Here is a 56250-nt window from a genome sequence, read left to right on the forward strand (position 1 = left end):
TCTTTTACCACTTTTTCAACATTTAACGTAGAGACGTTGAAATTCATGCAGCATGAAGCGTTTCTTATGGCATTTTATTATGTGAGTACAAGTGTAGTTGGAGGATTGCTCTTTTCTTTATTTGGGTTTTATCTTGGAAATGCATTATATGAAAAAAGCATGAAGAAAGAAGCATGAAGAAAGAAGGAGCACTATGAATATTTTGCTTGTAGGAATCGGTGGTTTTTTCGGAGCAATTGCTAGATTTTCTATTAGTAATGCAATGAAAGAAAAGTACGGAAGCTTGTTTCCATATGGAACACTATTTGTAAATATATTAGGCTCATTTTTACTAGGTTTATTGTATGGAGCCGAGGTGAGTAGTACATGGCTATTATTATGCGGAACAGGATTTATGGGAGCATTTACTACTTTTTCAACATTTAAGCTTGAAATTGTTCAATTGATACATAAGCGAGAAGGACAAAAGGCTGTATTGTATTTAATAATGAGTTATATGCTAGGCATTTTTTGGGCATTTTTAGGTTTTTATATAGGGCATATATAAGAAGCGCGCGCAAGTCATTGCGCGTGCTTCTTATATCATTATTCTCCCTTTGGTGCTCGAACAACAGATTCAAATTTTCCTTTATGCGAAGCGTCGCAATAAGGCATATTTTTTGATAAGCCACAGCGACATAAAGAAAATGCAGGTTTTGCCGGGAAAGCATTCCCTTGTGAGTCGATTAATTCCACATCCCCTGTAATGCGAAATGAACCATTATCATTTACTTTAATTTGAACTTTTACCAACGTTATTCCCCTCCTCTCAAACGCTTATGTTCATCATATAATTGTAGGAAGCACTTGACAATAAGAAAACAGTTCTTTGTGTGTAGGGGCAGAGAATGTTATAATAACGTTTATAACTGAAATACAGTAAGGTGACGAAACATGAATAAACAATTACGTACATTACAAAATATTGCAAATGAGCGCACTTGGGCATCATTTTTAAATGATAATCATCCATATAGCTTACTTCATTGGTCGATTGCAGGTGTGGGACAAGAAGCAAAAGATGTGTGGCTTTTGCAAGATGAGGTAACATTTCAAACGACAGAATTTCAAACGCTTGATGAAGCGGTAAAATGGATTTCTGAAAATATGGAACAAGTTACAGATGTTTTAGCGCAGTAACATGAAAAAACAGGCTTATGCAAGCCTGTTTTTTGTTTCTTTTACATATGTTTCTAAGAATTGATCAACGGCATCCTCATACTCTTGTTTATTTTCGTTATAAGAGCAAGCGTGTGCACCGTGTTCTGCAATAAAGAGCTGTTTATTATTTTCTTTTGCTTCATAAAGGGCTTTTGTCATATCACATAAAATATAGTCATCGTCTTTACTATGAATAAAAAGGACTGGATTATTTATGTTTTTCACACAATCGATAGGAGAAACTTCACGTATTGTATAACCGTCTCGTACTTTTAAAACGGCATTTGCCAATGGTAGTAGTGGCCATTTTGGTAAATGAAACTCGACTTTTAAGCGATGGTGTAATTGTTCGTAGAAGTCAGAAAATGGACAATCTGCAATGTAAAAATCAGCACCGTCTTCCACCATACCTGCGTATTGTAGCAATGTCGCTGCTCCCATTGATTCTCCATGAACACCAAGTATAATATTTGTACCAAAACGGTCTTTGAGCCAGTCAACTACCGTCTTTAAATCATATTTTTCGTAATAGCCATAACTTGTCGTTTTACCACCTGTTTTACCATGGCGACGATGATCATAAATAAATACATTGTAGCCTCTGTTTAAAAATAAATTTGCATATTTGACAGAGTTTATTTTATTTACGGTTACACCGTGGCAAAAAATCATAAATTTATTAGAATTGCCTGCAGAAATGTAGTAGCCGTGAAGATCGTATTTAAATTGAGACGGGATACGAACCTCTTCTTTTGGAATGGCGTTAAAATCCTCTAAGCGAAAGTGTTTTTTTGTTTCACGTTCTAAAATTTCTTCCTCTGTTTTTTTCTTTAAATACATTACTTTATTGGTAAAGAAAATACCGATACCAATTAATGCTCCTATTATGGTTAGCAATGCTGTGAAAAAACGTTTCATATCTTACCTCATCCTCCAAATATCTCTGCATATGATACACTTATATTGTATCATAATGATGTAAAAAGGGGAGAGAGTGGGACATGATTCGAATACAAAAAATCACAGTGGAAATGAGAGAAACAATTGCACTTTTTATGCATGAAAATTGGGGAAGCACGTTGATGGTTTCACGTGAAAGAGCACATCAGTTAGATCAATTGCCTGGTTTTATTGCAATTGAGGATAACAGAATAATAGGAATTATTACATATGAAATAAAAGAAAATGATTGTGAGATTGTTTCTTTAGATAGCTTTAAGAAGAACAAGGGAATTGGAACTAAGCTTGTAGAGTACGTAATTGATATTGCAAAAAAACAATGTTGTAAAAAGGTGTGGCTTATTACAACAAACGATAATACAAACGCACTTCGTTTTTATCAGAAACGTGGTTTTGTGATGACGAATTTATATATTGATGCGGTCAAGGAAGCGAGGAAGATAAAGCGAGAAATTCCGCTTATTGGCTATGATAACATCGCGATTTTACATGAAATTCAACTAGAAAAAATGAATTTATAAAATCCATCTTTATATATGTTGAAGATGGAAAATGTAAGAAGTATTTTGTGTAACAATTTTCAGAAATATAAAATAATACTCTTGACGAATGCCCTACTTTGTTTTAGGTTTAAATTGTAAGCTATTACCATATTAAGGGGTGACGATGTGGCAACCATACGTGATGTTGCAAAATTGGCCGGTGTTTCAGTCGCAACCGTTTCACGAGTCATTAATGAAAAAGGGTATGTTCATGAGGATACAGTAAAACAAGTAAAACAAGCAATTGAAGAACTACAGTATAAACCAAATGCTGTAGCGAAGGCATTATTTAAAAAATCTTCGACAATGATTGCTATATTAGTATCAAATTTAGAAGATCCATCCTATATAACATTACTTCGTTCAGTAGAAGAGGCTGCATATAAAGAAGGATATCAAATTGTTATTTGTAATGCAGAAAATAAAATAGGATATATAGATATATTAATGCAAAATAATATTGCTGGCGTTATTATGACGAAAGATGTATTTGAGCATATGAAGCAACTTTCCCTTCCATTTGTTGTACTTGAGGGCGGAACAGAGGCAGCATCTATTTCTACATATTATGAAAGTGGTAGAAAGGCCGTTACTGTATTGAAAGAAAAAGGTTGTCATTTTCTTGCTTATATTGGGGACAAGATAGAAGACGAAGCAATGGAAGGGCACACTGCTGGTTTTTTAGATGCTGTTTGGGATGAAGGAATTGCTTATCGAGAAGAAAAAATAAAGGGACAAGATGAGGAAAGTCAAATTGCTGAATTATTACGGAAGCATCCTTATATAGATGGTATAGTAGCTGCTAGCGATGCGATTGCAATTGCTACAATTCGCGCGGCGAATGCTCTTGATCTCCATATACCGAATCATTTACAAGTCATTGGTTTTAAGGGAAGTTTACAAGGTGAATGGGTTACACCATCTTTGACAACAATTGGAAGTTCTTTTGAAAAGCAAGGAGTATTAGCTGTACAAAGATTGGTAGGAAAAATGAAAAAGGAACAAGTAAAACTTGAGGAAGTGAAGCAAGAGTTTATATTAATCGAACGAGAATCTACAAAGTAAAAGGTGCGTCTAGTAAACGCACCTTTTTTATAATGTTATAGCAGCAATAAAGCCGAATATAAGTAACGGAATATTGTAGTGAAGAAAAGTTGGGACACACGTATCCCATATATGATGATGCCTGCCATCAGCATTTAAACCTGAGGTAGGTCCTAGTGTACTATCAGATGCTGGAGAACCAGCATCACCTAATGCACCAGCTGTACCGATAATAGCGATGGTTGCCATCGGGCTAAACCCAAGTTGGATACATAGCGGGACGAAGATGGTTGTTAAAATCGGAATGGTAGAAAAGGAAGAACCGATTCCCATCGTAACGAGCAGACCGATAACAAGCATAAGAAAGGCAGCGAGCGGTTTGTTGTTTCCAATTAAATTGACGCTTGTCTGAACAAGTGATTCAACATGCCCTGTTTTCCGAAGAACTGCTCCGAATCCAGCGGCAGAAATCATGACGAAACCGATAAATGACATCATTCGCATACCACTTGTTAAAATAGCATCAGCTTCTTTTAAAGGAAGGCTACCACTAACGGATAATACAATGATTCCAGCTAGTGCGCCAAAAATCATGGATTCTGTTGCTAGCTGCACACTTAGTGTTGCGATAATAGACAATAACCCAAAGGAAATGCTTCTTTTTGTATAAGGAGCGGCTTCATCAGATGCGGCATGAATAGGTTCGGTGTGATAAGTACGCGGTTTACGATATGTAATGAAAACAGCGATACATAGGCCGATAATCATTCCTATTGCTGGAATTGTCATTGCTTTTGGGATGAGCGCTACATCAAATGTAAGTCCGCTTTGCTGTGCATTTGTTTGTAGTACATCGTGATAAATTTTTCCAAATCCAGCTGGAACCCACATGTAAGGAGTGATTAATCCGAATGTAATAATACATGTAACAAGCCGGCGGTCCACTTTCAGTTCATTTAGTACTTTTAAAAGCGCTGGAATTAGAATAGGGATAAAAGCAATATGAACCGGAATAACATTTTGTGAAAAACAAGCCATTGCCAAAATAATAAACAAAATGAGTATTTTTGAATATGTTTGCTTTTGTGTGTCTTTTTCGTTACCAACTAAGTTCAGTGCAGTATGAATCATAGCGTCGGGCAGACCTGTTTTGGAAAGAGAAATAGCAAAACCTCCGAGCATGGCGTAACTTAAAGCGATTGGAGCACTGTTTCCAAGACCCGTAGTAAAAGTATGAATTGTTTCTGAAATTCCAAGTCCACCAATTAGTCCACCTGTTAAGGCACCGATGATAATAGCGACAATGACTTGGACACGTAATAAACTAAGCAGTAGCATCACTGCTACTGCGATGAGTACAGCGTTCATAATAAATGTAATCTCCCTGATCTTTTTCTGTTTGTGCAGCTTATTCTGGATAGAAATGCTTACTAACTTGAGTAAAGTTGCGACATGTAATTATAAAATGTTTTCTGTGAAATGTAAAAGGTATAACGATTACTAGTGTGGAAAAGATAGCTCTTGTTTAATAGAGCATAAAGACTTTGCAAACAGTTTAGGTTCTTCTAAATTTGGTGAATGAGCAGAGTTTGGGAACCAAATCATTTTTTTGATGGGTGCTTGAATTGTATCGCAATATTGTTGAACGAGTGCATAAGGTGTTTGATAGTCGAAACGACCAGAACAAAAATAAACAGGTACGGAAAGTTTTGAGATTGAAGAAAAGAAATCTACTGTCAGCATTTCTTCCCATAATGCCCCAGATTTCATATTTCCTGCGAGAAATCTCACCCAATCTAGCGATGTATATTCTGAAGAAAATATCCCTTTACGAATGAAAGAAAACGAAGTCCCGTTTTGAACTGCTCCTCCAAATGTACCGAGCCACTTCCTTTGAATGATAAGACGCCGCATATCTAGAAAAGGAGGTTTTCCTAGTTTTGTTAGAGAGGTCAATGCCCGCTCGTGTCCATGTTTTTTTGCAGAATGAATTAAATGCTGATAGAGCAATTCTTCGTTTTGCTTCATATGCACAATCTGACCGATGCCAATGTAGGCTTCGATGTATTCTGGATATTGATTTGCGATTTGTAGACCGATAATACTTCCCCAAGAATGTCCAGCGAGAAATAGTTTTTGTTTTTTGAAGCGAGAAAGAAGATATTTTATTACTTCAAGTGCATCTAAAACAAATTGTTCAATTGTGAAAGGTGCTTTTATATCCCGCCAAGAAAAGGATTTTCCAGCTCCGCGTTGATCCCAATTGACAACAATAAAGTGCTTTTCTAAGTCTTCTTGAAAATGGCGAATGAACCCAATTTGCGCCATACCAGGACCGCCATGACAGCATAATAAAATAGGCTGATTTACGTCTTGACCACGAATGAGTAGAGATTGCTGATGATTGTTAATCGTCACGCTTTCTATCGTAGCGACGCTATTTGGAGTTGGATTCTTAAATTCGTTGTAAAACTGTGGAGTGTGGCTACGAAACAGCATATAAAAAACCTCCTTTTCTCTAATGGTATGTATCGCAAGGGTGTACGATTTTGCATATACTATTAAGAAATTATTGTATCATAACATGCCGACTGTATTTCAACTATGAGAGCTCAGGGAGAGGGGGAAGGAAGTGACGGTTGGAGAAATTATAGATTGCTTAAACAAACGTGAACCACTTGCTATTATTGCGAAACGCCTCGACATGAGCCCATATGCATTGTCGAAAAAGTTAAGAGTGCTTGGATATGAATATGATGGTGAACAGCAGAAACGAATATTCATTGGAGAGGGAGAAGAGCCCCGCCATTTATATCTTCAAGAAGCTACTGCGCTTCAATATGTAAAAACAGATTATCAGGTTTTGATTTATGAACAATTGCAAAAAATTTATGAATTACTGCGAAAACGAGAGGAACTTATTATCCCCAAAATAGTCAAAAGTAATGAGAAGAAAAAACGTACTTTTTCTATATGTACGGAAATTTTAGAGAAACTAGACGTTGTATCGGATGCAACAGGTATTCATAAATCTAGAATTGTAGAAGAAGCGTTGATAGAATTTTTGCGGAAATATGAAGAAGCTGATGAAATGTATCAGGATAAATGAAAGAAAGGATACTATGTTCAATGTAAGAGCATGTATCCTCTGTATTTTTATCTAGCTATTTGTGGATAGTTAGAGTTTTTAGTGAAAGTAAAGGAGTTAGGTGGGGATGAGAAAATCTTCATGGATTAGGCATTTGCTTTGTATAAAACAATTATTATTTTTTAGCTTTTAAAAAATAATATAGGAACCAAACGGCGTGATTTTGTTCATCTGCTGCTGTTCTACGAAATGTCTCTTTAATATATTGATCTGTAGTATCATCTGCAATTTTTAAGTAAAAATCGACTGTTCGTTGCTCATCTTGTAGCGCGTATTCTAATCCATTCACATAAGAATCTGGACATTGTTCAATAATTTTTGGCTGAGGTTGTTTACCGGTTAAATGAATATAAATTTGTACAAATTGCTGGAAATGTTTTATTTCGTCTTGTCGGATTTCGAGTATTTGATTGCGTTCATTATCTTGTGGAGCTAAATTAGCTAATTTAGCATAGCAATTTATTGCACTATACTCTCCGTTAATTGCATTTTCAATGTCATGAATTAGCTTGTCGTTTTGTCTGTATATCAAATTGTAATCATTTGAATAAGAATACATACGTTCGCCTCCCAGTTTCTGCTCATATATCCTACGAGAAATCAATATACTGAGTGCATATCCTTTAAAAGGTTATTTAGGGGAAAGTGAATTTTTATTGCATGTCCTTTCTCCATAGAGATCAATAAAAAGCCCTGTATTCTAATGGAATACAGGGTTCTTATCATAAAGATTAATTTTTGGAAAATCATAATTTAATAATATAGTTTCTCTCTTTTTTATAAATTTATTTAAAAGAAAAGTTAATTAACTTTTTGAATTCTCCCATCAATAATAGGTTGAATCGGTTCTTTTACTTGTTTTACATAATCCACTAACGCTTCGAAATCAGTTGGTCCTGTTTCGGCATCTTTTCCATTTTTAAAGGATACAAATCCATCACCGCCTGAAGCTAGAAAGGCATTTGCAACGACGCTGTAAGTTTTAGAGGCAACTAACTCTTCTCCGTTTGTTAAGTGGATATTTGTAACTTTTTCACCATTTGGTTTATTCGCATCCCAAGTGTACTGAATACCTGAAATTTGAAGCATTCTTGTTATGTCTTTTTGCCATTGTTGATTTAAAATATCTCGAATGTCTTGACCAGTTAAATTAACTTTTATCAATTGATTCCCAAATGGTTGAATGCCATATAATTCTCCCCATGTAATATCGCCAGCATCTAGATCATTGCGAATACCACCAGGATTCATGAGGGCAATTTGAGTATTCATGGTCGAGCGCTGAACATCAGCAATTAAATTTCCAAGAGTGGATTCACCCGCGGCATTTTGTTTACGATCCATTGGAGCGGTAGATTTTCCAACAACCTGATTTACAAGAGGAGCAATTTTTTCTTGATACTGATCCATTTTCTTTTTCACTTGTTGGTCAGGTTTTATTCCTTCATGGTAGGTTGTAACAACTTCTGCTTTTTTCTCAATAATATCTTTTGTTTTACGATCAATTTTTACATCGACATCAGCGAAAGCCATTCCATAAGAATTTGCTTGTACGACAAGTTTGTTATTAACGGTTCCATTTACATAAGTGTGACTATGACCGCCGAAAATGACATCGACTTCTGGAGCAGTCTCATTTGCTAAGCGAACGATATCGCCATTTGTTACGCCGTTATCATCCGTTGTACCTCCATTATGTGCAAGAACAACGATCGATTTAACACCTAGTTTTTTCAGTTGTTTTACGGATGTGTTAATTGCTTCAACTTCATCTGTAATTTGTACATTTTTTAGCATAGTAGGCATAACAACGTTAGGAACATCAGTTGTTACAACCCCGATAAAGCCGACAGGAACTCCTTGTACCATTTTTACAGTAAATGGTGGTAGAAATAAGCGTCCAGTTGATTTATTGTAGAAATTTGCAGCAACATAAGGGAAGTTTGCTCCTTTAAAATTCCCTGTTTTTTCGTGATACCCACCGTAAATAAGGCGATTCATTTCGTTAATACCTTCGTCAAATTCATGATTTCCAATAGTTCCAACATCAAAACCTAGATCATTTAAAAATTCAATTGTAGGTTCATCTTGCAATAATGCAGAAACTGGAGGACTTGCTCCGACAATATCGCCAGCATGAACCATAAGTGTATTTGGGTTTTGTTTTTCACGATCACGTAAATAAGCAGCTAAGTATTCAGCTCCCCCTGCTTCTTTGTTGTTAATTTTCTTTACAGTGTCTAGTTGACCGTGAAGGTCGTTAATACCAAGCATTTGTACGTCTATGTAGCGATTTTGTTCTGCTGGTACTTGAGATGGAGGTGCAGCAAATACACTTGAAAAAGTAATTGTACTTAATACTAAAGCTGCAGGAATGACTTTTTTCCACATGAGTTTTCTCTCCCTTTTTTATAATCTGACATCATACGACATAATTTTAATAGATTAAGAGAGTTATTGCTATAAAAATTCTTTTTATTATAAAAATTAATAAATTTTTATTTTGCTCTTTACATCTTTACAAAATAAAAATAATAGGGAAATCGAAAGTGAATGGTCTTTTTTATTGTCGAGAGTAAGGTATTTCCCCTATAATGGAGAAAAAAGTAAAAGGTGAGCAGTATGAAGAAAAAGAAACAGAGACAAATGCAAAGACAAACGCAAATGAATCAGCCAGAGAAGAAGGATTCCATTACACTTGGTGATCAATTGAATGAATCGTTAATGAATCAATTGAAAAGTAAGAAGAAAGAATTACAAGTAAGAGCGGAGCAAAAAGAACTAGAAGAACAAGAAAGAAAGCGTAAAGAGAAAAAGGAACGTGAAAAGAATAAATCGTTTGAAGAACTGTTAAGTGAAAGTAATCTCACTTGGAAAGACTTTAAATAATATAAAAAATCATCAGTGCAATTGTCCTGATGATTTTTTAACGATTTGATAAGAAAAGGAGAATTGGGATGAGAAAGATTGTAGTCGTTCCTTATGAAAACCATTGGGGTGAGAAATTTCAAATAGAATCACAGAGGTTAAAAGCAGCGATGCCAGAACATGTGAAATTACATCACATTGGTAGCACATCAGTACCGGGACTCGCAGCAAAGCCAATTGTTGATATGATTATGGAAGTAGAGAACATTGAGAGCGTAGATCATTGGAATGAATGTTTTCAACAACTTGGCTACATTGTAAAAGGTGAGAATGGTATCCCGGGTCGTCGCTTTTTTATTCATGGAACAGAAGGAAAACGATCGTATCATTTACATGTTTTCGAAACAGGAAATCCGGAAATTACACGTCATTTAGCATTTCGCGATTATATGATGGCACACTGTGAAGAGGCAGAGGTATATGCGGCATTGAAAAAAGATTTAGCAGAAAAGTTTACATATGATGGAGATCAATATACAGAAGGAAAGAATGACTTCGTGCATAATATTGATGAGAAAGCACTTGAGTGGAGAAAAAATAACGGAAGCGAGTAAGCTTGCGTTATTTTTTGTAAGGGGAGAGAAGAGATGAGAAAGATTATGATTATTGGTTCTGGGGGAGCTGGAAAATCAACTTTTGCACGGCGATTAGGGGAGATACTACAACTTCCAGTATCTCATCTTGATGCACTCTATTGGAAAAAAGATTGGGTGCTAGCAAGTCGCGAAGAACAAATACAGGTACAAAAAGAATTAGTAACGCAGGAAGCTTGGATTATCGATGGAAACTATGGATTTACAATGGATATACGATTAGAGGCAGCTGATACCATTATCTTTATTGATTTACCAAGAATACAATGTTTATATCGCGTAATAAAAAGAAGGATACAATATCATAATAAAACGCGCCCTGATATGGGAGAAGGGTGTGAAGAACAATTAGATTTTGAGTTCTTGAAGTGGGTATGGACGTATCCAAAAGTGAAACGACCTGCTATTTTGGGGAAAATACAAGCTGTATCTGCTGAGAAAAATATTGTTATTTTCAAATCTTCAGCTGAAATAGAGGAGTTTTTACAAAAGCTATAAGATAACAGTCTTATTTAATAAAATTATTATGTTAACTGTATATATTTTTTGACTTTTTTCAAGAATCTTGTTCAAATAAAGTGACGGTTATAAAATTTAGCGGCACCCTGTCTATAGAATTCGCAGGAGAGAAGAAGGAGGAACAGCCTATCATGTATATTCCAACAACTACACTTCATAATGGCGTGAAAATGCCGATGCTTGGTTTAGGTGTATATAAAGCAAAAGAGGGAGAAGAGGTAAAGCAAGCGGTAAAAACAGCTTTAGAAGTTGGATATCGCTCTATTGATACAGCGACTGTATATGAAAATGAAAGCGGTGTCGGAGAAGCGGTTCGTGAATCAGGGATCGCACGTGAAGAATTGTTTATTACGACAAAAGTATGGAATGACGATCAAGGCTATGAAGCAACACTTCAAGCATTTGACAAAAGTTTGAAGGAATTACAAATGGATTATGTGGATTTATATTTGATTCACTGGCCAATAAGAGGGAAATACATAGATACATATCGTGCTCTTGAGAAATTATATGAAGAAGGAAAAGCACGTGCAATTGGTGTTTCAAATTTTCATCAGCACCATTTAGAACAGTTGTTGCCAAATTGTAATGTGAAGCCGATGGTGAACCAAGTAGAGCTCCATCCGATGCTTGCACAGTTTGAATTACGGGATTTTTGTCAAAATGAACAAATTCAAATGGAAGCATGGAGCCCGTTAATGAGAGGCGGCGAAGTATTTCAGCATCCGATTATTCAAGAAATTGCTAAAAAGTATGAAAAAACGCCTGCTCAAATTATTTTACGCTGGGATATTCAAAGTGGCATTGTAACAATCCCTAAATCTGTTACACCATCGCGTATTCAAGAGAACTTTACTATTTTTGATTTTTCATTAACAGAAGAAGAAATCAAACAAATTGATACGCTTGATCGCAATTTACATGTTGGAACAAATCCTGATAAATACGATACGATGTAAAAAAATGCTACCGATTACGGTAGCATTTTTTATCGGTGTAATGTGTATGTATCGCATTTAACAGCTGCTTGAATTTGTTTATATTCTTCAGTTGTTAATGGAGATTGATTGTTAGCTTGTACATTTTCTTGTAGTTGCTGGATGGAGCTAGCGCCAGGAATAACAGCTGCCACAATCGGGTCATGTAAACAATATTGAAGAGCTGTTTCAGTTAACGAACGTTCCTTTGTAATTTCTTTTACAGTAGTTAATGTTTTTATTAACTCATCATAAGAATAAGAAAGATAATCTTTTTCTTTTACTTTTTCTATCTTTCTTTCATTGTTATCAGTTAACAATCCTTTCGCAAGTGGTCCTCGTGCAATGATGCTAATTTGATGTTCCTGAAGTAGTGGAAACCATTCTTCAGGCTGGCGATTTAAAAGACTATATTCCATCAATACACTAACGATATTAGAACGTTTTGCATATTCACGAATGACATTTGGACGGATAGAAGAAATTCCGTAATGACGAATCACACCTTCTTGTTTTAATTCTTCAAATGCTTCGATTGTTTCATCGATAGGATCTTCGATTGTCCCGCCGTGAAGTTGATATAAATCAATATAATCCGTTCGCAGGCGGCGTAAACTTTCTTTTACCTCTGCTTTTATATAAGCTTTAGAAGGGTCCCAAGACCAGCCGTTTTTCTCCTCGACCCAGCGGTTTCCTACTTTCGTTGTAAGAACAATTTGATCGCGTTTTCCCTTAAGAGCTTTTCCAACAAATTCTTCATTTAATCCATAATTGTATAAGTCTGCTGTATCAAAAAAATTAATTCCTAAATCCATTGCTTCATGGATGATGTGGATCGCTTCATGTTCGTTGGTGCCAAGGGACATACAACCGAGTCCCATTTCAGTAACATATAAATCTGAGTTTCCTAATTGACGTTTTTTCATAGGCCAACCTCCTTACTTGTATTGTACGAGAGCAGAAGAAGGTTGACAAATGTTTACTTTTTGTTTGCGGTAATCCATTCTTTTACAGTTTTATATTCTTTTCCGTACTGCTTTAGCTGATGCCGAATTTGCCAAGCCTTTCCGACCAACGTGATACGATTTGGTAAAATATATACTTTCATTTTTATCACGCTCCTTTCAGTGTGGTAAAATGTATGAAGAACAATTAGGAAATAGAATAGGGAGATGAAATATTGTGAGTAATCTTGCAGAGAGAACGATTGCAACCGAACCGATTTTTGATGGGAAAGTTATTAAAGTTCGTGTTGATGATGTAGTATTGCCAAATGGAGAAGTGAGTAAACGTGAGATTGTCAATCATCCTGGTGCGGTTGCTATAATTGCTGTGACAGATGAAAAGAAAATCGTGCTTGTTGAGCAGTACCGTAAAGCATTAGAAAAAGAGATTGTAGAAATTCCTGCTGGAAAATTAGAGCCTGGAGAAAAGCCAGAGGTAACAGCGGTTCGTGAATTAGAAGAAGAGACAGGGTATGTATGTGACAAAATGGAATTTGTTACATCTTTCTATACATCACCTGGTTTTGCGGATGAAATTCTATATGTATACAAAGCAATTGGATTGAAGAAAAAGGAAAATAAAGCAGCTTTAGATGAAGATGAGTTTGTGGAATTAATGGAAGTTTCATTAGAAGAAGCAGTTGAACTTATGAAAAATCAACGTATCCATGATGCAAAGACTATGTTCGCTGTGCAATACTTGCAATTACAAAAATAAACACTCGCCCAAGGCGAGTGTTTTAATTAATTTTGGCGTATACGCGTGTGTCACGTAAGCTACCGTCTGGAGCAAGAAAGTCGTTTTCTAGTGTACCTTCTAAAATAAATTCAAGACGTTCTGCTAAGGTACATGCATTTACATTTGTAGCATCACAGCGAATTTCAAGTCGTCTCGCACCAAGTTTATCAAAAGCAAACTGGACAGCGCCTTTTACTGCTTCTGTCATATAACCTTGTTTTGTATAAGTGCTATGTAACCAGAAACGAAGTGAAAATTTCGGAATATCCCAGTTTTCTGGATGAAGGGTAAGAGCTCCAATAAACGTACCAGATACTTTATCATATAAGTGAAAAGCTAATGTTTCACGAAGTAAAAATTGTCCGTGAGCTTCTCGAACTATTTCCTCAGCACTTTCTTCTGTTTCAGATGTAATGGACATCCAAGGTTGTAAGTCTTCTACAGAAGTTTGAATTGCTTCATACACCTCTGTTCCATCACCTGGAAATGGTTTGCGTACTTGCAGGCGCTCAGTTTGAAATAATGTTGGAAAATCTAATAATAATGGTTTCAAGCAAAATCCCTCCTATTCTCTACTTTTAAGTTTAGCAAAGTAGAGCGGAATTTCAATGTTAATTCGTCATACTTTTTTCTTTCTTTCATACATTTTAGTAAGAGTGTGAACGGAGGGAAGAAAAATGTTACGAAAAACTTGGCAAAATCGTGTAATTTCTCATATCCAAGAGAATTCTTCGTTTTACATATTTGTTTCCGTTTTATTATTGATGGGAGTAGTATTTGGGGCAATTCTTGTAAATAGTTTGCAGGTGAATCAAAAGCAAGATTTATCTTTTTATTTGAACCGATTTTTTGGACAAGTTTCCAAAGGGGAATTTGCAATTGCGAGTGAAATGTTTCGAGAAAGTTACTTTTCACAATTAAAATATATTGGATTTATTTGGTTGTTAGGTATTTCAATTATTGGATTACCACTAATCTTTATTTTATTATTTTTAAAAGGGGTAGTTGTTGGGTTTACAGTAGGTTTTTTAGTGAGTCAGCACGGTTGGGATGGATTGTTATTAGCATTTGTATCCGTGTTGCCACAAAATTTAATTATCATTCCAGCGTTTCTTGTAATGACGACAGTTGCTGCAAGTTTTTCTTTACGTATGATTAGGCATCAATTTATTCGGAAAATCAGCGAGCCGCTATTGCCGATGTTAATACGTTACACTTGCTTTTTTCTAATCATTGGAGTGGTATTAGCAATTGCCTCTAGTATTGAAGCATATGCTTCACCAGTTTTAATGAAAGAAGTCGTGGAGTCTATTAATAAAAAATAAATACTACTTGAGAATAATTATCAAGTTATTTTGATTGTTTTTTCTTTTGACAGAAGCCCTTCTTCTGATATAATGGTGTAAGAGTGGCGAGGAGGGAGTAGTACCGAATGGAAGAGAGAATTGAACGAATTAAGAAGCAATTGCATGCAGCGAGCTATAAGTTAACACCACAACGTGAAGCAACGGTTCGTGTGCTGCTAGAAAATGAAGAAGATCATTTAAGCGCAGAAGATGTTTACCTCCTTGTAAAAGAAAAGTCGCCAGAGATCGGACTAGCAACCGTCTATCGAACTTTAGAGTTATTATCTGAGTTAAAAGTTGTTGATAAAATTAACTTCGGAGACGGTGTTTCACGCTATGACTTACGTCAAGAAGGTGCACAGCGTTTCCATCATCATTTAATTTGTACACAATGCGGTGCTGTACAAGAAATTCAAGAGGATTTACTTGGTGAAGTGGAGAAAAAAGTAGAACGAGACTGGAGCTTTAAGGTAAAAGACCATCGTTTAACTTTCCATGGGATTTGTAAAAATTGTCAAGAAAATGAAACGGATGAAAAATAACCTTTTCCTATCTAGCTAGGAAGAGGTTTTTTTATTTGAATTTAGGTATAAATCGCAGAAAGCTTGGCATATGTTGTAATAACATATATTTTGGAGGAGTTTACAATGCGCCGAGCTTTAAAATTAACTTTTGATGGGATGAAAGTATTTTTATTATTTACAGGTTGTACGATTTTGTTTTATTTCGCTATACTATGGATAAATGAAGAATATGAAAGTTATCATCGTTATGAAAAACCAAAAGAAGAGACAGTAGAAAAAGTATCAGGGAATGAGGAACCAGCAAAAGATGCTTTCGTAAATAGAATGATTTTTTTCTATGAAAATGGGGAGTAGTGTAGATTGGAAGATCAATTAAAAGATTTTATTCATTATATGATTGTTGAAAAAGGGTTAGCTAAAAATACAGTTGTATCCTATGAGCGTGATTTGAAAAGTTATGTGAAGTATTTACAACATGTCGAGCAAATCAAAACATTTCACGAAGTGACAAGGATACACATTGTGAATTTTTTGCAGTATTTAAAAGAGAACGGAAAATCATCAAAAACGTTGGCACGCCACATTGCCTCTATTCGTTCGTTTCATCAGTTTTTACTTCGTGAACGAGTGGTAGAACATGATCCATCTGTACATATTGAAACACCTCAAGGTGAGCGGAAATTACCGAAAGTATTGTCAGTGAGTGAAGTAGAGGCATTGCTTCAAACGCCAAAAGAGACAAGTGCATTCGGTATTCGCGATAAGGCTATGTTAGAGTTATTGTATGCAACAGGACTACGTGTTTCCGAATTGATTGCACTAAATTTAGAGGATGTTCATTTGACAATGGGATTTGTTCGCTGCGTCGGAAAAGGGAATAAAGAAAGAATCATTCCGCTTGGAAGCTTAGCAACGGAAGCAATTCAGCGCTATATTGAAAAGGGAAGAAAAGAATTGATGGGCAAAAAAACAGTAGATGCACTCTTTTTGAACCATCATGGCAACCGCTTATCACGCCAAGGTTTTTGGAAAATTTTAAAACGACTAGCAAAAGAAGCGAATATAGAAAAAGAGCTTACGCCGCATACTTTGCGTCATTCGTTTGCGACACACTTATTGGAAAATGGAGCGGATTTGCGTGCTGTACAAGAAATGCTGGGACATGCAGATATTTCAACAACACAAATTTATACGCATGTTTCAAAAGCTAGATTAAAAGATGTATATAAACAGTTTCACCCGAGAGCATAATGATTATGCTCTTTTTTTATTGTAATATAGGGCGGGAGTGTAAGAGGGAGGTAGTTTTGACGATTCGTATTCTAGTAATTATAGAATGCATTTTGAAAATGGAAAATAAGTAGAAAAAAGAACTTCACAAAAACTTCACAAACATTTCTTATATTGTTTTCAGCAGGAGGCTAGAATACGACTAGTCTTTTCCTCTATACTATGTAGAGTATGAAGGAGGAAATGATAATGAAAAAACTGATAATTACGTTGTTTATTGCGATGCTAGCATTAGCTGGTTGTAATACAAAGAAAGAAGAAGCGCCGAAAAAAGAGAAACTTGAAGAAGTTAAAGTAGCAGTTCAAACAAACCCGAAAGAAATTAAGCCAAATGAAAAAACAGAAGTACAGGCACTTGTTACACAAGGAAAAGAAAAAGTAACGGATGCTGACGATGTGAAGTTTGAAATTTGGAAAGATGGCGAAGAAAAACATGAAATGTTAAACGGTAAGCATAAAGGGAAAGGTGTTTATGCAGTAGAGAAAACATTCCCATCTGACGGTGTGTATCATGTTATTGCACATACAAATGCACGTGAAATGCATGTTATGCCAGAAGTGAAAATTGCTGTAGGAAATGCAAAAGTTGAGGATACGAAGAAAGAAAATGGTGGTCATGAAGCAGGTCATGGCGATCATAAGAGTGATACGATGATTCACCTTATGGCTGGCGATGTAAAAGCAAATGCTGAATCAACAATGAAAGTTCATTTGAAACAAAAAGAAGAAGCATTAACTGGAGCAGAAGTACAGCTTGAGATTTGGAAAGATGGCGTTGAAAAGCATGAGTTTATTCCCGCAAAAGAAGGGAATAAAGGAGAGTATGTAAGCAAACATACGTTTAAAGAAAATGGTGCTTATAAAGTAAAAGTTCATGTGAGAAAAGGTGAACTTCACGAACATAAGGAAGAAACAGTAGAAGTAAAATAAGAAGCTGCTCTTTAGAGCTGCTTTTTTATTTTGAGATTACGAAATAAGTCATAATTTCATTAGCACTTATTTGCAGAATGGATTACAATAGAAAGTGTGAAGAAAATAAGAACTTCTACGAAAATGTATTAAAAAGAAAGCGTAAACATGTTATGATATCAATATCAGATGTCTGACATCTGACTTAGAAAAAACAGGAAGCTTGTTACTTCATGTGAAAGTGCCGCGAAGTAGGTTGGAGAATGACCAATAAGAAGTGCTTTTTGTTAGTGTGATACAGAGAATTCTCACTGATAGCAGTTTCACTTTACAACGTTTTGAACATACTACAAGAAGTAGAACTCAACATATAGGAGGTTGCAGTTATGAATAAATATAAACGTATTTTCCTAGTCGTAATGGACTCAGTAGGAATCGGGGAAGCACCGGATGCTGAAAAATTTGGTGATGTAGGTTCTGATACAATCGGTCATATTGCTGAACATATGAATGGACTACAAATGCCAAATATGGTGAAATTAGGTCTTGGCAATATCCGTGAAATGAAAGGGATTTCAAAAGTAGAGAAACCACTTGGTTACTATACAAAAATGCAAGAGAAATCTACTGGTAAAGATACAATGACAGGTCACTGGGAAATTATGGGTCTGTATATTGATACGCCATTCCAAGTCTTCCCAGAAGGATTTCCAAAAGAATTACTTGATGAGTTAGAAGAAAAAACAGGACGCAAAATTATCGGTAATAAACCTGCTTCTGGAACTGCGATTCTTGATGAACTTGGTCAAGAGCAAATGGAAACGGGCTCTTTAATTGTGTACACTTCTGCTGATAGTGTATTACAAATCGCAGCTCATGAAGAAGTTGTACCACTTGAGGAACTATACAGCATTTGTAAAATTGCACGTGAGTTAACATTGGATGAAAAGTATATGGTGGGTCGCGTTATTGCTCGTCCATTCGTTGGAGAACCAGGAAACTTCACACGTACACCAAACCGTCATGACTATGCATTAAAACCATTTGGCCGCACAGTCATGAACGAATTAAAAGATAGCAATTATGACGTAATTGCCATTGGTAAAATTTCTGATATTTACGATGGAGAAGGCGTAACTGAATCTCTTCGTACAAAATCTAATATGGATGGAATGGATAAGCTTGTAGATACATTGAATATGGACTTTACAGGTCTTAGCTTCCTGAATTTAGTTGATTTTGATGCGATGTTCGGTCATCGTCGTGATCCTCAAGGATACGGAGAAGCATTGCAAGAATATGATGCACGTCTTCCAGAAGTATTTGAAAAACTAAAAGAAGATGATTTATTAATCATTACAGCAGATCATGGTAATGACCCAATTCACCATGGTACTGACCATACACGTGAATATGTACCATTGTTAGTATATAGCCCAAGCATGAAAGAAGGCGGAAAAGAATTAGTACTTCGCCAAACATTTGCTGATATTGGTGCAACTGTAGCAGAAAACTTCGGCGTAGAAATGCCAGAATACGGAACAAGTTTCTTAAACGACTTAAAAAAATAAGGGGGACAATATAATGAATCGTGAACTTATTACAAAATCAGCTTCATACTTAAAAGAGAAATTCCAAGAAACACCACAGGTAGGGCTTATCCTTGGTTCTGGACTAGGTGTATTAGCAGATGAAATCGAAAACGCAGTAACAGTACCATACAGCGAAATTCCTGAATTTCCAGTATCAACTGTAGAAGGTCATGCAGGTCAGCTTGTATTTGGTACACTTCAAGGTGTTACTGTAGTTGCGATGCAAGGGCGTTTCCATTTCTACGAAGGATATGACATGCAAAAAGTAACATTCCCAGTTCGTGTTATGAAGGAACTAGGTGTAGAAACAGTTGTTGTAACAAACGCAGCCGGTGGTGTAAATACATCATTTGAACCAGGCGATCTTATGTTAATTTCAGACCATATTAACTTCATGGGTACGAACCCATTAATCGGACCAAATGATGCTGAAATGGGCGTACGTTTCCCTGATATGTCTACATCGTATACGGAAGAGCTTCGCGAAATGGCGAAACAAGTTGCAGCAGACTTAAATATTAAAGTGCAAGAAGGTGTATACGTTGGAATGACAGGTCCTGTATACGAAACACCTGCTGAGATTCGTATGCTTCGTACACTTGGCGGAGATGCAGTTGGAATGTCAACTGTACCAGAAGTTATCGTTGCACGTCATGCTGGTATGAAGGTACTTGGTATTTCTTGTATTTCAAATATGGCAGCTGGTATTTTAGATCAACCGCTTCATCATGATGAGGTAATTGAAACGACAGAACGTGTGAAATCTAATTTCTTAGCATTAGTAAAAGCAATTGTAAAACAAATGAAGGGGTGATTTTACAATGAGAATGGTGGACCTAATTGCAAAAAAACGTGATGGACATGCATTAACGACAGAAGAAGTGAAATTTATTGTAGAAGGCTATACAAATGGTGACATTCCAGATTATCAAATGAGCTCATTCGCAATGGCAATTTTCTTCCAAGATATGAATGATCAAGAGCGTGCTGATTTAACGATGGCAATGGTAAATAGCGGCGATACAATTGACTTATCAGCGATTGAAGGAGTAAAAGTAGATAAGCATTCAACGGGTGGTGTTGGTGATACAACTACACTTGTATTAGGTCCATTAGTGGCTGCTTTAGATGTACCAGTTGCTAAAATGTCTGGTCGAGGATTAGGGCATACAGGCGGTACAATCGATAAATTAGAAGCAGTACCAGGATTCCATGTGGAAATTGAAAATGATGAATTTATTCGTCTTGTAAATGAAAATAAAATTGCAGTTATCGGACAAAGTGGAAACTTAACACCTGCTGATAAAAAGTTATATGCACTTCGTGATGTAACAGCGACAGTAAACTCGATCCCTCTTATTGCGAGCTCTATTATGAGTAAAAAAATTGCTGCTGGTGCAGATGCAATTGTACTTGATGTAAAAACAGGTGCAGGTGCATTTATGAAAACGGATGAAGATGCAAAACGTTTAGCAGAAGCAATGGTACGTATTGGTAATAATGTTGGTCGTAAAACGATGGCAGTTATTTCTGATATGAGCCAACCGCTTGGCGAGGCAATTGGTAATGCATTAGAAGTACAAGAGGCAATTGATACATTACAAGGTAAAGGACCAAAAGACTTAGAAGAGTTATGTTTAACACTTGGAAGTCAAATGGTATACCTTGCTGGAAAAGCTTCTTCTTTAGAAGATGCGCGTGAAAAACTAATTGAAGTAATGAACAATGGAAAAGCGTTAGAAGCGTTTAAAACGTTCCTAGCAGCGCAAGGCGGGGATGCTTCTGTTGTTGATGATCCTTCTAAACTGCCACAAGCACAATTTAAAATTGAAGTAGAGGCAAAAGAAGATGGATACGTATCTGAAATTGTTGCAGATGAAATTGGAACAGCAGCAATGCTTTTAGGGGCAGGCCGTGCAACGAAAGAATCTGAGATTGATTTAGCTGTTGGACTTATGCTTCGTAAAAAAGTGGGCGATAGCGTGAAAAAAGGTGACTCACTTGTTACGATTTACGCGAACCGCGAAAATGTAGAAGATGTAAAAGCGAAAATTTATGAGAACATGAAAATTGCGAAAGACCATGTTGATGCACCGAAACTCGTGCATGGCATTGTAACGAAATAAGCTAAAAAGCTAAGGAGCCTTCTCCTTGGCTTTTTTTACTGTTTTTTGTTTATAATAATAATGGGTGAAATTATGATTAAAATTTGTGCAGTAACGAAAGAAGATGAAGTATTATACGATGTTTCGTTAGAAGAAACAGGACGAGAAGATATCGCATGGTATTGGCTTGATTTATATAAGCCAACAAAAGAAGAATATACATACATTTTACAAAAACATTTTAAGTTCCATCCCCTTGCGATTGAAGATTGTGTAGAATATGTACAGAGACCAAAAGTGGATTTCTATGATGGATATAACTTTTTAGTTCTCCATGCATTTGGAGAAGATGGATTAGAGCCACATGAGATCGATTTATTTGTTAGTGATCGTTATATTGTCTCTTTCCATTTTTCACATAATAATGCGATTGAAAGAGTGTGGACAACGCTTGGCGAGAGGAAACGTATCAAGAAGAGTTCTCTCCATGTAGCACATACAATCATTGACCAAATTGTGGATGACTACTTTGCACCTGTTTATTATATTGAAGATCATTTAAATGCGATTGATGATAATTTAACAGGGGATACAGCAGGGAGTGTACTAGAAGAAGTATTCGATATTCGTACGGACTTATCTAAGCTTAGACGTACAATTATACCGATGCGTGACCTCTTGTATCGTATTTTAAATTCAACTCGGTTTTACGGTGTAAGTGATCATGAAATTTACTTTAAGGATATATATGATCATTTACTAAAGCTTTCTGAAATGATTGAAGCAAGCCGAGAATTAACAGCTGATATTAGAGATAGCTATTTTTCATTGAATTCGCATCATATGAACAATATTATGAAAACATTAACGGTTTTCTCGACCATCTTCATGCCATTAACATTTATTGCAGGGGTGTATGGGATGAACTTCGCGCATATGCCAGAGTTAGCAGGGAAATATAGCTATTTTATTTGTTTAGTTATTATGGCGTTAATTGGTGGAGGAATGATGGCCTGGTTCTATAAAAAAGGATGGTTTAAGTAAAAAAACGCCGAGGGGATTCCCCGGCGTTTTTTCTAGCCAATAGCGTGTAACACAAACATGGCTAAGAATAGGCATGTAATGATATACATAGACGGTGCGACTTCTTTATGCTTTCCAAGAGCAATCTTCAAAATAGGATAAGCAATAAATCCGAACGCAATACCATCAGCGATACTATATGTGAGCGGAATCATAACGATAATTAAGAACGCTGGAAATCCTTCTGAAAAGTCGTTTAGAGGGATTGCCTGAATGTTTGTAATCATTAGACCGCCAATAATAATTAAGATTGGTGCAATGGCACTATCAGGAATTAATTTTACAAACGGAAGAGCAAACAGTGATGCGAAGAATAATATCCCTGTAACGATAGACGTCAGACCTGTTTTACCGCCTGCTGTAATACCTGCGGCACTTTCTACTGTTGAAACGGTAGGACTTGTGCCAAATAGACCACATGTCATTGCTGAAATTGCATTTGCTTGATAAGCACGTGGAAATTTACGGTCATCTTCTAATAATCCGTGTAAAAGTCCCATGTTCTCAAAAATAAGCACCATGCTTAAGGAAAATGTTGCAATCCAAAACGGTAAGGAAGAAAGTTTCCCAAATGACATAGCACCAAACACATCCCCGTAGTTAGCGAATGAAAATGAGCTATTCCCTATTTGGCTTGTATCAACAAGACCAAATAGCCATGCAATACCGGTTCCAATTGCAATCGTCCATAAAAAGTTCCCACGTACGTTACGAATAAATAACACAAGTGCCACAATAAGAGTAAGCAGTGTTGCCAAAACAACAGGACTACTTAATTTTCCTAATGCAACAGCAGTGTTCGGATGCGAAACGACAAGACCGCCTTTTTGCAAACCAATGAAAGCTAAGAATAAACCGATGCCGACAGTAATCGCTTCTTTTAATGACTTTGGAATTGATAATGAAAGCGTACGAGCAATCGGTGTAAACGCGGCGATTGCAAAAATAATACCGGCGATAAAGACAGCTGCTAATGCTTCTTGCCAACTTAATCCAAGCGTATGCACAGCTGTATACGTGAAGAATGCATTTACACCCATACCTGGTACAAGAATAGCAGGTGCATTTGCCCAAAATGCCATCATTAGACATCCGACAAATGAACTAAAAACAGTTGCCAAAATTCCTGCTTCAAGTGGAATGCCGGCATCTGATAAAATGGACGCATTGACAATCATAATATAAACAATTGTGAAAAATGATGTCGCTCCAGCTAATATTTCTTGCTTTGGTGATGTATGGTGTAGGTCTAATTTAAATGTTCTTTCAAGTATTCCTTTCATGTTAAACCTTCTTTTTCATATCCCTCTCCCACCCGTGATCTCTCTTTTGTAAAGAGCTCACCGTCCTTTATTATATCAGAACATAATCTTTTTACAATAAATAAAATGAGAACGTTTACTTAAAAGGTAACTGGTGCTATAAATATGTGAAAATGGCACGAACATTAGAGATGATTTCTAGTTCACCAGATTGAATTGGAGGAGCAGCTTGTGTGTGTAAAGTAGCTTGAGACATAAATTCACGCGGTGTTTGTGCTGATTCTTCAACGAGTGAAAGTGGGATGGGATTAATATTTAAATTATACGAACTCGCAATTGTACGAGCTTTTTCTTGAGCGCGCTGGACTGCTTGTAATAGTGCTTGTTGATAGTAAGCGTTTGGATGGGAAATGCGGAAGCGTAATCCTCTTGCTACATTTGCTCCATTTGTAACGGCTATATCATATACTTCCCCAGCTTTTTGTACATTTAAAACGGTAATTTCATACAAATGCTCGACTCGGTACCCTTGTAATAATGCTTTTTCGTTTACGTATTCATATTGAGGAGTAATTGTATAGGAAATGGTTTCTATATCCTTATCAGCGATACCAATTTGTTTAAGTGCAGCAAGTAATTGTTTAGATTGGATTGCATTTTCCTCCTGCGCTTGTTTCACATCTTTATTATCTGTTCTAATACCAATTGTTAGTACAACGACATTTGGTTTCGCTTTTATAACTCCTTCTCCTTGTACAGTAATAGTTGCTTGTTTTCCATTGCGGATATCGGGTGAATAGGGATTCATGCCAACTTGCATTTTTGCTCACCATCCTTTCTATATGTATATGAACAAAAGAGAGAGAAAATTTTATGTAAAAAGTTACATAATTAAGAATCAAAAGGAAAGAAAGCATATACAACGTAGGTATTTATAGATTATAATATGTGTAAATATGATAAAAAAGGGTCGAGGCTAGTGAACGAAAAAAGAGAAGCACTGATTTTAGATTTATCTGCATCATTTCGAAAGATGATACGTTTATTACAGAATGATATTAATACACGTTTTTCAGAGCATATGCCATATAATGAATTTTCTGTATTGCGTGCATTATTTTTGAAAAGCCCACAAATGGCTTCGCAAATAGCTAGTGAAGTGAACGTAACATCCAGTCATATTACAGCAGTAACAGATCGTTTAGTTAGAAAAGGTTTTGTAACAAGAAAACGTTCTGATTCAGACCGTCGTATTGTGTATTTGGAGATTACAGAACATGGAAAAGAAGTTACACAAGAACTTGAAGCTGTACGTAAAGAATACTATAAAGAAAAATTTAAAGGGTGGAGCGATCAAGAGATTGAGATGGTATTAGAACTATTTGGTCGCGTACTATAATTACAATAAATGAGGGTAGGGGGGCAAAGTGCTTTCCTATCCTTTTTCTTTTGAATAAAAATATTTTGAAACTCCAATACTTTAAGTAAAAAGTATCGGAGGGAAAATAATGAAATACATCGTTTCATTCGTAATTATTATTGGAAGTTTTATATGCTCTAGCACATTAATTTATGCAAAAACACCAATCCAAGTTGTTCAAAAAGAACTACACTATATTGCGAGTGATCAGCCCGTTTTATATTCAAAATTATGGGTGCGTTCTATGCAGAATGCTATTCTTTTTCACCATAGTAATAATATTCGTGAGCAAGATACACTGCGCAATGTCACAAATTCTTCTCTCGTAAAAGTAAAACAACTTTCACTTGAAAAGGCTTCGCATTACATCCCGAGGTTATCTCAATACGTCTCTAAATTTGAAAATAAAAATGTTCAAGTGTATTACATTGCTGTTCGTTATGAAGTGAAAAAAGAAAATCCATATCAATTAAATGGAATGAATTATTTTCTTCAAGTGTTTGTGCAGGAACAAGGAGATTGGAAAGTTGCTGAAAGTATTATAGCTCCGACAGATCAAATGATAGAGAATGGCGATGGATTTGGAATGAAAGAAGAGAAGGAGTATGGGAAAAGAAGAGAGAATGTGAAATAACCTCCTCGGGTGAGGAGGTTATTTCACATTCCAAGAAAACTTCCACTTTAATAAGCGCGATAAAAGAAAATAGCTAAAAATACTTGCTCCGAAAAACCCCATATAATAGCTAAACAGAGAACCAGATCCTCCCAATAGTACTCCCCAAAACATTCCAATAAAGATAACGGAACATATCATAAACAATTTTTTGAGTTTTGGATACAATAGAAATCTCCCATTTTGTTCATTTGGAGATCTAGCGTATAAGTACATACTTACAGGTAATAAAATAAGTATGTTTGTAATTGGACCAATGAGTGTCTTGGCTGAAGGAATGTGAGTAAAGTTAGGTTCATTATGGCGTACTCCATCACGATCGGTATAAGCACGCTGTGGATCATAATCAAAATTAATATGAAACCCTTGTGCAGGTCCAAGAATACTTGCCATTCCTAGTATGTTTGTATAGGAATCCGGAATTTCATTTTTTGTAGTAGGATCTTCACCTGTGTGCAGGGTAATACATCCGACAATAAGAGACGGAAGTATAAAGGGTAAACCTAGTACAGAAATAGTAAGAAACCCTTGTGAAATAACATTACCAGCGATTGTACCAATACATAAAGAGAGCGTATACACAGCAATTAGTATAAGAAGCATGTATAGAAAATAAGTATGGAAAGGTGAAAATAACTGATATTTATTGTGAAAAGTTGTCTTTTTCATAATGGCAAAAAGGCCCCAGTTCATTATGACAACCGCTATAATATTACATACACCAAAAAGCCATTTCGTTAAAAAGAGGTGTGTTCGCTTAAAGGGCATAGACCATAGAAAATCACTCGATTGATTTTGGCGTTCCCATCCGATGAGGGCGCAAGCTAAAGCGATAATTACACTCCCTTGAATAATAAGGGGATCGATTAGTGAAAGATTATAATGATAATGAAATATATATTTCCATTTATTATTCTCATGAAAATAGTTTAGTTGTTCTGCTGCTGCTAAATAATATTTATATGATAGTACGAAGAAACTTACTAGCCAAAATAACCAAATTATATATTTGCTTTGTTGATATGTCCGTAGCCATAGTGCTTTTTGAAACATAGGATCTCTCCTTTAAAAGACTTTATAGTTTGTAAGTCGTGATAATATAAAATAGGTGATAGTTCCAACTAAAAAGAAACCAACATAGTAACTAAATAACAAATCAAAATGGTTTAGCATTTGTCCCCCAATTAATGCAAAATACAACGTCGCACTCCATATCCAGAGTGAACGATATTTTTGAAAAAGAAAGATTTTCTTATTATTTTCGTTCGGTGATCTTGTATAAAGAAATACACCAAGAAATAAGCAACAAATTGTGTAGAAGAGTGGAACAAGGATTGCTTTAGCGGAATAGTAACTATGATAAGCAGGCCCTTGTGGAATTTTTTCGTTATCATCAGTTGGCTGGGATTTAGGATGATAACTGTAATTAATAGAAAAATGCATGATAGGAACTGAAATGTCTGTTTTTTTACCAATTGTGTAAAGTGATTCGTATTTCATATGATTCTTTTTATCTATCGCATCTACATGAGTTGTGAAGAAGAAAATTAAAAGTGAAAAGAATCCCATACCGATTACGCAAAAAGTAATGCTAAAGAAGCTTTGTGAAATGATACTTCCGGTAAATGTCCCAATACATAAAGAAGCGGTATAGATTGCCACATAAGAAACAATGGCATAAAGAAAGTATCGATGGAATGGACCAAATGATTGATATTCAAAATGAATGGTTGATTTATAAATGAAATACATAAGAACCCAATTTATGAGAAAGGATCCTACAATAAAAAATGTACCGAAAAGCCACTTTGATAGAAAAATATCACGTCGTTTAAATGGCATTACCATAAGTATATTTCCAGACTGGCTACTCCGTTCCCATCCAATTAAGAGACATGCTAGAGTAATGATAACAATTGCTAACCAAAAGCTATCAGAAGAATAAAAAGAATAGTGATAATAAAATTTTCCGTCTTCCAGAAGTTCTGGATGGGAAAAGAGTTGTTGTTGTTCTTGGGCAGCTTGATGGTACTCATAGGGAAGAAAGTAAAGAGTGCTTATAAAGAATATGAACACTACATATTTTCCAAGCTTCCAATTCCGCATCCATAATGCTTTATGAAACATAAACATCCCCCTCAAGTGTCGTAACAAATACATCTTCAAGAGACATTGTTAATTCCTCAATGAGCAGTGGCTGTTCTTTATGGAATTTTTCGAGTGTAGCAGCTACGTTTCCTTCGATTAAAATCGTATATACTTTTCCAGTTTGGTTTAATATTTTAATATTGCTTAAGTTTTCTAGTTTTTGAGGTAGAGAACGTTCATAAGCAACTTGGATTTTTGCATAGCATGACTTTGTGTCATCTAGTGCTGTGACAGAAGCGATTGTATGACTTTTTAAAATGATGATTGTATCAGCTATTTTTTCAACTTCGTCTAAATGATGGGTAGAGATGAAAATTGTAATTTCTTTTTCTGCCACTTCTTCAACGAGAAATTGTAAGATTTGTCTTTTTACAATAGGATCTAGTCCGTTTGTTGGTTCATCTAAAATGATGTATTCTACTTTAGCTGAAAAAGCTAAAATGATAGAGAGCAATGCTTTCATCCCTTTTGAATAACTACGAATTCGTTTGTTTGGTAAATTGAATCGTTCTAACAGTTGATAGAAATAATCTGCATCAAATGCTGTATAGACTGCTTTATAAAATTTGATGATTTCTTTCACCGTATACCCGTTCAAGATGTTCGTAGAGTCCGGTACATAAGCTACCTTCTGCTTAATTTCTGGATGTTTATGAACATCCACATCATCATATGTAACAGTTCCGTCATCCGGATCTAAAATTCCAACAAGTGTTCGAAGTAAAGTGGTTTTCCCCGCACCGTTTCTTCCGAGTAATCCAACAATACTGCCCTTTTGTAATGTGAAAGAAATATTGTCTAAAATGACTTGGTTATCAATTGTTTTTTTCAGATTTGTCACTTGTAGCATCTGTATTTTCTCCTAGCTCTTTATAGTATGAATCTATCCAATCGTGAATTTTTTCTTTTGTAATCCCAAGATAAGAAGCTTCTAGTAATAGTTGGTGAAATTGTTTTTCGACCATAGCAATTTTCCTTTCGTCCCATGTCGGTGTAATCGATTGAGAGACAAATGTACCTTTTCCTCGCAGTGTTTCGATAATACCTTGTCGTTCTAATTCTTGGTACGCTTTGCTTACTGTATTCGGATTAATGACAAGAAGTGAAGCAAGTTCACGTACAGATGGTAGTTTATCGTTTGGTGCTAACATGCTTTTTAGTACGAGTTCTTTTATATTTTGAACAATTTGTTCCCATATCGGAGTGTTGCTTCTTGGATCGAGTTGAATGTGCAAGAGCAGTGTCTCCTTCCTGATGAAATTTAAGTGTACTACTAGATGTAATACACTTAATACAATATATATGATAGATTTGTTTGTCAACACAAAATTTTAGAAAAATATGGTATAAAAACATATTATTTGGAAAAAATAGGTTTGATATAGAATGGAGGGTTAGTCATGAAGCGAGTTTTTGGAATACTTGTTTGTTTCATGTTGCTATTTTCTGGTGTTTCAGTTGGCTTTGCACAATCTGAGAAAGCGCAGTCTGAGAAAACAGAAGTAGAAAAGACACCGAAGTTAGCGGAGGAAGCATCGTCAGCAATTGTTATTGAGCAAGATACAGGTAAAGTCTTATTTGAGAAAAGTCCAAATGAAAAACTGCCGCCTGCTAGTATGACAAAGATTATGACAATGTTGCTTATCATGGAACAAGTTGAAAAGGGAAAACTAAAACTAGAGGATAAAGTCAGAGCAAGTGAACATGCAGCTTCAATGGGTGGTTCACAAATCTTTCTTGAGCCGGGTGAAGAGATGACAGTGAATGAAATGCTAAAAGGGATTGCAATTGCATCGGGAAATGATGCATCTGTTGCGGTTGCTGAGCATATCGCTGGTTCAGAAGAAGGCTTTGTAAACATGATGAATAAAAAAGCAAAGGATTTAGGATTGAAAAATACACATTTCCAAAATCCAACGGGTCTTCCAGCGAAAGACCATTATTCAACAGCATATGATATGTCAATTATGGCGAAAGAGTTGATGAAATATCCACTCATTCGAAAATATACAGGAAAGTATGAAGATTACTTACGTGAAAATACAGAGAAAAAGTTTTGGCTTGTGAATACGAATAAATTAGTTCGTTTTTACCCGGGGGTAGACGGGGTGAAAACAGGTTTTACAACAGAAGCAAAATATTGTTTAACAGCATCAGCTGAAAAAAATGGCATGCGTGTCATTTCTGTTGTCATGGGAGCGCCAACATCAAAAGAACGTAACAACCAGGTAACAAAGCTCCTTGATTATGCATTTGGACAATATACAACGAAAAAATTGTATAAACGCGGTGAAAAAATTCAAACCGTAAAAGTAGGAAAAGGGAAGAAAGAAAAGGTAGATTTAGTTTCATCGGATAACGTATCTCTTCTGATGAAAAAAGGCGAGAATATGGACAAGGTAAAACAGGAAGTTATCGCTGAAAAGAAAGTAAAAGCACCAATTAAAAAAGGTGATGCACTCGGTACACTTGTTATTAAAAAAGATAAGGATGTTTTATTAAAGCAAACGATTGTGGCAAAAGAAGATGTTGCTGCAGCGAGCTGGTGGGAACTATTTAAAAGAAGTTTAGGGATGTTTTCAACATCGAAATAGAAGCAAAGAGATTACAATTTTCTTACCCACATACATGAAAAAGGTAGAATAATTGCTGAAAGGTTCACATTATGGCGAAATAGTACTTCTTTTGTCAGTAGGAAGGATTCTTATTTTATGTTCACGAAAATCTTATGTAAATGAGTCAAGTTTAAGCATAAGGAGGAAATCGTGTGAGTCTTTCCATGCATTTAGAAGTAAAGCGTGATGTCTTATGTGTTCGGCTAGCGGGTGAACTAGATCATCATACTGCTGAAGAGTTGCGAGCGAAAGTAACGGATATGATTGAAACGCATCGCGTTCATCATATTGTACTAAGTTTAGAGAAATTAACATTTATGGACAGTTCTGGTCTTGGTGTTATATTAGGCAGATACAAGCATGTTAAAGGTTTAGGAGGGGAGATGGTCGTTTGTGCAATCTCACCTCCTGTAAAGCGTTTATTTGAAATGTCAGGTCTGTTTAAAATCATTCGCTTAGAAGAAAGTGAAGCGCATGCGCTCGCGACATTGGGGGTGGCATAAATGAGAAATGAAATGAACCTTCAATTTTCAGCGTTAAGTCAAAATGAATCGTTTGCTCGCGTCACAGTTGCTGCTTTTATTGCACAGTTGGATCCAACAATGGAAGAATTGACAGAGATTAAAACAGTTGTGTCTGAAGCGGTCACAAATGCAATTATTCACGGATATGAAGGGAATGCAGAAGGTGTTGTTTACATTTCAGTGATTTTGGAAGAAGCAATGGTGAAACTCACGATTCGAGATGAAGGGGTTGGCATTTTTAACTTAGATGAGGCAAGGCAACCTCTTTTTACAACTAAACCTGAATTAGAGCGTTCCGGAATGGGATTTACTATCATGGAAAATTTTATGGATGAGGTAGAAGTTATTTCAAATGAATCTTTCGGGACAACAATCCATTTGACAAAATACTTATCAAATAGTAACGCTCTATGCAATTAAGGAGAATTGTCTATGGACATAGAGGTCAGAAATGAGAAGAAGAAACCTCAGTTAAAGGACCACGAGTTAAAAGTGTTAATTCAAAAAAGTCAAGATGGAGACCAACAAGCAAGAGATACGATAGTCCAAAGTAATATGCGTCTTGTATGGTCAGTTGTGCAACGTTTCCTCAATCGAGGATATGAACCAGATGATTTATTTCAAATTGGCTGTATTGGACTCTTGAAATCGGTAGACAAATTTGATTTGTCTTTCGACGTGAAATTCTCAACCTATGCAGTTCCAATGATTATTGGAGAAATACAGCGTTTTTTGCGTGATGATGGATCGGTGAAAGTAAGTCGCTCTTTAAAAGAGACTGGAAATAAGATTCGAAAGATGAAAGATGAGCTTTCTAAAGAATATGGAAGAGCTCCAACGATTAATGAGGTAGCAGAAGCGCTTGAGTTGACACCAGAAGAAGTTGTTCTTGCGCAAGAAGCGAGTCGTACTCCATCATCCATACATGAAACAGTTTATGAAAATGATGGAGATCCTATTACGATACTAGATCAAATTGCAGATCAAACAGAAACGAAATGGTTTGATAAAATCGCTTTAAAAGAGGCAATTAGAGAACTTGATGAGCGTGAACGCTTAATTGTATATTTGCGCTATTATAAAGATCAAACTCAATCAGAAGTAGCAGAGCGAATTGGAATTTCACAAGTCCAAGTATCAAGGCTTGAAAAGAAAATATTAAAACAGATGAAAGATCGAATAGATGAATAGCCATCTATTCGATTTTTTTGCTTTGAACTAGAAAGCAGTGATAGTTCAAATAAAATTGAGAAGAAGAAAAAATTGCATCTTATGTTACTGTTGTTATCCTTTCCAAAATCAAAAAATTTCAATCACCCAGAATTATTATCGGAATTTATTGATAATTTAGTGGAATTAAAATATATTACACCGCTTATGTTAGGGTATATGCTTATTGATGGTACGATTCAAAACATTCAAAAAACTATGGTAATTATCTGACACAATTTGTCGTGACGTATGGTTGGGTTCTGGTAGCAGCGTTTCTTGTCGTTGCATTGATTATTAGTTTGAAAAAATGGAATACACAAATACATTCAGATTCTGCCCAGCTTGAAAAAGAATGGAAAGATCGAGGTGTTTCATGATGAGTGAATCAGCAATTATGATGATGATCATTGGAATTGTAGTTATTTGGGGAGGATTAGCTTTAAGCATTATGAATTTATTTAGAAAAAAAAGGCATAAAGAAAAAACATCTGTGCCAAAATGGTGCAGATGTTTTTTCTTTATTAGTTAATGAACCTCACCTGAAGGTTCAAAATATGAAGAGAGTGATTCTAAAGAAATACATTCGCTTTATTAACCGAGTGATTGTTGATTAAAAATCCAACGTGCAAAGTTCCATTTTATAAAAAAAGTTGTATTAGAAAATTTTCCAGAAACCATACTACAACTACGAGGAATAGTAAAGAGGTGAATGGAGTGGAGCGAACAATCTATCTCAAAATGCGAAATCGTCTGCAAGTATCCCCTTCATATGAGGTGAAGATTGAAGATATTGCACAAGTAGTTGGGGATTCTGGCTTAGTAGAAAAAATAAAAAAGCAACTTGTCTATAAAATCACAAAACGTGATAAAACACATGTTGTAATTGATGCGATGAAAATCATTCAAGTGATTCAACAAACTACGCAGCATATACAAATTAATTTATTTGGTCCTGGGCAAACACTTGTTGAAATCGTCTATGAAAAAAAGAAAGTACACCCCATTTTCTTTGGATTGGTTTGGATGTTACTTTTTGTCGGTGCGGCTCTTGCGATTATTTATTTTCATGAAGATGTAAGTATGCAGCAAGTACACTGGCGCTTATATTACATGATTACGGGAGAAATCAACTATAAACCACTCCTGTTTCAAATTCCGTATTCTTTAGGACTGGGATTAGGGATGGTCTTATTTTTTAATCATGTGTTTCAAAAACGAATTAATGAAGAGCCAAGTCCGTTAGAAGTGGAAATGTTCCAGTATCAACAGTCACTCGATCAATATGTCATGATCAATGAAAATAAAGAGAGTGCAAAACAAATCGCAGATGATTGAGTATGGAGTAGTGATAGTAATTGGGCTTGCTGGTGGGATTGCAGTTGGAGGGGGATATGTGGCATTTTTAGCTGTGCTTGGTGTAATCCCACGTTTAGCCCAGTTAACAAGGAGTGGCCATCGGGTTCAATTTTTTGAGTGGGCCGTAATTGGTGGTTCTTTGGCCGGAGCATGGTGCAGTTTAAGAGATATAACCTTTCAAACATCTCAGTATTGGCTCGTTTTACTTGGCTTATTTTGTGGAACATTTATTGGTATGCTTGCCGCGACTTTGACAGAGGTATTGAATGTTTTACCTATATTAGCAAAACGGGTAGGCGTAGATGGGAAAATTGTCATTCTACTCGTTGCGCTTGTACTTGGAAAGGTAATGGGCTCTTTATTTCATTGGATTTATTTTGCAAGATAGGAGGTATCAAGATGGCCCAAAATAAATTAAAAGATGATTACATAAATAAAGTAAAAAATTATCATCCAAAGCCAAATTATGTGATGAATTGTGTAAAAGCTTTTGTTGTAGGTGGACTGATTTGTACAGTAGGTGAATGCTTGATGAAATTTTATATGTATTATTTTCACTTTAATGAGCAAAATGCGGGAAATCCTACGATAGCAACACTTGTATTATTATCAGCCATATTAACTGGATTTGGTGTATATGATAAAATCGGTCAATTCGGAGGGGCTGGTTCAGCAGTTCCTGTTACTGGATTTGCAAATTCAATGGCAAGTGCGGCAATGGAGCACCGTAGCGAGGGAATTGTACTCGGAGTTGCTACAAATATGTTTAAGCTTGCTGGAAGTGTAATTGTATTTGGAGTTGTTGGAGCATACATTGTTGGTCTAATTCGATATACGTTTAAACTTTGGTTGTCTTAAAGGAGACTAGATATGAGATTGACAGGGAAGCAAACATGGGTATTTCAAAATAATATATTTGTGAATGCAACAGGTACTGCTGTCGGTCCAAAAGAAGCGGAAGGTCCTCTTGGAAAGTGCTTTGATATTTCATATGATGATTTGCATTGTGAGGAAGAAAATTGGGAGCTTGCTGAAAGAAGATTGATGAATGATTCAATTCAGCAGGTCATACAAAAGGGGGATATAAAGCCTTCGCAAATTGATTTTTTTTTAGCGGGAGATTTATTAAACCAAACCGTTACAGCAAATTATGTGGCGAGGGAGCTTGGGATTCCTTTTTTAGGAATGTTCAGCGCTTGTGCAACATCAATGGAGACACTAGCGATTGGATCGGCCTTTATTGATGGGGGCTTTGCTAATCGTGTGATAGCTACGGTTAGTAGTCATAATGCAACTGCAGAACGACAGTTTCGTTATCCGACAGAATACGGGGGGCAAAGACCTGGTTCAGCAACTTCAACTGTTACAGGGGCAGGGACGGCTTTAATTAGTAAAGAACAGAGCAATATTAAAATAACAGCTGCAACCATTGGAAAAGTGCAAGATTTAGGAATTACAGATCCTTTTGATATGGGATCAGCAATGGCACCTGCTGCTGCCCATACGATTCAACAGCACTTTGAAGATTTAGGGAGAAGTGCAGCTGATTATGATCTTATCGTTACAGGGGATTTATCAGGTGTTGGAGCACCAATTACGAAGCAACTTTTACTTGAGGAAGGGTATGACTTAGGGAATGTATATAATGACTGCGGATTAATGATTTATAACAAGGATCAAGAAGAGGTTTTTGCAGGTGGAAGCGGTTGTGCCTGTTCGGCAGTTGTAACATACGGTCATTTACTACAAGAAATGAAAAAAGGAAACTTACAGCGTATTTTTGTAGTTGCAACAGGAGCATTGTTAAGCCCGATTATGATACAACAAAAAGAAACGATTCCGACAATTGCACACGGCGTTGTATTTGAAAGGATAAAAGGGGTGTGAATTGTGGATTTTGTATACGCGTTCATCGTTGGGGGAGCTATCTGTGTAGTAGGACAGCTTTTAGTGGATTTTGCTAAATTAACTCCTGCACATTTGATGGCAACTTTTGTAGTAATTGGAGCGGTTTTAGATAGCTTTGGACTATATGATAAGCTCATAAAATTTGCAGGTGCTGGAGCAACTGTTCCGATAACGAGCTTTGGACATTCCCTTTTGCATGGAGCACTAGAGGCGGCTGAAAAACATGGTTACTTAGGAATTGGAATTGGTATGTTTAGTTTGACTTCTTCAGGTATTTCAGCATCGATATTATTTGCATTTTTTGTAGCACTTATATGTAAACCGAAAGGATAAATCAAATGAGACGAAGGGTTATTTTGGTGACAGATGGAGATGAATATGCAAAGCGGACAATTGAGCTGTTAACAAAGGAGTTTGGCGGAAGGTGTATTTCAGCATCGCAAAGTAATCCGACGAAATTGACAGGGAAAAAGATTGTGGAGCTAATTATGCAAACGCCATATGACCCTGTATTTGTCATGTTTGATGATAGTGGATTTATAGGAGAAGGTTCAGGTGAAAAAGCGTTAAAATATGTGGCAATGCATAAACAAATTGATGTTCTCGGCATTTTAGCTGTTGCATCTAATACACATCATTGGGAGTGGGCGCGTGTAGATGTCAGCGTAGATCGGGAAGGCAGATTAACAGAATACGGTGTTGATAAATTTGGACTTCCTGATGGTGAAATTGGCAGAATTAATGGAGATACGATTTATTGTTTAGATGAATTAAATGTCCCTGTAATTGTTGGAATTGGTGATATTGGAAAGATGTGTGGAAATGATGAGTGGGAGCGAGGAGCACCAATTACAAAAAAAGCAATTCAATTAATTTTAGAAAGGAGCGGATTTTATGACGAAACAGAAGAAAGTTAGTATCCCAATCTCTTCTTTTTTGAGTGACAATGAAAATTATTTAAAACAAACAGTCGGACTAGGTGTTACATTTGATGTTGGGATTCGTAAATTTCAAATTCTTGATAAAGAAATCGGTGTATTATTTGTAAATGGATTGTGTGATACAAATTACCTCATTCACATTTTGGAAGAAGCAGTAGATACAAATGAAATAAGAGATGTTGAAGAAGATACAGTTAAGCTTTTAGAAAATCGCCTTATCCATCAACAAGTAAGTAAAGTAAAAACGATGGATGAGGTAATGCTACAAGTATTATCGGGACTTGTTATTATTTTTGTAGAAGGGGAAACAGAGGCCTTTGCAATCGATGTTCGTAGTTATCCAGGACGAACACCAACAGAACCAGATACAGAAAAAGTAGTGCGCGGGGCAAGAGATGGTTTTGTAGAAAATATCATTGTAAATACAGGGCTAATAAGAAGGCGTATTCGCGATCCGCGCCTTCGAAACGAAATTATCCGGGTTGGGGATCGGTCACAAACGGATATTTGTATTACCTATGTTCAGGACGTTGCGAATCCAGATTTGGTAAAAATCATTAAGCAAGAACTAGAAAGTATTGAAGTAGATGGAATTACAATGGCTGACAAAACCATTGAAGAATTTTTAGTGAAGCAGGGTTATAACCCTTTCCCGCTTATTCGTTATACAGAAAGACCAGATGTAGCGGCAAATCATTTATTAGAAGGGCATGTATTAGTTATTGTTGATACATCTCCAAGTGTAATGATTACACCAACAACGTATTTTCATCATGTGCAGCACGCAGAAGAGTTTAGACAAAATCCGGCAGTTGGTACATTTTTACGGTGGGTTCGTTTTGTAGGCATTATATTTTCTGTGTTTTTATTGCCGTTTTGGCTCGTTTTTGTGTTCGATCCAACATTGTTACCAGAGAAACTTGCTTTCATTGGGCCAAATAAAATGACGCATCTTCCTATTTTATTACAAATAATTCTGGCCGATGTTGGACTTGAATTTTTGCGAATGGCATCGATTCATACACCGACTCCTTTATCATCAGCTGCTGGTTTAATTTCAGCAATTTTAATTGGACAAATTGCAATTGACGTTGGCTTATTTGTTCCAGAAGTTATTTTATATACAGCAGTCTCAATGATTGGAATATATGCAACGCCAAGTTATGAATTAGGGCTTGGAAACAAACTCGGAAAGTTATTTGTTATTATTTTGACTGGTTTGTTTCATGAGATAGGATTTGTAATTGGAATGACAATGTTAATTTTGTTTTTAGCATCTATTAAAAGTTTACAAACACCATACTTATGGCCGTTTTTACCATTTGACTGGGGCGCGTTAACGAAAATTTTATTACGTCCAACTATGTCTAGTCTAAAAGTACGTCCAAGTATTGTACACCCGCAAAATATACGTAGACAAAAATAAGCAGGAATCTTTTCCTGCTTATTTTTTATTAGAAATTTATCGTATTTTAACAAAATCACAACATTTTTTTCGTACACTTAGAGTAGACATTGTGTATGAAAGGGGAAGAGGGCATGATTAAATTATTTGTAAGTGATTTAGATGATACACTTTTTTATAATGTAAGCAATATTCATAAGGAAGATGAAAAAGCACTTTGTTGGTTAGCAGAAAAAGGGACAAATATTTGCTTTGCTTCTGGTCGTTTTACGCATCGAATTCATGAAGCAGTTAGGCAATTCTCATTTCCATATTACACGACAGGATTAAATGGTGCTACGATGCTATTACCAAACGGACAAATATTCCATGAATCGAAATTCAATGATGGAGTTGCCCAGGAAATATATCGATATATACATGAAAAAAGGCTAGCTGATATTGTGTGTGCAAAAGAGCAGAGATATACGAAAAAGAAAAATGAACATCATTATGTTTTTGAAGAATATATGGGTGTGCATATTGCTGAAATAGAAACATTAGAGGAGGAATTTGGTAAAACAATTCATCCTGCAAAGTTGTTTGTGTATGGAGAAGCAGAAAAGATTGTGACATTGGATCAAGAGCTAAGAGACACTTTTCATGAGCACGCTGAAATTTTTATTTCTGGAAAAGGATATGTAGATATTATGCCAATGGGGGTTAGTAAAGGAAGTGCTTTAAAACGTTTGATGGAGCATTTGAAAATTGAAGCGCATGAAGTAGCATGTATTGGTGATTCTTTTAATGACATTTCTATGTTTGAAGTAACACCGCATTCTTTTACTCTTCATCATGCACATCCATATGTGAAGGAAAAGGCATGTCATGTTGTTCGTTCTGTAGAGGAAGCGATTATGAAATTACCGTTGCTTATATAATAGATAAATCCATTTTGATTTTTCACATATAAGCTGCTATGAAAAACAAAAGGTGACCTGCACTCGTTTTCTTTCTTTGTTTTCACTTGGTATGGGGCAGGAAGAGGATCTGACCGCTGCTATGCATGGTCGGATGCTCTCTTCCACCTGAAAAGAAAGATTTTATGTCGGTTTTTTAGTTTGGATTTATATAATAAAAAGCTCGTCAATGACGAGCTTTTTATTACTTAAATAATGATTTAATAAAATCAATGATACTAGAGAAGAAATCTTTTACTTTATCTAGGAAGCCTTGTCCTTCTTCAGATCCTAAAAATGCTGAAACATGTTCTTTTGCTTTATTTAATTGGCTACCAACTTGGTTCCAGTCAATATTTAAATTTTTCATTTTATCAAATAATGAAACTAAGCTATCTAATTGCTCATCTGTTAGTGTAATACCAAGTTGATCAGCAATTTTTTTAATTAGCGCACGTAAATCTTCTGTTGTTTTTGGCTGTTCCTTAGCAATTTCTTCTTTTACTTTCGCAACAAGTTGAACAGCTTTTTCGTCACCAATTTTGTCACCAAGTTTCGCTGTTTGTACCATTTCTTCATTGGCTACTTTTTTTACTTCTTCAGGAATTTCTTTTTTCGATGTTGTTTCGTAAGCCTTCATTAATCCTGTTAAAGCAGCTGTTCCTGATACTTTAAATGGTGCCGTGATTTGGATCTCTGCATCTTTAACACCTGCTGTGATGAGTGCGTTTGTATACATTGCATCTGTTACCCAATTAATGTTTTTCGCTCGCACAATAAGACCTGATCCTGGTTTTGTATACGTAATTATAGAAGAGGAAATAGCTCTCGTACCAATTTGTGCTTTTGGAACAATACCCTCTAAAAATTTATGTTCTTCCGCATTAGATACAGTAATAATTTGCGCATCTTTTGGCGCTTTCATTTCTTTTAAAAGATCTTGTTTTTGTTGTTCAGATAAATTTTCTCCTAATGTAACGATTGATTCTCCCTCAATCACGTCTGCAAATGAAGCTGTTGGGATCATAAACACCGTAACAGCTAGTAGCAGAGCTAATAGTTTCGTTTTCACGAAAAATCGCTCCCTTTCTCTTTCTGGAATTTGCGGGTAACACAGTAATTATAGTATATTTTTAAAATTTGTCATCCGTCTTCTTGCTGATTTTAAAAAAGAAGTATACAGATTGTCGGATTCTTTTTGTTTCTGAGCATGAATATGGTAATATAGTGCTGAGATAGTTGAAAGGAGACATATACGTATGAAAACTTTAGGATACATATTAATGGAGAATGGTGAAAAAATTGAATTAGAATTTTTCCCAGAAGAAGCACCGAAAACAGTTGAAAATTTCAAAAAATTAGCAGATCAAGGATTCTATAATGGTGTTACATTCCACCGCGTTATTCCTGGTTTCGTAAGCCAAGGTGGAGACCCAACAGGAACAGGTGCAGGCGGTCCTGGTTACTCTATCCCATGTGAAACTGAAGGGAATCCGCATAGACATGTAGTTGGATCACTTTCTATGGCACATGCTGGCCGTAATACAGGTGGTAGCCAATTCTTCATCGTTCATGAGCCACAACCACATTTAGATGGTGTACATACTGTATTTGGTAAAGCGACAAGCGGTATTGAAACAGTATTAAACATGCGTCAAGGCGATGTAATGAAAGAAGTTAAAGTTTGGGAAGAATAAATTGAAGAGAGCAAAGTGCTCTCTTTTTATTTTTTTACTGTTAAATAATCATCATTCAAAAGCTTTATATGATAATAAGAGAAGATTGAAAACATGTAAGTATAAAATTTTGCTTTGTCCCATGTTTGTAGTGACAATCGGAGAAAAAATTAAAATTAAGAAAAGTTTTAATCTATAAACAGGAATTTGTGGGTAATATGCAGTAAATGATAAGAGAGTAAATGATAAAGTTATTATAGCTAACTAAATTGTTAGCGATAGAACTATTTTTGTAAAAATACATAGGATACAGTAAAGTTTTATTTCGTTATTCGTGGTTTATAAGTTTTGTAGTTCAATGCGTTATGCGAGAAGCTAAAAAGTTAGATGGAGTTTATTCATTAGCTTAATAAAAGTAAATTCTCAATGAGAGAATTTCTTTTATTAATGAAAATAAAGGACTACTATACATTTGACTTTCCTACATTCTCTTTGTATGATTATCAAGTTGTTTTGGCAGCCCTTCTCACTATAGTGAAAATATTGTAAAATGGAGATGATATAGCAATAGTGGTAGAGGGGATACATGGTTTGTAACTTTTGTAAGAAGGGATAAGGTTTATGTTAATTCGTTTTAAAAAAAGTTATGAAAAGATTGCAATGGGGCTTCTTTCGTTTATGCCGACTGAAAAAGATGTGAAAATTTTACAATTGACAATGAAAGAATATGATAAAAATGATAGTTGGCAACTATATTTGTGGAAACAAAATGATGATTTTGTTGGGATAGTTGGAGTTATCAACGAAGAAAATGTATTACAGATTCAACATCTTAGTGTGAATCCATCTCATCGTCACATGGGGATTGGTACAAAGATGATACAAGAATTAAAAAATAAGTTTCAAGGTATTACAATTTGTGGAAACGAACAAACTGCTAGTTTTTGTGAAAAGTGTAAGGGAATTGAACAAAATATACATTCATGAAAGCAGAGATGGAATTTGTGTCATCTCTGCTTTCTTTTTTTTAGTTGCTCGTTTCGTTCGGCAATTACATCATTTCTGTCACGCAATTTGTGTTTATGGATAATGTATTCAGTAGGTAGTGAATGAGCATCTTTCCAAGGAATCATTTTTTCTGTACATAATTGCAAGCATGTGTTTTCTAAAGAGGAATCTGAAAAAGGAAAAAATATAGGTGCAAAAGGTTCTTTTGATTGAATGGACTGTAATTGTTTTTGTAATATAGTTAAAAGTTTTGGGTGATCAAGACCTAATCTGTGTACTTGTATACCTTCCTTTTTTAAAATAGCAATGGCGCTTTTCATCATTCGCATTGAACCATTCCAATTTGAGCGTCTGTGATGGTATAAAGCAACTGCTATTTGAATAAAACCAACCCAGTAGTTTTCTCGCTCTCCTCGTGGTTTCAATTTCCAATATTCTTCTAGTACTTCGTGACATTCAAAGTAATCATAATCTCCATGAAAATGAATTAAAAATTGTATGTATGCTGTAGGATACATCCTTTTCGCTCCTGTCTAAACGGTCTTACGTACAGTTTATCATAAAGTGAAACTACGATGTGATCAATGGAGTTTTCTTTATCTACACTGATTATCAGCCCGCCCCCCACCTCACTTCTTTACTTTTGCTGAATTTTAAGGTGAGATCTTACTGCACACGAATAGCGGGATAAATAATAAACGACTAGAGAATCTCTAGCCGTTTATTATATTCTGCATTAGCAGAAGCAAGCCGCGCCTACAATGATTAATAAGATAAAGAGCACAACAAGTAAAGCGAAACCGCCGTTAAAACCACAATCAACATGGCCCATAGTTTTTTTACCTCCTACATTGAACTTACTACACTTTTATCATATGAAGAGGTGGGCATTGTTGCATGGGCAGGTGTCTATTTTTAACTAAATTTCTGAAAAAGGTTGGATAGAACATAAGTATGCTCTATACTTATGTTGTTATAGAAAAAATGTGGTGGGATGCTTTGTGCAATATAATTTTAAAGTAGAGGCTTTTGAAGGGCCTTTAGATCTATTGTTACATTTAATTCATCGCTATGAAATTGATATATATAATATTCCTGTAGCGGAAATTACAGAGCAGTATTTATCTTATATTCATACGATGAAAGACTTGCAACTGGATGTTGCAAGTGAGTATTTGGTGATGGCCGCAACGCTATTGCAAATTAAAAGTAAAATGCTGTTACCGAAACAAGAGGAAGATGTACCTGATAATGGTGAAGACTTTATAGATGATCCCCGTCAAGAGTTGATGGAGCGGTTAATTGAATATAAAAAATATAAGCAAGTTGCTGCTGAATTAAAAGAGAGAGAACAAGAAAGAGCACAACTTTATACACGTCCACCAATCGATTTTACATCATTTCAGCAAGAAGAGGAGACAAGTTTACCTCTCGATATAACACTGTATGATATGTTAGCAGCATTTCAAAAACTTATGCGTCGTAAAAAACCAAAACGTCCAGTAACAACGCGAATTGCTCGTCAAGAAATACCGATTGAACAACGTATGAGTGATATTTTACAGCAATTAGAAACAGCGGAAGGACGCCAAAGTTTTTATGATTTATTCGTTGATGAAGAGCGCGAAGTAATGGTTGTAACATTTTTAGCCATACTCGAACTTATGAAAAACCAACAAATTATTATTGAGCAAGAACACAATTTTGATGAAATCTTTTTGACCCGCTCTAAAGTTTAGTAAAACTCCCATTTCAAAATTGTGAGGAAAACTAGCAGTAAGTATTTGATTAGTCAAAACGAATGATCAGTGGAAATAATCCCTGCTGATCATGGTTTCACATAATTTTGTTTGGAACGATAAAAGGAATGTTGGACCGGTCGCAATATACTGTGATTCGGTTTTTATTGTGGATATTTTTGTATGGAAAGATATGAGAAAGGAGATTGTATGTTGGATAGAAAAGAACAGATGGCAATTGTTGAGGGGCTTTTATTTGTTGCGGGTGATGAAGGAGTCTATCCGGAACAAATTGCAAAAGTACTTGAAATTGAAGTGAAAGATGTAATTCAGATTATCGAGGAAATGCAAAGGGAATGTGAAGGTGTACAGCGAGGGTTGCAAATTGTACAATTTGCAAAAGTGTATCGCTTTGCCACAAAAAAAGAACATGCGCCTTATTATCAAAAATTAATGGATACACCAACAGCAGCGTCTCTTTCCCAGGCTGCTCTTGAAACATTGGCGATTGTTGCTTATCGCCAGCCAATTACAAGAACGGAAATGGAAGAAATTCGTGGTGTGAAAACAGATCGAGCACTGCAAACATTGGTATCGCACTTACTTATAAAAGAAACGGGCCGGGCAGAAGGACCAGGGCGTCCTATTTTATATGGTACTACGAAAGAGTTCTTAGATACGTTTGGACTTCAAACATTAGACGATTTACCAACCCTTTCTGAAGAAAATGAACAAATGAATGAAGCTGACTTATTCTTTGGCTCCTTGCAGGAATTGTCAAAATCGTAGCTTAGCGTATTGCTAAGCTTTTTTTGTATATGAAATACGACTCGTGCCATACTAAATGAAAAAAGGAGACGAATTATGAAAGTTGTACGGATTATTCTATTGTTAGTTTCTGTTTTAATATGTTTTTCATTAAACAGCACATCTGTCAAAAGATATATGACGTCTGTTCATACTGTGTCCTCTTTTTCCATGCAACGTCCACATTTAGGAAGAATGAAAGTTAGTTTTTTTAAGGTGGGACAAGGTGATGCCACACTTATTATTTTACCTAATGGTCAAACAATGTTAATCGATGGAGGGCCTTATGAGGCTGGAGAGGTAATTATTCAGAAATTAATTGAAAAAGGGATTAACCATTTAGATGTTGTGGTAGGGACTCATCCAGATATGGATCATATAGGAGGGCTTATACCGATTATAGAACAAATGCCAGTTTCACTTGTATTAGATAGCGGCAAAACCTATAGTTCTTTTACATATCATACGTATAGGAACGATATTAAAAAGAGGGGAATTCCGTTTGTTCGTGTAAAACAAGGACAGCATATACCGTTGGATCCCCAAGTTTCAATTCAAATATTAAATAATGGGAAGTCAAAGGATGAAAATAATGAATCATCAATTGTTTTAAAAGTTCGATATGGTAAAGCTGATTTTTTGCTAATGGGAGATGCGGATATACAAACTGAAAAGAAAATAATAAAGCAATATGATGTACATGCTGATGTTTTAAAGGTAGGTCACCACGGTTCATATACGTCAACTAGTGAACAATTTTTAGAGGAGGCAAACCCTCAATTTGCTATTCTTTCTTATGATAAAAAAAATCCATATGGGCATCCACATCAAAGTGTAGTAAACAGGTTAAAGAGATATGGTGTCATGACATATACAACGGATAAACGAACGGTAGAAATTGAAACGGATGGAGGCCATATTGCAATATGGTCAAATACGCCGCTTCCATTGTTAAAGTAAAGAAGTAGTTAAAACTGTATAATGGAATGCTAAGTAGGAAAATGGAAACAAGGAATTAGTATTCGTTTTCATAAAAGATGCATTGTCTCCTTTTGGAAAAAAAGAATAATATATATTATAATTAAAGAAGATAAATTTCCTTTTTTACTAAGAGAAGAGGAAATTTCATTTGAATGTATAGACAACTACTCGTGTATATATTAAGATGAGGTTAGGCAAATAGGTAATAATAACAAGTAGGTATTCCATGGGAAAGGATCGATGAAAATGAAAACGCAAGTTGTCATCAATGCCAAAATTTATACAGGTCACGAAGTAATGGGAAGTGGATTTATTCGTTACGCAGAAAAAATTGAAGAAATTGGTTTGATGGCTCAATATGTATCACAAGAAAATGAAACGGTTTTTGACGCAGAAGGAAAAATTGTGATTCCAGGTATGATCGATGTTCATATTCATGGCGGATACGATATTGATGCGATGGATGCGAATAGCGATGGGTTAGTAACTCTTGGTAAAGAAATGTTAAAAGAAGGGGTTACAACTTATTTCCCAACAACAATGACGCAAGCTCCAGAAGCAATTGAAGCGGCTTTAAGTGCTGCAAAAGAAGCGAAAGAAAAAGGAGCGCATTTTGAATATATTCATTTAGAAGGACCATATGTTTCAAAAAAACGTGCAGGAGCGCAACCTCTTGAACATATCGTTCCGGCGAATATTGAACAATTTAAACAATGGCAAGAAGCAAGTGGCAATCTAATTAAATTAGTAACGTATGCACCAGAAGAAGAAGGCGCAGTAGAATTTGAAAAGTATCTTGCTGAAACGAGTGTTGTTGGTACAATGGGCCATACAGATGCAGTTGATGCACAATTGAAAAATAGAAACATTACACATGCTACACACTTATACAATCAAATGCGCGGTTTACATCACCGTGAACCAGGTGTTGTCGGTCACGTGTTATTGAACCCAAATGTAATGGTTGAAGTGATTGCAGATGGTATTCACATTCACCCAGATATGGTGAAATTAGCATATAAATTAAAAGGGCCTAAAAAAGTAAGTGTCATTACTGATGCGATGCGTGCAAAAGGTTTAGAAGATGGATTGTATGAGCTTGGTGGACAGCCTGTACATGTGAAAGATGGCAGCGCTCGTTTAGAAGACGGAACGTTAGCGGGTAGTATATTGAAAATGGACCAAGCATTCCGAAATGTAATTGAATTTACAGGATGCTCGATTGAGGACGCTGTACTTATGACATCAGTTAACCAAGCAGAAGAGTTTGGATTAACGAATAAAGGGGCATTAACAGTAGGAAAAGATGCGGACTTTGTTGTCATGACGGAAGATTTACATGTATATGATACGGTTCGATTAGGAATTCATATGAAGGAAGGGAAGTAAATAGATGAATATTCTTGTTGTAAAAACGCCAGAAGAATTAGCAGAAGCAGGTTATAAATTAATTGAAGAAGTTGTAAAATCAAAGGAAAATCCAACGCTAGGAATGGCTACAGGAAGCTCTCCACTTGGTATTTATGCAGAAATGCGAAAAAATAAACTTGATACAAGCCGTGTAACCACTGTAAACTTAGATGAGTACGTAAATTTATCACACGAAGATAAAAACAGCTATCATTATTTTATGCAAGAACAGTTGTTTAATCATCTTCCCTTTAAAGAAACTTATGTACCAAACGGGATGGCAAGTGATTTAGAAGAAGAGTGCAAGCGTTATGAAGGCATTCTAGCAGCTAACCCAGTTGATCTACAGATTCTTGGAATCGGTGAAAACGGTCACATCGGATTTAACGAACCAGGAACATCTGTTGATTCTCCAACTAACATTGTTGAATTAACAGAGTCTACACGCCAAGCAAACCTTCGTTTCTTCGAAAAAGAAGAAGATGTACCAACTCATGCAATTACAATGGGGATTGGAAGCATCATAAAAGCGAAACAAATTTTACTTGTTGCTATGGGACCGAAAAAAGCAGAAGCAATCAGAGAATTATTGCAAGGTGAGTATAGCAAAGCGTGTCCTGCTACAGTGCTGCAACGTCATCCGAATGTAACCGTAATCGCAGATCCAGAAGCTCTATCTTTATGCAGTGAGGCGATTGCTGATGAACATCGACAAGTATTCACCATTTCCGATCTATTATCAGATTCAAGAGTGGGTGAAACAGCTAATTGAGGACGGTGAATGGACGCCGGGAGATAAAATTCCATCTGAGAATGAACTTTGTGATAAGTTCGAAGTAAGTCGCATGACGATCAGACAGGCAATTAATAATTTAGTGGAACAAGGGTATTTATATCGAAAGCGTGGAATTGGAACGTTTGTTCAGCTTCCAAAAGTGGAGCAAAAACTGCAAGGGATGACGGGATTTACAGAGGATATGCTTTCCCGTGGTATGAAACCAAGCAGTCAGTTATTAAGCTTCCGCCTAGTTTCAGCCACTGCTAAAATAGCAGACCGGCTTAGAATTCAAGAGGGGGAATCGGTGTATGAAGTGAGGCGTATTCGCTTAGCCGATGACGAACCGATTGCTTTTGAGACGACATATTTGTCGCCAACTCTTGTAAAAGATATTAACGAAGAAATTTTGCAACAATCTTTATACGAACATTTAGAGAAAAAGTTAGGCTTTAAACTTGTTCGTGCTACCCAAGCAATTGAAGCTTCAATTGCAACGGATGATGAAGCGGAACATCTGCATATACCTAAAAAAGCACCTGTGCTTGTCATGAGACAATGGTCATATGCAGAAGGTGAATTACCGTTAGAATATGTGAAATGTATTTATCGTGGTGATCGTTATAAGTTCATTACGAGTATTTCACGAAACAAGTAGTGTATTTTATTTTGTGAAATACATTAAACTTTCAATTCATTGGGTATGTAGAGAAAAAAATACGACTCATCCTTACAGGGAATGAGTCGTATTTTTGTTTTGTTTTGAGTTGTAAGTTACCACGTGTTCTACAGCGTTTTTTACAGAGTCTACGACATAATGTGCATGTTCTTTCACTGCATCGTCAGCTTGTGACATGGCAAAGCTATGAGGTGTTAAATTGAACATAGGAATATCATTGTAAGAATCACCGATACAAGCAATTTCTTCAGGTTCTATGTGGAATTCTTGTAATAAAATAGAGATTGCTGATCCTTTGCTAATATTTGGTGGCATGACATCTAAGCATTGTTCAGCGGAGATAAAGGTACTGACTTTGCCGCTAAATTTCTCATTGATTGTTTTCTGAAGTACTTGTAAATTTTCTTTTGTGCCGCCAACAGAAATTTTATTAGGGAAAATTGTATCATCAATTTTTTGTAATAAGTTTGGTTCTTCAACAGAAGTCATTGTAACTTGTTTCTCAAGTTCATGAATAAATGGTGTTTTTTCCTCAATGTAATAATTATATTCATCACTTACATAACGAAAATACGGTTCTTCTTTCGTCATCGCTAACAAATCTGGCAAAATGCTCGAATCAAATGTTGCAGACAATAATTGTTTATTCTCATGGGTATATACGAATACACCATTTACGCTAATGCGATGGAAGTTGGTACCAACCTCTTTCATTAAACCAGCGATTTCATTATCAAGCCTACCGGAGGCGAAACAAAGAATCACATTTTGCTGTGCAAGATTGCGAAGAGCTGTAACATCTTGTTCATCAATTATGCCGCCATGTTGCATCATTGTGCCGTCAATATCGCTTACAAACATTTTAATCATGTTGCATTCTCCTTTCTATGTACATTTGCTCTTACATTATACGCATCTCGTGCAATCATGTCTAAAAAATGAATTTTTCTAAAATGGTAGATGTTTTGCATTGACGAAAAAGAAGGATGTTCTGTAACATAAAAGTAGGCTATTTAAGTACGAGGGTGGTGTTATATGAATAGTTATCTAGAAATTAAAAAAGTTTTAAATAATAATGTCATCATTGCGAGTCATCAGGAACACGAGGAAGTAGTAGTGATTGGCAAGGGAATTGGATTTGGAAAGAAAACGAAAGATGTATTAAAGGCGGAGCAAATTGAAAAAATGTTTGTTTTAAAAAATGAACGTGACCGTGAACAATATAAGCTTTTAGTGCCACATGTGAGCGAAAAGTTAATTGAACTGATGAACGATATTATGATGTATATTCAAGAAAAGGCGCAGTCACCATTAAACGAGCATATTCATATTGCCTTAACAGATCATATTTCTTTTGCAATTAAAAGACTGAAACAGGGCTTTACAATAGATAATCCTTTTTTAGTTGAAACAAAAATGCTGTATCCAGAAGAGTACAAAATTGCTGAAGGAGTTGTACAACTTATAAATTCCCGTTTGCAAATTACATTGCCAGAAGGGGAAGTTGGCTTTATTGCACTTCATATTTATAGTTCACTCACAAATTCTGATGTATCTGCTGTTAATCAAAACTCCCGTCTTATTGCAAAGCTTGTTTCATTAATTGAAACAAATCTACATCTTACATTAGATCCAGAAAGTATTCATTATTTACGTCTTATTCGTCATTTGCAATATGCAATTGAACGAGTGAAAAAGGGAGAGAAGGTAGAAGAAGCACAAGGGTTTGCTGAGTTATTAAAAGCAGAGTATCCAGTTTGTTATAATCTAGCTTGGAAGCTTGTGAAGGTGATGCAGAAAGAATTACAGCTCCCTGTATATGAAGCGGAGAGTATTTATTTAACGATGCATTTGCAAAGATTAGTAAAAGTAGAACACGTATAAAAGACATATATTTTTGTCTAAAATGAAAACGTTAAAAAAAATGATTGAATCGCTTACAATTGTTTTGTATAATAAGTCATGCAAAGTTATACAAAATTCGACAAACAAGTTAAGGCAAACAACGAAAACGTTTGCTTTAAAGTAGTGAACTTATACGTAAACCTATTTTTGACACGTGTTACTGATTCGATCAGGCATGAGTGGAGAAAAGTCAGGAATGTAAGCTAGAGAAAGGGACATACTACCCTTTGTATAGCTATCGTTCTATCTTTTTTTCCTCATGCCTTTTTGGCGTTTGTCGAAAAGCACAATATATATAAGAGAGGAAGGGTTTCCATGTTTAAGAATATCTTTGGTGTTCTTCAAAAAGTCGGAAAAGCGCTTATGCTTCCAGTAGCAATTTTACCGGCTGCAGGTATTTTACTTGGATTTGGTAATGCATTTCAAAATCCACAGTTAACAAATCTAGTTCCTGCCTTAAAGGCAGATTGGTTTGTTCTAGTTGCAAAAATTATGGAACAATCTGGTGATATTATTTTCGCAAACCTTGCATTATTATTCGCAGTAGGGGTTGCCATCGGATTAGCAGGTGGAGACGGAGTAGCTGGGTTAGCAGCCTTCGTTGGATACTTAATTATGAACAAAACGATGAGCGTATTCTTAGGAGTAGAAAAATTTGTTACAATTGTAAGTGACAAAGTTCCAGTTAAAACTGGTTTTACAGATCAAGCATATGCAAATGTATTAGGTATTCCGACACTTCAAACGGGAGTGTTTGGGGGTATTCTTGTAGGGATATTAGCAGCATATTGCTATAATAAATATTTCAATATTGAATTACCATCATACTTAGGATTCTTTGCAGGTAAGCGTTTCGTACCGATCGCAACAGCAACATTCTCTTTACTTTTAGGGATTGTAATGTGCTTTATTTGGCCGACAATTCAAGGTGGTTTGAATGCATTCTCACATCAAATGATCGATGCGAATAAAACGTTAGCGGCATTTGTGTTTGGTTTAATTGAGCGTTCTTTAATTCCATTTGGATTACATCATATTTTCTATGCACCATTCTGGTTTGAGTTTGGTCAATATACAAGTGCAGCGGGTGACATTATCCACGGTGACCAAAAGATCTTTATGGCACAATTAAAAGATGGTGTTGAGTTAACAGCTGGTACGTTTACAACAGGTAAATATCCGTTCATGATGTTCGGTCTTCCAGCAGCAGCTTTAGCAATGTATCATGAAGCACGTCCAGAAAATAAAAAATTAGCAGCTGGTATTTTAGGATCTGCTGCGTTAACATCTTTCCTAACAGGTATTACAGAACCACTTGAATTTTCATTCTTATTCGTAGCACCAGTATTGTTCGGAATACATGCTGTATTTGCTGGTTTATCGTTTATGACAATGCACATTTTAGGTGTTAAAATTGGTATGACATTCTCTGGTGGTTTAATTGACTTTATGCTATTTGGTGTCTTACCAGGCCGTACAGCATGGTGGTGGGTAATTGTTGTTGGTCTTGCACTTGCAGTAATTTACTACTTCGGATTCCGATTTGCAATCCGCAAATGGGATCTAAAAACACCTGGTCGTGAAGTAACAACAGATACTGATGGCGCAGGGAAAACAGAAGCAGGTGAACTTCCACGTGAAGTATTAGTGGCGCTTGGTGGTAAAGAGAATATTGCTTCTTTAGATGCTTGTATTACACGTTTACGTGTTCAAGTTAACGAACAAAAAAATGTAAACAAAGATCGTTTGAAAGAACTTGGGGCAGCGGGAGTGCTTGAAGTAGGAAATAACATTCAAGCTATTTTTGGACCGAAATCTGACACATTAAAATCACAAATTCATGATATTATGTCAGGTCGTACACCTCATGTTGAAAAAGAAAAACCTGTAAAAGTAGAAGAAACTGTACAAAAAGCGGATACAAATGAAACAATTGTATCTCCGATTGAAGGTAAAATTCTACCGATTACAGAAGTTCCTGATCAAGTATTTTCAGGGAAAATGATGGGGGATGGATTCGCAATTGAGCCAGCAGAAGGAACAGTCGTTTCTCCAGTTGACGGTGAGATTGTCAATGTCTTTCCAACAAAACATGCAATTGGTATTCAATCTGAAGGTGGAAAAGAAATTTTAATTCACTTCGGTATTGATACTGTAAAATTAAATGGTGAAGGTTTTGAAGCACTTGTCACGCAAGGTGATAAAGTGAAACAAGGACAACCATTATTGAAAGTAGATATCGCATTTGTAAAAGAAAATGCACCATCTATTATTACACCAATTATTTTTACGAATTTAGGGCAAGGACAACAAGTTGAATTGAAAAAAGAAGGCAATGTCAAGAAAGGCGAAGCCGATATTATTGACATTCAGTAAGAAATTGACGCAAAATGTTTATAATTATAGTGGGCGATGTGGTTGACCGAACATCGCCTGTTATATACAATAGATGATGTGGTACTCACGTCTATACAACTGAAAAAATACTGCATTTAAAGGAGATAGATTATTATGGAAAAAATCTTTAAAGTAACTAGCGACTCAGGAATTCATGCTCGTCCAGCAACTCTACTTGTAAACACTGCAAGCAAATTCGGTGCTGATATTAACTTAGAGTATAACGGTAAAAACGTTAACTTAAAATCAATCATGGGTGTTATGTCTTTAGGTATTCAACAAGGCGCAGAAATTAAAATCACTGCAAATGGTGATGATGCAGCTCAAGCACTAGCAGCTATCGAAGAAACTATGAAAAACGAAGGGTTAGGAGAATAATGACTCTTAACATTCAAGGGATCGCTGCATCAAGTGGGATTGCTATTGCGAAGGCTTTCAGACTTGAAAATCCTGAATTTAACATTGAAAAGAAAACGATTACGAACGAAGCTGCAGAAATTGCACGCTTAGACGCTGCGCTTGAGAAAGCTAAATCTGAACTAGAAGCAATTAAAGACCATGCTTTTGCTGAGCTTGGTGCTGATAAAGCTGCTATCTTTGAAGCACATTTACTAGTATTGAATGATCCAGAACTAGTAAATCCAGTAAAAGATAAAGTAAATAATGAAAAAGTAAATGCTGAATTTGCAATGGACGAAGTTGCAACAATGTTCATTACTATGTTTGAAAACATGGATAATGAATATATGAAAGAGCGTGCAGCGGATATTCGCGACGTAACAAAACGCGTTCTTGCACATTTACTAGGAATTAACTTCTCAAATCCAAGTACGATTTCTGAAGAAGTAATTATTATTGCTGAAGATTTAACACCATCTGATACAGCACAATTAAACCGTAACTATGCAAAAGGTTTCACGACTGATATTGGTGGACGTACATCTCACTCTGCGATTATGGCTCGTTCTATGGAAATTCCAGCTGTTGTTGGTACGAAAGTTGTTATGGAGAAAATCCAAAACGGCGATATCGTAATTATCGACGGTCTAGATGGAGAAGTAATTGTAAACCCATCTGAAGAAACGCTTCGTACTTTCGAAGAAAAGAAAGCAAAATTCGAAGAACAAAAAGTTGAATGGGCGAAATTAAAAGATCAAGCAACTGTAACAAGTGATGGACAACATGTTGAGCTTGTTGCAAACATCGGAACACCAAATGATGTACAAGGTATCATCGACAATGGTGGAGAAGGTGTTGGTTTATACCGTACAGAATTCTTATACATGGGTCGTGACAATCTTCCAACAGAAGAAGAGCAGTTCGAAGCATATAAAGCAGTTCTTGAAGGTGTAAAAGCAGATCAACCAGTTGTTGTTCGTACACTTGACATCGGTGGAGATAAAGAGCTTCCATACTTACATTTACCAAAAGAAATGAATCCATTCTTAGGTTACCGTGCAATTCGCTTATGCCTTGAAGAACAAGATGTGTTCCGTACACAACTTCGTGCATTACTTCGTGCAAGCGTATATGGTAATTTGAAAATTATGTTCCCAATGATTGCAACTCTTGATGAATTCCGTCAAGCAAAAGCAATTTTATTAGAAGAGAAAGAAAGACTTGTTCAAGCTGGTGTAACTGTTTCTGACGCTATTGAAGTAGGTATGATGGTAGAAATCCCTGCTTCTGCAGTATTAGCAGATCAGTTTGCAAAGGAAGTTGATTTCTTCTCTATCGGAACAAACGACTTAATCCAGTACACAATGGCTGCAGACCGTATGAATGAACGTGTATCCTACTTATACCAACCGTATAACCCATCTATTTTACGTCTTGTAAAAATGGTTATCGATGCTGCTCATAAAGAAGGAAAATGGGCTGGTATGTGTGGTGAGATGGCAGGAGATTCACTTGCAATCCCATTACTACTTGGATTAGGATTAGATGAATTCAGCATGAGTGCAACATCTATCCTTCCTGCAAGAACACAACTAAGCAAGTTGTCAAAAGCAGAGATGGAAGAGTTAGCGCAAAAAGCATTAACGATGTCAACTGCTGAAGAAGTTGTTGAATTAGTTAAAAGCATCTAATAACAAAAGAAAACCTGAGCCGATTTGAAATCGGTCTCAGGTTTTTTTCTATACTAAATTTAGATTTGATTTTGTGATTTTGAGGATACGAACTAGAATTAGATAGCGATTGATATGATATCATTTGGGCAAACACGTAAAATACCTGTAAATCTGGTTGCGTTTTGGTTATTTTTATTGTTATTATCTTTATCATCTCCCGTAGCTAAAGCGGAGAAAAGAGCAACGCCGTTACAAAATCCTTCAAAAATAACATTTCTGAAAGTAACGTCGCCTCTAATAGTTAAAAGAGAAATTTCTGTTCCGATTGCAACGTGTCTAAGGACATTACATACTGCGTGTTTTTCTCTTTCTCTTTCTTTTTCTCTTTCTCTTTCTCTTTCTCTTTCTCTTTCTCTGTCACGATCACAGTCACGATTACGATGACAGTCACGATGACAATCTCTAAAGTCGTCACGACATCCAAAAGATCCAAACATAATTCTCATCACCCCCTTCACACTTATAATGTATGTAAGTTGTATATGTAGTGACTGGACAGAACGTGGAATTTTTACTGGGATATTTTCTTATTTTAAATGACTAGATGGGTATTTGTTACTTAATGGTATTTGGATAAGGATAAATGACAGGGGGAGGGAGGTCGAAACTTTTATTATTGTTTTTTTCTTTATTCAAGGATCTGAAATTCACGGGTAGTTTTTCCTTATTTATCCCGCTATTTGAGGACAGTAAGACCCCCCACTGGTTATGATCATATTTGAATCAATAAAAATCTTTAGGTGAGTCTTACTATCCACGCATAACTGGATATATAGAAAAGGATACCTTTATTTATAACGAGGTATCCTTTACACTTTTTTACTTTTATATAAAACGATTGCATATACGGGAAGAGCCAACAGTAATGGTACGATAGACTGTGAGATATGTAATCCTTCTTCTAGCTGGAGTGCTTTTTCTTTTGGGAATTGTAGCACTGTAATATTTGTGGCATCTCCAATAAAGTATAGAAGCAGTACAGTTACGGCATAGCTTAAAAATGCAATAAAGCTTCCATATGAATTCAATGAAAATCCCTCTCTTGTTATCTATTTGTTACTATTGTATCATAATTGTAATAAAAATACACCCTTTATATTTCATTGTATAACAAAATTCGACAAAATACTGTGATTTTAAAGGGGATAGAGAAATACTACTGTTCATATATGTTGGAATATTACAAAGAAATAACATAAAAAAACGAAGGGAGATACCCTTCGTTTTTTTATGTTATTGTGGGGCTGTTTACTTTGCCCATTCCGTTATTTGTTCGACATTCATACGTGGTGCTGGATGTCCTTTTAATGTAGATTCACCAATTGTAATTAGCATGATAGGTACATAACGAGAAGAAACATTAAATTCTTCCATTAGTGCTTGTGGGTTAAATCCACCGATTGCACAAGTGTCCCAGCCAGTTGCCTTAGCTGCAAGCATAAGTTGCATTGTGGCTAAGGATGCATTAGAGAAGGCTGCATCTCGTGGATATTGTTCACGTTTATATGCAGATTCAATATTTTGTGCTAAACGCTCTTTAGCTTCTTCTCTCATAAACCCTTGCTCTACGATAGGTCCATATACAGAATCGATGTTTTTATTTGCTTCTAGATCACCTAAAATAGCGACTACTGCAGAAGCATCAAGAATTTGTTGTTGATTATAAGCGATTGGATGTAAACGGCTTTGTACATCTTTACCTTGGAAAACAAGAAACTTCCAATGTTGTAAGTTCCAAGCTGATGGTGCTTGACCAGCTGCTTTCAAAATTTCTTGTAATTCCTCTTTTGAAATTTCTTTTTCAGAATTGAATGCACGATTAGATGTTCGTTCATA

At 35.9% G+C, this 56250-nt stretch carries 69 protein-coding genes and 1 pseudogene (2 of these 70 running past the window's edge); 48 read left to right on the forward strand and 22 right to left on the reverse strand.

What is annotated here, in order from left to right:
* Nucleotides 1-177, forward strand: partial view of a fluoride efflux transporter CrcB gene (gene crcB / locus ACM6HU_RS07970; RefSeq protein ID WP_016116196.1) — the final stretch only. Its footprint begins 222 nt before the window's first position; 177 of the gene's 399 nt are visible here — the last part of the coding sequence; its start codon lies off the left edge, out of view; the stop codon is at nucleotides 175-177.
* Between the two features lie 16 nt (nucleotides 178-193).
* The gene (gene crcB / locus ACM6HU_RS07975) at nucleotides 194-547 is read left to right on the forward strand and encodes a fluoride efflux transporter CrcB (protein WP_414848102.1); all 354 of its coding nucleotides are present in this window, start codon (nucleotides 194-196) and stop codon (nucleotides 545-547) included.
* Nucleotides 548-585: 38 nt separating this feature from the next.
* Here crcB (ACM6HU_RS07975) and ACM6HU_RS07980 read toward each other — a convergent pair whose 3' ends face one another.
* Nucleotides 586-792, reverse strand: coding sequence for a CDGSH iron-sulfur domain-containing protein (locus tag ACM6HU_RS07980; RefSeq protein WP_016116194.1), 207 nt, complete (start codon nucleotides 790-792; stop codon nucleotides 586-588).
* Between the two features lie 141 nt (nucleotides 793-933).
* Here ACM6HU_RS07980 and ACM6HU_RS07985 point away from each other — a divergent pair, with 141 nt between their 5' ends.
* Nucleotides 934-1179: a DUF2552 family protein gene (locus tag ACM6HU_RS07985; protein ID WP_003200083.1), complete on the forward strand. Its 246-nt coding sequence runs from the start codon at nucleotides 934-936 to the stop codon at nucleotides 1177-1179.
* 15 nt (nucleotides 1180-1194) lie between these two features.
* Here the strand turns inward: ACM6HU_RS07985 and ACM6HU_RS07990 are convergent, their stop codons facing one another.
* Complete coding sequence (locus ACM6HU_RS07990; RefSeq protein WP_018780820.1) at nucleotides 1195-2118, reverse strand: alpha/beta hydrolase; 924 nt, start codon at nucleotides 2116-2118, stop codon at nucleotides 1195-1197.
* Nucleotides 2119-2201: 83 nt separating this feature from the next.
* Between ACM6HU_RS07990 and ACM6HU_RS07995 the strand changes: the two genes are divergently transcribed.
* Both ACM6HU_RS07995 and ACM6HU_RS08000 read left to right on the forward strand, forming a co-directional pair.
* On the forward strand, nucleotides 2202-2681 hold the full coding sequence (locus tag ACM6HU_RS07995; protein WP_016116191.1) for a GNAT family N-acetyltransferase: 480 nt from the start codon (nucleotides 2202-2204) through the stop codon (nucleotides 2679-2681).
* Nucleotides 2682-2828: 147 nt separating this feature from the next.
* Nucleotides 2829-3767, forward strand: a complete 939-nt coding sequence (locus tag ACM6HU_RS08000) for a LacI family DNA-binding transcriptional regulator (RefSeq protein ID WP_088093654.1) — start codon at nucleotides 2829-2831, stop codon at nucleotides 3765-3767.
* A gap of 27 nt (nucleotides 3768-3794) precedes the next feature.
* On the opposite strand, the gene ACM6HU_RS08005 is transcribed toward ACM6HU_RS08000, so the two are convergent.
* Both ACM6HU_RS08005 and ACM6HU_RS08010 read right to left on the reverse strand, forming a co-directional pair.
* Nucleotides 3795-5114, reverse strand: coding sequence for a Na+/H+ antiporter family protein (locus tag ACM6HU_RS08005; protein ID WP_016116189.1), 1320 nt, complete (start codon nucleotides 5112-5114; stop codon nucleotides 3795-3797).
* Nucleotides 5115-5246: 132 nt separating this feature from the next.
* Complete coding sequence (locus ACM6HU_RS08010; protein ID WP_016116188.1) at nucleotides 5247-6245, reverse strand: alpha/beta fold hydrolase; 999 nt, start codon at nucleotides 6243-6245, stop codon at nucleotides 5247-5249.
* A gap of 133 nt (nucleotides 6246-6378) precedes the next feature.
* Between ACM6HU_RS08010 and ACM6HU_RS08015 the strand changes: the two genes are divergently transcribed.
* On the forward strand, nucleotides 6379-6855 hold the full coding sequence (locus ACM6HU_RS08015; protein ID WP_016116187.1) for a ribbon-helix-helix domain-containing protein: 477 nt from the start codon (nucleotides 6379-6381) through the stop codon (nucleotides 6853-6855).
* A gap of 154 nt (nucleotides 6856-7009) precedes the next feature.
* Here ACM6HU_RS08015 and ACM6HU_RS08020 read toward each other — a convergent pair whose 3' ends face one another.
* Nucleotides 7010-7453 (reverse strand): ferritin-like domain-containing protein, encoded by a 444-nt coding sequence (locus tag ACM6HU_RS08020; protein ID WP_016116186.1) that lies wholly within the window; start codon nucleotides 7451-7453, stop codon nucleotides 7010-7012.
* A gap of 242 nt (nucleotides 7454-7695) precedes the next feature.
* Entirely contained in the window at nucleotides 7696-9285 is a 1590-nt protein-coding gene (locus ACM6HU_RS08025; protein ID WP_088093652.1) for a bifunctional metallophosphatase/5'-nucleotidase, read from the reverse strand.
* A gap of 231 nt (nucleotides 9286-9516) precedes the next feature.
* Between ACM6HU_RS08025 and ACM6HU_RS08030 the strand changes: the two genes are divergently transcribed.
* The 4 genes from ACM6HU_RS08030 to ACM6HU_RS08045 all read left to right on the forward strand — a co-directional run bounded on the left by ACM6HU_RS08030 (nucleotide 9517) and on the right by ACM6HU_RS08045 (nucleotide 11893).
* Nucleotides 9517-9783: a YqkE family protein gene (locus ACM6HU_RS08030; protein ID WP_016116184.1), complete on the forward strand. Its 267-nt coding sequence runs from the start codon at nucleotides 9517-9519 to the stop codon at nucleotides 9781-9783.
* Nucleotides 9784-9851: 68 nt separating this feature from the next.
* On the forward strand, nucleotides 9852-10376 hold the full coding sequence (locus tag ACM6HU_RS08035; RefSeq protein ID WP_016116183.1) for a GrpB family protein: 525 nt from the start codon (nucleotides 9852-9854) through the stop codon (nucleotides 10374-10376).
* Between the two features lie 33 nt (nucleotides 10377-10409).
* On the forward strand, nucleotides 10410-10913 hold the full coding sequence (locus tag ACM6HU_RS08040) for a DNA topology modulation protein (protein WP_016116182.1): 504 nt from the start codon (nucleotides 10410-10412) through the stop codon (nucleotides 10911-10913).
* A gap of 152 nt (nucleotides 10914-11065) precedes the next feature.
* Nucleotides 11066-11893, forward strand: a complete 828-nt coding sequence (locus ACM6HU_RS08045) for an aldo/keto reductase (RefSeq protein ID WP_016116181.1) — start codon at nucleotides 11066-11068, stop codon at nucleotides 11891-11893.
* Nucleotides 11894-11922: 29 nt separating this feature from the next.
* On the opposite strand, the gene ACM6HU_RS08050 is transcribed toward ACM6HU_RS08045, so the two are convergent.
* Together ACM6HU_RS08050 and mciZ are read right to left on the reverse strand one after the other, a co-directional pair.
* Nucleotides 11923-12837, reverse strand: coding sequence for an aldo/keto reductase (locus ACM6HU_RS08050; protein WP_088093651.1), 915 nt, complete (start codon nucleotides 12835-12837; stop codon nucleotides 11923-11925).
* A 53-nt stretch (nucleotides 12838-12890) separates the two neighbouring features.
* Nucleotides 12891-13019, reverse strand: coding sequence for a Z-ring formation inhibitor MciZ (gene mciZ, locus ACM6HU_RS08055; RefSeq protein WP_003200060.1), 129 nt, complete (start codon nucleotides 13017-13019; stop codon nucleotides 12891-12893).
* A gap of 74 nt (nucleotides 13020-13093) precedes the next feature.
* Between mciZ and ACM6HU_RS08060 the strand changes: the two genes are divergently transcribed.
* Nucleotides 13094-13633, forward strand: a complete 540-nt coding sequence (locus tag ACM6HU_RS08060; protein ID WP_016131947.1) for an NUDIX hydrolase — start codon at nucleotides 13094-13096, stop codon at nucleotides 13631-13633.
* A 22-nt stretch (nucleotides 13634-13655) separates the two neighbouring features.
* Here the strand turns inward: ACM6HU_RS08060 and ACM6HU_RS08065 are convergent, their stop codons facing one another.
* Nucleotides 13656-14207, reverse strand: a complete 552-nt coding sequence (locus ACM6HU_RS08065) for a GNAT family N-acetyltransferase (protein WP_088093650.1) — start codon at nucleotides 14205-14207, stop codon at nucleotides 13656-13658.
* Nucleotides 14208-14331: 124 nt separating this feature from the next.
* Between ACM6HU_RS08065 and spoIIM the strand changes: the two genes are divergently transcribed.
* From spoIIM to corA, 9 genes are all read left to right on the forward strand, one after another.
* Nucleotides 14332-14979 (forward strand): stage II sporulation protein M, encoded by a 648-nt coding sequence (gene spoIIM / locus ACM6HU_RS08070; RefSeq protein ID WP_414848103.1) that lies wholly within the window; start codon nucleotides 14332-14334, stop codon nucleotides 14977-14979.
* Nucleotides 14980-15086: 107 nt separating this feature from the next.
* The gene (locus tag ACM6HU_RS08075) at nucleotides 15087-15542 is read left to right on the forward strand and encodes a Fur family transcriptional regulator (protein ID WP_000392653.1); all 456 of its coding nucleotides are present in this window, start codon (nucleotides 15087-15089) and stop codon (nucleotides 15540-15542) included.
* 105 nt (nucleotides 15543-15647) lie between these two features.
* Entirely contained in the window at nucleotides 15648-15878 is a 231-nt protein-coding gene (locus ACM6HU_RS08080; protein WP_016116176.1) for a YqzK family protein, read from the forward strand.
* A 6-nt stretch (nucleotides 15879-15884) separates the two neighbouring features.
* Nucleotides 15885-16775 (forward strand): site-specific tyrosine recombinase XerD, encoded by an 891-nt coding sequence (xerD, locus tag ACM6HU_RS08085; protein ID WP_003208345.1) that lies wholly within the window; start codon nucleotides 15885-15887, stop codon nucleotides 16773-16775.
* Nucleotides 16776-17003: 228 nt separating this feature from the next.
* Entirely contained in the window at nucleotides 17004-17744 is a 741-nt protein-coding gene (locus ACM6HU_RS08090; RefSeq protein WP_016116175.1) for a FixH family protein, read from the forward strand.
* A gap of 365 nt (nucleotides 17745-18109) precedes the next feature.
* Complete coding sequence (deoB, locus tag ACM6HU_RS08095) at nucleotides 18110-19294, forward strand: phosphopentomutase (protein WP_016116174.1); 1185 nt, start codon at nucleotides 18110-18112, stop codon at nucleotides 19292-19294.
* A gap of 13 nt (nucleotides 19295-19307) precedes the next feature.
* On the forward strand, nucleotides 19308-20129 hold the full coding sequence (locus tag ACM6HU_RS08100) for a purine-nucleoside phosphorylase (protein WP_003208346.1): 822 nt from the start codon (nucleotides 19308-19310) through the stop codon (nucleotides 20127-20129).
* Between the two features lie 7 nt (nucleotides 20130-20136).
* The gene (locus ACM6HU_RS08105) at nucleotides 20137-21441 is read left to right on the forward strand and encodes a pyrimidine-nucleoside phosphorylase (RefSeq protein WP_016116173.1); all 1305 of its coding nucleotides are present in this window, start codon (nucleotides 20137-20139) and stop codon (nucleotides 21439-21441) included.
* 60 nt (nucleotides 21442-21501) lie between these two features.
* Nucleotides 21502-22464 (forward strand): magnesium/cobalt transporter CorA, encoded by a 963-nt coding sequence (gene corA / locus ACM6HU_RS08110; RefSeq protein WP_016116172.1) that lies wholly within the window; start codon nucleotides 21502-21504, stop codon nucleotides 22462-22464.
* A 32-nt stretch (nucleotides 22465-22496) separates the two neighbouring features.
* Here the strand turns inward: corA and ACM6HU_RS08115 are convergent, their stop codons facing one another.
* Both ACM6HU_RS08115 and ACM6HU_RS08120 read right to left on the reverse strand, forming a co-directional pair.
* The gene (locus ACM6HU_RS08115; RefSeq protein WP_016116171.1) at nucleotides 22497-23786 is read right to left on the reverse strand and encodes an NCS2 family permease; all 1290 of its coding nucleotides are present in this window, start codon (nucleotides 23784-23786) and stop codon (nucleotides 22497-22499) included.
* 136 nt (nucleotides 23787-23922) lie between these two features.
* Complete coding sequence (locus ACM6HU_RS08120) at nucleotides 23923-24585, reverse strand: SIMPL domain-containing protein (RefSeq protein ID WP_016116170.1); 663 nt, start codon at nucleotides 24583-24585, stop codon at nucleotides 23923-23925.
* A gap of 159 nt (nucleotides 24586-24744) precedes the next feature.
* Between ACM6HU_RS08120 and ACM6HU_RS08125 the strand changes: the two genes are divergently transcribed.
* Both ACM6HU_RS08125 and ACM6HU_RS08130 read left to right on the forward strand, forming a co-directional pair.
* Nucleotides 24745-25164, forward strand: a complete 420-nt coding sequence (locus tag ACM6HU_RS08125; protein ID WP_016116169.1) for a MarR family winged helix-turn-helix transcriptional regulator — start codon at nucleotides 24745-24747, stop codon at nucleotides 25162-25164.
* Between the two features lie 109 nt (nucleotides 25165-25273).
* The gene (locus ACM6HU_RS08130) at nucleotides 25274-25819 is read left to right on the forward strand and encodes a hypothetical protein (RefSeq protein WP_016116168.1); all 546 of its coding nucleotides are present in this window, start codon (nucleotides 25274-25276) and stop codon (nucleotides 25817-25819) included.
* 18 nt (nucleotides 25820-25837) lie between these two features.
* Here ACM6HU_RS08130 and ACM6HU_RS08135 read toward each other — a convergent pair whose 3' ends face one another.
* From ACM6HU_RS08135 to ACM6HU_RS08150, 4 genes are read right to left on the reverse strand one after another with little or no spacing between them, the layout of a single operon-like run.
* On the reverse strand, nucleotides 25838-26911 hold the full coding sequence (locus tag ACM6HU_RS08135) for an ABC-2 transporter permease (RefSeq protein WP_016116167.1): 1074 nt from the start codon (nucleotides 26909-26911) through the stop codon (nucleotides 25838-25840).
* 12 nt (nucleotides 26912-26923) lie between these two features.
* Nucleotides 26924-27985, reverse strand: coding sequence for an ABC transporter permease (locus ACM6HU_RS08140; RefSeq protein ID WP_016116166.1), 1062 nt, complete (start codon nucleotides 27983-27985; stop codon nucleotides 26924-26926).
* Complete coding sequence (locus ACM6HU_RS08145) at nucleotides 27975-28856, reverse strand: ABC transporter ATP-binding protein (protein WP_016116165.1); 882 nt, start codon at nucleotides 28854-28856, stop codon at nucleotides 27975-27977. The genes ACM6HU_RS08140 and ACM6HU_RS08145 overlap by 11 nt, the downstream gene beginning before the upstream one ends.
* Nucleotides 28822-29241 (reverse strand): GntR family transcriptional regulator, encoded by a 420-nt coding sequence (locus ACM6HU_RS08150; protein WP_016116164.1) that lies wholly within the window; start codon nucleotides 29239-29241, stop codon nucleotides 28822-28824. The genes ACM6HU_RS08145 and ACM6HU_RS08150 overlap by 35 nt, the downstream gene beginning before the upstream one ends.
* A gap of 165 nt (nucleotides 29242-29406) precedes the next feature.
* Between ACM6HU_RS08150 and dacF the strand changes: the two genes are divergently transcribed.
* The 14 genes and pseudogenes from dacF (at nucleotide 29407) to ACM6HU_RS08220 (ending at nucleotide 38887) form a co-directional block, all read left to right on the forward strand.
* On the forward strand, nucleotides 29407-30600 hold the full coding sequence (gene dacF / locus ACM6HU_RS08155) for a serine-type D-Ala-D-Ala carboxypeptidase DacF (RefSeq protein ID WP_016116163.1): 1194 nt from the start codon (nucleotides 29407-29409) through the stop codon (nucleotides 30598-30600).
* Between the two features lie 173 nt (nucleotides 30601-30773).
* Entirely contained in the window at nucleotides 30774-31124 is a 351-nt protein-coding gene (gene spoIIAA / locus ACM6HU_RS08160) for an anti-sigma F factor antagonist (protein ID WP_016116162.1), read from the forward strand.
* A complete protein-coding gene (gene spoIIAB / locus ACM6HU_RS08165; RefSeq protein WP_003200026.1) occupies nucleotides 31125-31565 on the forward strand; it encodes an anti-sigma F factor in 441 nt (146 codons plus the stop codon).
* 12 nt (nucleotides 31566-31577) lie between these two features.
* The gene (gene sigF, locus ACM6HU_RS08170; RefSeq protein WP_016116161.1) at nucleotides 31578-32336 is read left to right on the forward strand and encodes an RNA polymerase sporulation sigma factor SigF; all 759 of its coding nucleotides are present in this window, start codon (nucleotides 31578-31580) and stop codon (nucleotides 32334-32336) included.
* 159 nt (nucleotides 32337-32495) lie between these two features.
* Nucleotides 32496-32734, forward strand: a pseudogene (locus ACM6HU_RS08175) (sodium-dependent transporter); the annotation flags it as partial.
* Nucleotides 32734-32886 (forward strand): methionine/alanine import family NSS transporter small subunit, encoded by a 153-nt coding sequence (locus ACM6HU_RS08180; protein WP_080119054.1) that lies wholly within the window; start codon nucleotides 32734-32736, stop codon nucleotides 32884-32886. The pseudogene ACM6HU_RS08175 and the gene ACM6HU_RS08180, both read left to right, overlap by 1 nt.
* A gap of 185 nt (nucleotides 32887-33071) precedes the next feature.
* Entirely contained in the window at nucleotides 33072-33692 is a 621-nt protein-coding gene (locus ACM6HU_RS08185; protein ID WP_016116158.1) for a stage V sporulation protein AA, read from the forward strand.
* Nucleotides 33685-34101 (forward strand): stage V sporulation protein AB, encoded by a 417-nt coding sequence (locus ACM6HU_RS08190; protein ID WP_414848104.1) that lies wholly within the window; start codon nucleotides 33685-33687, stop codon nucleotides 34099-34101. The genes ACM6HU_RS08185 and ACM6HU_RS08190 overlap by 8 nt, the downstream gene beginning before the upstream one ends.
* 11 nt (nucleotides 34102-34112) lie before the next feature.
* Complete coding sequence (spoVAC, locus tag ACM6HU_RS08195; RefSeq protein ID WP_016116157.1) at nucleotides 34113-34571, forward strand: stage V sporulation protein AC; 459 nt, start codon at nucleotides 34113-34115, stop codon at nucleotides 34569-34571.
* Nucleotides 34572-34583: 12 nt separating this feature from the next.
* Complete coding sequence (spoVAD, locus tag ACM6HU_RS08200) at nucleotides 34584-35600, forward strand: stage V sporulation protein AD (RefSeq protein ID WP_006095867.1); 1017 nt, start codon at nucleotides 34584-34586, stop codon at nucleotides 35598-35600.
* Nucleotides 35601-35603: 3 nt separating this feature from the next.
* Nucleotides 35604-35954 (forward strand): stage V sporulation protein AE, encoded by a 351-nt coding sequence (gene spoVAE, locus ACM6HU_RS08205; RefSeq protein WP_414848105.1) that lies wholly within the window; start codon nucleotides 35604-35606, stop codon nucleotides 35952-35954.
* Nucleotides 35955-35959: 5 nt separating this feature from the next.
* Complete coding sequence (locus ACM6HU_RS08210; protein ID WP_016131928.1) at nucleotides 35960-36538, forward strand: stage V sporulation protein AE; 579 nt, start codon at nucleotides 35960-35962, stop codon at nucleotides 36536-36538.
* Nucleotides 36516-37988 (forward strand): spore germination protein, encoded by a 1473-nt coding sequence (locus ACM6HU_RS08215; protein WP_016116155.1) that lies wholly within the window; start codon nucleotides 36516-36518, stop codon nucleotides 37986-37988. Before ACM6HU_RS08210 ends, ACM6HU_RS08215 begins: the two co-directional genes overlap by 23 nt.
* 95 nt (nucleotides 37989-38083) lie before the next feature.
* The gene (locus ACM6HU_RS08220) at nucleotides 38084-38887 is read left to right on the forward strand and encodes a Cof-type HAD-IIB family hydrolase (RefSeq protein WP_414848106.1); all 804 of its coding nucleotides are present in this window, start codon (nucleotides 38084-38086) and stop codon (nucleotides 38885-38887) included.
* A gap of 223 nt (nucleotides 38888-39110) precedes the next feature.
* On the opposite strand, the gene ACM6HU_RS08225 is transcribed toward ACM6HU_RS08220, so the two are convergent.
* Nucleotides 39111-39977: a DUF1002 domain-containing protein gene (locus ACM6HU_RS08225; RefSeq protein ID WP_006095863.1), complete on the reverse strand. Its 867-nt coding sequence runs from the start codon at nucleotides 39975-39977 to the stop codon at nucleotides 39111-39113.
* A 187-nt stretch (nucleotides 39978-40164) separates the two neighbouring features.
* On the opposite strand from ACM6HU_RS08225, the gene ACM6HU_RS08230 reads away from it, so the two are divergent.
* On the forward strand, nucleotides 40165-40602 hold the full coding sequence (locus ACM6HU_RS08230) for a peptidylprolyl isomerase (RefSeq protein ID WP_003208377.1): 438 nt from the start codon (nucleotides 40165-40167) through the stop codon (nucleotides 40600-40602).
* A gap of 600 nt (nucleotides 40603-41202) precedes the next feature.
* Complete coding sequence (locus tag ACM6HU_RS08235) at nucleotides 41203-41568, forward strand: GNAT family N-acetyltransferase (RefSeq protein ID WP_016116153.1); 366 nt, start codon at nucleotides 41203-41205, stop codon at nucleotides 41566-41568.
* A gap of 20 nt (nucleotides 41569-41588) precedes the next feature.
* On the opposite strand, the gene ACM6HU_RS08240 is transcribed toward ACM6HU_RS08235, so the two are convergent.
* Together ACM6HU_RS08240 and ACM6HU_RS08245 are read right to left on the reverse strand one after the other, a co-directional pair.
* On the reverse strand, nucleotides 41589-42107 hold the full coding sequence (locus tag ACM6HU_RS08240; protein WP_016116152.1) for a DUF309 domain-containing protein: 519 nt from the start codon (nucleotides 42105-42107) through the stop codon (nucleotides 41589-41591).
* A gap of 218 nt (nucleotides 42108-42325) precedes the next feature.
* A complete protein-coding gene (locus tag ACM6HU_RS08245) occupies nucleotides 42326-42421 on the reverse strand; it encodes a YjcZ family sporulation protein (protein ID WP_000510192.1) in 96 nt (31 codons plus the stop codon).
* 169 nt (nucleotides 42422-42590) lie between these two features.
* On the opposite strand from ACM6HU_RS08245, the gene ACM6HU_RS08250 reads away from it, so the two are divergent.
* From ACM6HU_RS08250 to phnF, 6 genes are all read left to right on the forward strand, one after another.
* Nucleotides 42591-43328 (forward strand): segregation/condensation protein A, encoded by a 738-nt coding sequence (locus ACM6HU_RS08250; protein ID WP_097834688.1) that lies wholly within the window; start codon nucleotides 42591-42593, stop codon nucleotides 43326-43328.
* Between the two features lie 213 nt (nucleotides 43329-43541).
* Nucleotides 43542-44117, forward strand: coding sequence for an SMC-Scp complex subunit ScpB (gene scpB, locus ACM6HU_RS08255; RefSeq protein ID WP_018766084.1), 576 nt, complete (start codon nucleotides 43542-43544; stop codon nucleotides 44115-44117).
* 75 nt (nucleotides 44118-44192) lie between these two features.
* Nucleotides 44193-45095, forward strand: coding sequence for a ComEC/Rec2 family competence protein (locus tag ACM6HU_RS08260; RefSeq protein WP_016116149.1), 903 nt, complete (start codon nucleotides 44193-44195; stop codon nucleotides 45093-45095).
* A gap of 267 nt (nucleotides 45096-45362) precedes the next feature.
* A complete protein-coding gene (nagA, locus tag ACM6HU_RS08265) occupies nucleotides 45363-46505 on the forward strand; it encodes an N-acetylglucosamine-6-phosphate deacetylase (RefSeq protein WP_016116148.1) in 1143 nt (380 codons plus the stop codon).
* A 4-nt stretch (nucleotides 46506-46509) separates the two neighbouring features.
* Nucleotides 46510-47298 carry a glucosamine-6-phosphate deaminase gene (gene nagB, locus ACM6HU_RS08270; protein WP_016116147.1) on the forward strand — a complete coding sequence of 263 codons (789 nt, stop codon included), beginning with the start codon at nucleotides 46510-46512 and terminating at the stop codon, nucleotides 47296-47298.
* Nucleotides 47228-47959, forward strand: coding sequence for a phosphonate metabolism transcriptional regulator PhnF (gene phnF, locus ACM6HU_RS08275; protein ID WP_077293862.1), 732 nt, complete (start codon nucleotides 47228-47230; stop codon nucleotides 47957-47959). The genes nagB and phnF overlap by 71 nt, the downstream gene beginning before the upstream one ends.
* A 72-nt stretch (nucleotides 47960-48031) precedes the next feature.
* Here the strand turns inward: phnF and ACM6HU_RS08280 are convergent, their stop codons facing one another.
* The gene (locus ACM6HU_RS08280) at nucleotides 48032-48850 is read right to left on the reverse strand and encodes a Cof-type HAD-IIB family hydrolase (RefSeq protein WP_016133235.1); all 819 of its coding nucleotides are present in this window, start codon (nucleotides 48848-48850) and stop codon (nucleotides 48032-48034) included.
* Between the two features lie 165 nt (nucleotides 48851-49015).
* Between ACM6HU_RS08280 and glcT the strand changes: the two genes are divergently transcribed.
* The 4 genes from glcT (at nucleotide 49016) to ptsP (ending at nucleotide 54372) form a co-directional block, all read left to right on the forward strand.
* Nucleotides 49016-49864: a glucose PTS transporter transcription antiterminator GlcT gene (gene glcT / locus ACM6HU_RS08285; RefSeq protein WP_016116144.1), complete on the forward strand. Its 849-nt coding sequence runs from the start codon at nucleotides 49016-49018 to the stop codon at nucleotides 49862-49864.
* A gap of 336 nt (nucleotides 49865-50200) precedes the next feature.
* Entirely contained in the window at nucleotides 50201-52261 is a 2061-nt protein-coding gene (gene ptsG, locus ACM6HU_RS08290; protein ID WP_016116143.1) for a glucose-specific PTS transporter subunit IIBC, read from the forward strand.
* Nucleotides 52262-52396: 135 nt separating this feature from the next.
* The gene (gene ptsH, locus ACM6HU_RS08295; protein ID WP_000411078.1) at nucleotides 52397-52660 is read left to right on the forward strand and encodes a phosphocarrier protein HPr; all 264 of its coding nucleotides are present in this window, start codon (nucleotides 52397-52399) and stop codon (nucleotides 52658-52660) included.
* Complete coding sequence (ptsP, locus tag ACM6HU_RS08300; RefSeq protein ID WP_016116142.1) at nucleotides 52660-54372, forward strand: phosphoenolpyruvate--protein phosphotransferase; 1713 nt, start codon at nucleotides 52660-52662, stop codon at nucleotides 54370-54372. Before ptsH ends, ptsP begins: the two co-directional genes overlap by 1 nt.
* Nucleotides 54373-54470: 98 nt before the next feature.
* Here ptsP and ACM6HU_RS08305 read toward each other — a convergent pair whose 3' ends face one another.
* The 3 genes from ACM6HU_RS08305 to ACM6HU_RS08315 all read right to left on the reverse strand — a co-directional run.
* Nucleotides 54471-54851 (reverse strand): DUF3915 family protein, encoded by a 381-nt coding sequence (locus ACM6HU_RS08305; protein ID WP_414848107.1) that lies wholly within the window; start codon nucleotides 54849-54851, stop codon nucleotides 54471-54473.
* A gap of 372 nt (nucleotides 54852-55223) precedes the next feature.
* On the reverse strand, nucleotides 55224-55442 hold the full coding sequence (locus ACM6HU_RS08310) for a hypothetical protein (protein ID WP_016116140.1): 219 nt from the start codon (nucleotides 55440-55442) through the stop codon (nucleotides 55224-55226).
* Nucleotides 55443-55662: 220 nt separating this feature from the next.
* Nucleotides 55663-56250: the 3' portion of a nitroreductase family protein gene (locus ACM6HU_RS08315; RefSeq protein ID WP_016116139.1), read on the reverse strand. It continues 30 nt past the right edge of the window; only the last 588 of its 618 coding nucleotides appear in the window; its start codon lies beyond the right edge, outside the window; it ends in the stop codon at nucleotides 55663-55665.

Origin of the sequence: Bacillus sp. IT-79MI2 (assembly GCF_949768135.1) — a bacterium.
Classification (GTDB): domain Bacteria; phylum Bacillota; class Bacilli; order Bacillales; family Bacillaceae_G; genus Bacillus_A; species Bacillus_A pseudomycoides.

Coding starts and splice junctions, on each gene's coding strand:
- ACM6HU_RS08240 (WP_016116152.1), bottom strand. CDS start 42,107: ATGTATCCTACAGCATACATACAATTTTTAATTCATTTTCATGGAGAT.
- ACM6HU_RS07995 (WP_016116191.1), top strand. CDS start 2,202: ATGATTCGAATACAAAAAATCACAGTGGAAATGAGAGAAACAATTGCA.
- ACM6HU_RS08080 (WP_016116176.1), top strand. CDS start 15,648: ATGCGCCGAGCTTTAAAATTAACTTTTGATGGGATGAAAGTATTTTTA.
- ACM6HU_RS08025 (WP_088093652.1), bottom strand. CDS start 9,285: ATGTGGAAAAAAGTCATTCCTGCAGCTTTAGTATTAAGTACAATTACT.
- ACM6HU_RS08075 (WP_000392653.1), top strand. CDS start 15,087: ATGGAAGAGAGAATTGAACGAATTAAGAAGCAATTGCATGCAGCGAGC.
- spoIIM (WP_414848103.1), top strand. CDS start 14,332: ATGTTACGAAAAACTTGGCAAAATCGTGTAATTTCTCATATCCAAGAG.
- ACM6HU_RS08180 (WP_080119054.1), top strand. CDS start 32,734: ATGAGTGAATCAGCAATTATGATGATGATCATTGGAATTGTAGTTATT.
- spoIIAB (WP_003200026.1), top strand. CDS start 31,125: ATGAGAAATGAAATGAACCTTCAATTTTCAGCGTTAAGTCAAAATGAA.
- ACM6HU_RS08245 (WP_000510192.1), bottom strand. CDS start 42,421: ATGGGCCATGTTGATTGTGGTTTTAACGGCGGTTTCGCTTTACTTGTT.
- phnF (WP_077293862.1), top strand. CDS start 47,228: ATGAACATCGACAAGTATTCACCATTTCCGATCTATTATCAGATTCAA.
- ptsH (WP_000411078.1), top strand. CDS start 52,397: ATGGAAAAAATCTTTAAAGTAACTAGCGACTCAGGAATTCATGCTCGT.
- ACM6HU_RS08280 (WP_016133235.1), bottom strand. CDS start 48,850: ATGATTAAAATGTTTGTAAGCGATATTGACGGCACAATGATGCAACAT.
- ACM6HU_RS08035 (WP_016116183.1), top strand. CDS start 9,852: ATGAGAAAGATTGTAGTCGTTCCTTATGAAAACCATTGGGGTGAGAAA.
- mciZ (WP_003200060.1), bottom strand. CDS start 13,019: ATGAAAGTATATATTTTACCAAATCGTATCACGTTGGTCGGAAAGGCT.
- ACM6HU_RS08045 (WP_016116181.1), top strand. CDS start 11,066: ATGTATATTCCAACAACTACACTTCATAATGGCGTGAAAATGCCGATG.
- ACM6HU_RS08010 (WP_016116188.1), bottom strand. CDS start 6,245: ATGCTGTTTCGTAGCCACACTCCACAGTTTTACAACGAATTTAAGAAT.
- ACM6HU_RS08020 (WP_016116186.1), bottom strand. CDS start 7,453: ATGTATTCTTATTCAAATGATTACAATTTGATATACAGACAAAACGAC.
- ptsG (WP_016116143.1), top strand. CDS start 50,201: ATGTTTAAGAATATCTTTGGTGTTCTTCAAAAAGTCGGAAAAGCGCTT.
- glcT (WP_016116144.1), top strand. CDS start 49,016: ATGAATAGTTATCTAGAAATTAAAAAAGTTTTAAATAATAATGTCATC.
- sigF (WP_016116161.1), top strand. CDS start 31,578: ATGGACATAGAGGTCAGAAATGAGAAGAAGAAACCTCAGTTAAAGGAC.
- nagB (WP_016116147.1), top strand. CDS start 46,510: ATGAATATTCTTGTTGTAAAAACGCCAGAAGAATTAGCAGAAGCAGGT.
- deoB (WP_016116174.1), top strand. CDS start 18,110: ATGAATAAATATAAACGTATTTTCCTAGTCGTAATGGACTCAGTAGGA.
- ACM6HU_RS08305 (WP_414848107.1), bottom strand. CDS start 54,851: ATGTTTGGATCTTTTGGATGTCGTGACGACTTTAGAGATTGTCATCGT.
- ACM6HU_RS08030 (WP_016116184.1), top strand. CDS start 9,517: ATGAAGAAAAAGAAACAGAGACAAATGCAAAGACAAACGCAAATGAAT.
- ACM6HU_RS08105 (WP_016116173.1), top strand. CDS start 20,137: ATGAGAATGGTGGACCTAATTGCAAAAAAACGTGATGGACATGCATTA.
- ACM6HU_RS08135 (WP_016116167.1), bottom strand. CDS start 26,911: ATGTTTCAAAAAGCACTATGGCTACGGACATATCAACAAAGCAAATAT.
- ACM6HU_RS08005 (WP_016116189.1), bottom strand. CDS start 5,114: ATGAACGCTGTACTCATCGCAGTAGCAGTGATGCTACTGCTTAGTTTA.
- ACM6HU_RS08260 (WP_016116149.1), top strand. CDS start 44,193: ATGAAAGTTGTACGGATTATTCTATTGTTAGTTTCTGTTTTAATATGT.
- ACM6HU_RS07985 (WP_003200083.1), top strand. CDS start 934: ATGAATAAACAATTACGTACATTACAAAATATTGCAAATGAGCGCACT.
- ACM6HU_RS08140 (WP_016116166.1), bottom strand. CDS start 27,985: ATGTTTCATAAAGCATTATGGATGCGGAATTGGAAGCTTGGAAAATAT.
- ACM6HU_RS08190 (WP_414848104.1), top strand. CDS start 33,685: ATGATTGAGTATGGAGTAGTGATAGTAATTGGGCTTGCTGGTGGGATT.
- ACM6HU_RS08120 (WP_016116170.1), bottom strand. CDS start 24,585: ATGCAAGTTGGCATGAATCCCTATTCACCCGATATCCGCAATGGAAAA.
- ACM6HU_RS08115 (WP_016116171.1), bottom strand. CDS start 23,786: ATGAAAGGAATACTTGAAAGAACATTTAAATTAGACCTACACCATACA.
- ACM6HU_RS08215 (WP_016116155.1), top strand. CDS start 36,516: ATGACGAAACAGAAGAAAGTTAGTATCCCAATCTCTTCTTTTTTGAGT.
- ACM6HU_RS08050 (WP_088093651.1), bottom strand. CDS start 12,837: ATGAAAAAACGTCAATTAGGAAACTCAGATTTATATGTTACTGAAATG.
- ACM6HU_RS07990 (WP_018780820.1), bottom strand. CDS start 2,118: ATGAAACGTTTTTTCACAGCATTGCTAACCATAATAGGAGCATTAATT.
- nagA (WP_016116148.1), top strand. CDS start 45,363: ATGAAAACGCAAGTTGTCATCAATGCCAAAATTTATACAGGTCACGAA.
- corA (WP_016116172.1), top strand. CDS start 21,502: ATGGGTGAAATTATGATTAAAATTTGTGCAGTAACGAAAGAAGATGAA.
- spoVAC (WP_016116157.1), top strand. CDS start 34,113: ATGGCCCAAAATAAATTAAAAGATGATTACATAAATAAAGTAAAAAAT.
- ptsP (WP_016116142.1), top strand. CDS start 52,660: ATGACTCTTAACATTCAAGGGATCGCTGCATCAAGTGGGATTGCTATT.
- crcB (WP_414848102.1), top strand. CDS start 194: ATGAATATTTTGCTTGTAGGAATCGGTGGTTTTTTCGGAGCAATTGCT.
- ACM6HU_RS08210 (WP_016131928.1), top strand. CDS start 35,960: ATGAGACGAAGGGTTATTTTGGTGACAGATGGAGATGAATATGCAAAG.
- ACM6HU_RS08100 (WP_003208346.1), top strand. CDS start 19,308: ATGAATCGTGAACTTATTACAAAATCAGCTTCATACTTAAAAGAGAAA.
- dacF (WP_016116163.1), top strand. CDS start 29,407: ATGAAGCGAGTTTTTGGAATACTTGTTTGTTTCATGTTGCTATTTTCT.
- ACM6HU_RS08220 (WP_414848106.1), top strand. CDS start 38,084: ATGAAAGGGGAAGAGGGCATGATTAAATTATTTGTAAGTGATTTAGAT.
- ACM6HU_RS08130 (WP_016116168.1), top strand. CDS start 25,274: ATGAAATACATCGTTTCATTCGTAATTATTATTGGAAGTTTTATATGC.
- ACM6HU_RS08090 (WP_016116175.1), top strand. CDS start 17,004: ATGAAAAAACTGATAATTACGTTGTTTATTGCGATGCTAGCATTAGCT.
- ACM6HU_RS08230 (WP_003208377.1), top strand. CDS start 40,165: ATGAAAACTTTAGGATACATATTAATGGAGAATGGTGAAAAAATTGAA.
- ACM6HU_RS08235 (WP_016116153.1), top strand. CDS start 41,203: ATGTTAATTCGTTTTAAAAAAAGTTATGAAAAGATTGCAATGGGGCTT.
- ACM6HU_RS08040 (WP_016116182.1), top strand. CDS start 10,410: ATGAGAAAGATTATGATTATTGGTTCTGGGGGAGCTGGAAAATCAACT.
- spoVAD (WP_006095867.1), top strand. CDS start 34,584: ATGAGATTGACAGGGAAGCAAACATGGGTATTTCAAAATAATATATTT.
- ACM6HU_RS08145 (WP_016116165.1), bottom strand. CDS start 28,856: ATGCTACAAGTGACAAATCTGAAAAAAACAATTGATAACCAAGTCATT.